This is a genomic window from Thermus caliditerrae (assembly GCF_021462525.1).
GTDB lineage: Bacteria > Deinococcota > Deinococci > Deinococcales > Thermaceae > Thermus > Thermus caliditerrae.
This window is the reverse complement of sequence record NZ_JAKEDT010000018.1, coordinates 1-51,152: the sequence shown is the minus strand read 5'-3', so window position 1 is coordinate 51,152 and position 51,152 is coordinate 1. Positions and strand designations below refer to the sequence as shown.

General features: G+C 67.7%; 43 protein-coding genes and 3 pseudogenes. 30 read left to right on the top strand and 16 right to left on the bottom strand.

The annotated features are described in order from the left end of the window. Positions 1–136 precede the first annotated feature (136 nt). From L1088_RS09720 to L1088_RS09705, 4 genes are read left to right on the top strand one after another with little or no spacing between them, the layout of a single operon-like run. Positions 137–1,606, top strand: coding sequence for an ABC transporter ATP-binding protein (locus L1088_RS09720; RefSeq protein ID WP_234554823.1), 1,470 nt, complete (start codon positions 137–139; stop codon positions 1,604–1,606). After that, positions 1,603–2,652, top strand: coding sequence for an ABC transporter permease (locus L1088_RS09715; protein WP_234554822.1), 1,050 nt, complete (start codon positions 1,603–1,605; stop codon positions 2,650–2,652). The genes L1088_RS09720 and L1088_RS09715 overlap by 4 nt, the downstream gene beginning before the upstream one ends. Beyond that, positions 2,652–3,485, top strand: coding sequence for an ABC transporter permease subunit (locus L1088_RS09710; RefSeq protein ID WP_234554821.1), 834 nt, complete (start codon positions 2,652–2,654; stop codon positions 3,483–3,485). The genes L1088_RS09715 and L1088_RS09710 overlap by 1 nt, the downstream gene beginning before the upstream one ends. 3 nt (positions 3,486–3,488) lie before the next feature. Then, a complete protein-coding gene (locus tag L1088_RS09705; RefSeq protein WP_234554820.1) occupies positions 3,489–4,628 on the top strand; it encodes a BMP family ABC transporter substrate-binding protein in 1,140 nt (379 codons plus the stop codon). Between the two features lie 61 nt (positions 4,629–4,689). Here L1088_RS09705 and L1088_RS09700 read toward each other — a convergent pair whose 3' ends face one another. The 3 genes from L1088_RS09700 to L1088_RS09690 all read right to left on the bottom strand — a co-directional run bounded on the left by L1088_RS09700 (position 4,690) and on the right by L1088_RS09690 (position 7,039). Next, on the bottom strand, positions 4,690–5,988 hold the full coding sequence (locus tag L1088_RS09700; protein ID WP_234554818.1) for an acetyl ornithine aminotransferase family protein: 1,299 nt from the start codon (positions 5,986–5,988) through the stop codon (positions 4,690–4,692). A 119-nt stretch (positions 5,989–6,107) separates the two neighbouring features. Beyond that, positions 6,108–6,656 (bottom strand): NUDIX domain-containing protein, encoded by a 549-nt coding sequence (locus tag L1088_RS09695; protein ID WP_234554817.1) that lies wholly within the window; start codon positions 6,654–6,656, stop codon positions 6,108–6,110. After that, positions 6,653–7,039 (bottom strand): GatB/YqeY domain-containing protein, encoded by a 387-nt coding sequence (locus tag L1088_RS09690; RefSeq protein WP_038046301.1) that lies wholly within the window; start codon positions 7,037–7,039, stop codon positions 6,653–6,655. The genes L1088_RS09695 and L1088_RS09690 overlap by 4 nt, the downstream gene beginning before the upstream one ends. 31 nt (positions 7,040–7,070) lie before the next feature. On the opposite strand from L1088_RS09690, the gene purH reads away from it, so the two are divergent. Then, positions 7,071–8,561 carry a bifunctional phosphoribosylaminoimidazolecarboxamide formyltransferase/IMP cyclohydrolase gene (gene purH, locus L1088_RS09685; protein ID WP_234554816.1) on the top strand — a complete coding sequence of 497 codons (1,491 nt, stop codon included), beginning with the start codon at positions 7,071–7,073 and terminating at the stop codon, positions 8,559–8,561. Positions 8,562–8,568: 7 nt separating this feature from the next. On the opposite strand, the gene L1088_RS09680 is transcribed toward purH, so the two are convergent. From L1088_RS09680 to L1088_RS09665, 4 genes are all read right to left on the bottom strand, one after another. Next, the gene (locus L1088_RS09680) at positions 8,569–9,618 is read right to left on the bottom strand and encodes a fatty acid desaturase (RefSeq protein WP_234554815.1); all 1,050 of its coding nucleotides are present in this window, start codon (positions 9,616–9,618) and stop codon (positions 8,569–8,571) included. Positions 9,619–9,746: 128 nt separating this feature from the next. Next, on the bottom strand, positions 9,747–10,205 hold the full coding sequence (dtd, locus tag L1088_RS09675; protein WP_234554814.1) for a D-aminoacyl-tRNA deacylase: 459 nt from the start codon (positions 10,203–10,205) through the stop codon (positions 9,747–9,749). 3 nt (positions 10,206–10,208) lie between these two features. Continuing rightward, the gene (locus L1088_RS09670) at positions 10,209–11,051 is read right to left on the bottom strand and encodes a DegV family protein (RefSeq protein WP_234554813.1); all 843 of its coding nucleotides are present in this window, start codon (positions 11,049–11,051) and stop codon (positions 10,209–10,211) included. Continuing rightward, a complete protein-coding gene (locus tag L1088_RS09665) occupies positions 11,035–11,877 on the bottom strand; it encodes a DegV family protein (protein WP_234554812.1) in 843 nt (280 codons plus the stop codon). The genes L1088_RS09670 and L1088_RS09665 overlap by 17 nt, the downstream gene beginning before the upstream one ends. A 99-nt stretch (positions 11,878–11,976) precedes the next feature. Here L1088_RS09665 and serA point away from each other — a divergent pair, with 99 nt between their 5' ends. The 7 genes from serA to L1088_RS09630 all read left to right on the top strand — a co-directional run bounded on the left by serA (position 11,977) and on the right by L1088_RS09630 (position 18,731). After that, on the top strand, positions 11,977–13,542 hold the full coding sequence (serA, locus tag L1088_RS09660) for a phosphoglycerate dehydrogenase (protein ID WP_234554811.1): 1,566 nt from the start codon (positions 11,977–11,979) through the stop codon (positions 13,540–13,542). A gap of 185 nt (positions 13,543–13,727) precedes the next feature. Further along, entirely contained in the window at positions 13,728–14,171 is a 444-nt protein-coding gene (locus L1088_RS09655; protein WP_234554809.1) for a GbsR/MarR family transcriptional regulator, read from the top strand. Continuing rightward, positions 14,168–15,358, top strand: coding sequence for an ABC transporter permease (locus L1088_RS09650; RefSeq protein WP_234554808.1), 1,191 nt, complete (start codon positions 14,168–14,170; stop codon positions 15,356–15,358). Before L1088_RS09655 ends, L1088_RS09650 begins: the two co-directional genes overlap by 4 nt. 1 nt (position 15,359) lies before the next feature. Next, positions 15,360–16,055, top strand: a complete 696-nt coding sequence (locus L1088_RS09645; RefSeq protein ID WP_234554807.1) for an outer membrane lipoprotein-sorting protein — start codon at positions 15,360–15,362, stop codon at positions 16,053–16,055. Further along, positions 16,056–17,252, top strand: a complete 1,197-nt coding sequence (locus tag L1088_RS09640) for an ABC transporter permease (protein WP_234554806.1) — start codon at positions 16,056–16,058, stop codon at positions 17,250–17,252. A gap of 9 nt (positions 17,253–17,261) precedes the next feature. Continuing rightward, the gene (locus L1088_RS09635; protein WP_234554805.1) at positions 17,262–17,945 is read left to right on the top strand and encodes an ABC transporter ATP-binding protein; all 684 of its coding nucleotides are present in this window, start codon (positions 17,262–17,264) and stop codon (positions 17,943–17,945) included. A 15-nt stretch (positions 17,946–17,960) separates the two neighbouring features. After that, the gene (locus L1088_RS09630) at positions 17,961–18,731 is read left to right on the top strand and encodes a hypothetical protein (protein ID WP_234554804.1); all 771 of its coding nucleotides are present in this window, start codon (positions 17,961–17,963) and stop codon (positions 18,729–18,731) included. 27 nt (positions 18,732–18,758) lie between these two features. Here L1088_RS09630 and L1088_RS09625 read toward each other — a convergent pair whose 3' ends face one another. Further along, on the bottom strand, positions 18,759–19,190 hold the full coding sequence (locus L1088_RS09625) for a hypothetical protein (RefSeq protein WP_234554803.1): 432 nt from the start codon (positions 19,188–19,190) through the stop codon (positions 18,759–18,761). A 10-nt stretch (positions 19,191–19,200) separates the two neighbouring features. Further along, complete coding sequence (locus L1088_RS09620; protein WP_234554802.1) at positions 19,201–20,577, bottom strand: PucR family transcriptional regulator; 1,377 nt, start codon at positions 20,575–20,577, stop codon at positions 19,201–19,203. A 144-nt stretch (positions 20,578–20,721) separates the two neighbouring features. On the opposite strand from L1088_RS09620, the gene hpaI reads away from it, so the two are divergent. From hpaI to L1088_RS09550, 14 genes are all read left to right on the top strand, one after another. Continuing rightward, positions 20,722–21,612, top strand: a complete 891-nt coding sequence (gene hpaI, locus L1088_RS09615) for a 2,4-dihydroxyhept-2-ene-1,7-dioic acid aldolase (RefSeq protein WP_234554799.1) — start codon at positions 20,722–20,724, stop codon at positions 21,610–21,612. Next, positions 21,609–22,349, top strand: coding sequence for a fumarylacetoacetate hydrolase family protein (locus tag L1088_RS09610; RefSeq protein WP_234554797.1), 741 nt, complete (start codon positions 21,609–21,611; stop codon positions 22,347–22,349). Before hpaI ends, L1088_RS09610 begins: the two co-directional genes overlap by 4 nt. Further along, on the top strand, positions 22,346–23,896 hold the full coding sequence (gene hpaE / locus L1088_RS09605) for a 5-carboxymethyl-2-hydroxymuconate semialdehyde dehydrogenase (protein ID WP_234554795.1): 1,551 nt from the start codon (positions 22,346–22,348) through the stop codon (positions 23,894–23,896). The genes L1088_RS09610 and hpaE overlap by 4 nt, the downstream gene beginning before the upstream one ends. Positions 23,897–23,900: 4 nt before the next feature. After that, a complete protein-coding gene (gene hpaB / locus L1088_RS09600) occupies positions 23,901–25,352 on the top strand; it encodes a 4-hydroxyphenylacetate 3-monooxygenase, oxygenase component (RefSeq protein WP_234554792.1) in 1,452 nt (483 codons plus the stop codon). Further along, on the top strand, positions 25,352–25,813 hold the full coding sequence (gene hpaC / locus L1088_RS09595) for a 4-hydroxyphenylacetate 3-monooxygenase reductase subunit (RefSeq protein ID WP_135260486.1): 462 nt from the start codon (positions 25,352–25,354) through the stop codon (positions 25,811–25,813). The genes hpaB and hpaC overlap by 1 nt, the downstream gene beginning before the upstream one ends. Beyond that, entirely contained in the window at positions 25,801–26,757 is a 957-nt protein-coding gene (hpaD, locus tag L1088_RS09590; RefSeq protein ID WP_234554790.1) for a 3,4-dihydroxyphenylacetate 2,3-dioxygenase, read from the top strand. Before hpaC ends, hpaD begins: the two co-directional genes overlap by 13 nt. Positions 26,758–26,859: 102 nt before the next feature. Beyond that, a complete protein-coding gene (locus L1088_RS09585) occupies positions 26,860–28,032 on the top strand; it encodes an ABC transporter substrate-binding protein (protein WP_234554788.1) in 1,173 nt (390 codons plus the stop codon). A gap of 3 nt (positions 28,033–28,035) precedes the next feature. After that, entirely contained in the window at positions 28,036–29,013 is a 978-nt protein-coding gene (locus tag L1088_RS09580; RefSeq protein WP_234554786.1) for a branched-chain amino acid ABC transporter permease, read from the top strand. After that, a complete protein-coding gene (locus L1088_RS09575) occupies positions 29,013–30,767 on the top strand; it encodes a branched-chain amino acid ABC transporter ATP-binding protein/permease (protein WP_234554784.1) in 1,755 nt (584 codons plus the stop codon). The genes L1088_RS09580 and L1088_RS09575 overlap by 1 nt, the downstream gene beginning before the upstream one ends. Then, positions 30,764–31,495 (top strand): ABC transporter ATP-binding protein, encoded by a 732-nt coding sequence (locus L1088_RS09570; protein WP_234554782.1) that lies wholly within the window; start codon positions 30,764–30,766, stop codon positions 31,493–31,495. Before L1088_RS09575 ends, L1088_RS09570 begins: the two co-directional genes overlap by 4 nt. Next, a complete protein-coding gene (paaI, locus tag L1088_RS09565; protein WP_267961191.1) occupies positions 31,492–31,920 on the top strand; it encodes a hydroxyphenylacetyl-CoA thioesterase PaaI in 429 nt (142 codons plus the stop codon). The genes L1088_RS09570 and paaI overlap by 4 nt, the downstream gene beginning before the upstream one ends. Next, a complete protein-coding gene (locus L1088_RS09560) occupies positions 31,920–33,254 on the top strand; it encodes a phenylacetate--CoA ligase family protein (RefSeq protein WP_234554780.1) in 1,335 nt (444 codons plus the stop codon). Before paaI ends, L1088_RS09560 begins: the two co-directional genes overlap by 1 nt. A 3-nt stretch (positions 33,255–33,257) precedes the next feature. Continuing rightward, positions 33,258–33,674 carry a thioesterase family protein gene (locus L1088_RS09555; protein WP_234554778.1) on the top strand — a complete coding sequence of 139 codons (417 nt, stop codon included), beginning with the start codon at positions 33,258–33,260 and terminating at the stop codon, positions 33,672–33,674. 73 nt (positions 33,675–33,747) lie between these two features. Continuing rightward, entirely contained in the window at positions 33,748–34,566 is an 819-nt protein-coding gene (locus L1088_RS09550) for an SDR family NAD(P)-dependent oxidoreductase (protein WP_234554776.1), read from the top strand. 28 nt (positions 34,567–34,594) lie between these two features. On the opposite strand, the gene L1088_RS09545 is transcribed toward L1088_RS09550, so the two are convergent. Next, the gene (locus L1088_RS09545; protein ID WP_234554773.1) at positions 34,595–35,785 is read right to left on the bottom strand and encodes an MFS transporter; all 1,191 of its coding nucleotides are present in this window, start codon (positions 35,783–35,785) and stop codon (positions 34,595–34,597) included. 100 nt (positions 35,786–35,885) lie between these two features. Here L1088_RS09545 and ppdK point away from each other — a divergent pair, with 100 nt between their 5' ends. Continuing rightward, positions 35,886–38,486: a pyruvate, phosphate dikinase gene (gene ppdK / locus L1088_RS09540; RefSeq protein WP_234554771.1), complete on the top strand. Its 2,601-nt coding sequence runs from the start codon at positions 35,886–35,888 to the stop codon at positions 38,484–38,486. Between the two features lie 76 nt (positions 38,487–38,562). Then, positions 38,563–38,874: pseudogene (locus L1088_RS09535) on the top strand (TAXI family TRAP transporter solute-binding subunit); the annotation flags it as partial. Between the two features lie 95 nt (positions 38,875–38,969). Here L1088_RS09535 and L1088_RS09530 read toward each other — a convergent pair. From L1088_RS09530 to L1088_RS12480, 4 genes and pseudogenes are all read right to left on the bottom strand, one after another. Continuing rightward, positions 38,970–39,722 carry a LamB/YcsF family protein gene (locus L1088_RS09530; protein ID WP_234554769.1) on the bottom strand — a complete coding sequence of 251 codons (753 nt, stop codon included), beginning with the start codon at positions 39,720–39,722 and terminating at the stop codon, positions 38,970–38,972. A 15-nt stretch (positions 39,723–39,737) separates the two neighbouring features. After that, positions 39,738–40,430: an MBL fold metallo-hydrolase gene (locus L1088_RS09525; protein ID WP_234554768.1), complete on the bottom strand. Its 693-nt coding sequence runs from the start codon at positions 40,428–40,430 to the stop codon at positions 39,738–39,740. Between the two features lies 1 nt (position 40,431). Further along, positions 40,432–41,577 (bottom strand): annotated as a pseudogene (locus L1088_RS09520) (TRAP transporter large permease); the annotation flags it as partial. A gap of 162 nt (positions 41,578–41,739) precedes the next feature. Next, a complete protein-coding gene (locus tag L1088_RS12480; protein WP_267961190.1) occupies positions 41,740–46,998 on the bottom strand; it encodes a DEAD/DEAH box helicase in 5,259 nt (1,752 codons plus the stop codon). An 80-nt stretch (positions 46,999–47,078) separates the two neighbouring features. On the opposite strand from L1088_RS12480, the gene L1088_RS09505 reads away from it, so the two are divergent. Together L1088_RS09505 and L1088_RS09500 are read left to right on the top strand one after the other, a co-directional pair. After that, on the top strand, positions 47,079–47,897 hold the full coding sequence (locus L1088_RS09505) for a ComF family protein (RefSeq protein ID WP_234554766.1): 819 nt from the start codon (positions 47,079–47,081) through the stop codon (positions 47,895–47,897). A 9-nt stretch (positions 47,898–47,906) separates the two neighbouring features. Next, positions 47,907–48,659, top strand: a complete 753-nt coding sequence (locus L1088_RS09500) for a DNA-processing protein DprA (protein WP_234554765.1) — start codon at positions 47,907–47,909, stop codon at positions 48,657–48,659. On the opposite strand, the gene L1088_RS09495 is transcribed toward L1088_RS09500, so the two are convergent. Next, positions 48,631–50,577 (bottom strand): hypothetical protein, encoded by a 1,947-nt coding sequence (locus L1088_RS09495; RefSeq protein ID WP_234554764.1) that lies wholly within the window; start codon positions 50,575–50,577, stop codon positions 48,631–48,633. The genes L1088_RS09500 and L1088_RS09495 overlap by 29 nt on opposite strands. Before the next feature lie 9 nt (positions 50,578–50,586). Next, positions 50,587–51,152 (bottom strand): annotated as a pseudogene (locus tag L1088_RS09490) (Eco57I restriction-modification methylase domain-containing protein); the annotation flags it as partial.

Genomic DNA, 51,152 nt, shown 5'->3' with positions numbered 1-51,152 from the left:
TCTCCTTCCATCCCCTCTCCGCCCTCAGGTTCCTGGGGCTCTATGCGGTATAACGGTCAAGTCTGGGCCTCAGGGTTCTTTGGGCCTTGGGCACGGAGGTCGTGGTATCCTCAGGGCCGGGCCCTGGGCCCGGCCGATGTTGCAACTGGAGAACATCACCAAGCGCTTTGGCCCCGTGGTGGCCAACCATCGGGTGACCCTCGAGGTGGGCCCAGGAGAGGTGCTCGCCCTTTTGGGGGAAAACGGGGCAGGGAAGACCACGCTGGTGAGCATCCTCTACGGCCTCTACGCCCCGGACGAGGGGCGGATTTTCCTGGAGGGTAGGGAGGTGCGCATCCCTTCTCCTAGGGCCGCCCAGCGCTTAGGCATCGCCCTGGTGCCCCAGCACCCGGAGCTCATCGAGGCCCATAGCGTGGCGGAGAACCTGGCCCTGGGGCTGGACCTGCCGGCCTTCTTCTCCCGGGGTGCCCTGGTGCGCCGGTTGAGGGACCTCCTCAGGGACCACCCCTTGGGCGTGGACCTCGAGGCCCCCGTGGGGCGGCTTTCCGCGGGGGAAAAGCAGAGGGTGGAGCTCCTGCGGGCCCTTCTCAACCGGCCCAAGGTCCTCATCCTGGACGAGCCCACCAGCGTCCTCGCCCCGCAGGAGGCCGAAGGCCTCTTCCAAGAGGTGCGCCGCCTCAAAGGGATGGGTATGGCGGTGATCTTCATCAGCCACAAGCTGGAGGAGGTCTTGGCCATCGCCGACCGCATCGCGGTCTTGCGGGGCGGGGAAAAGGTGGGGGAGGTGCGCCGGGGGGAGGCGGACAAAGACCTCCTGGTGCGGCTCATGGTGGGGCGGAGCGTGGCCCCACCGCCCAAGGCCCCGCCCCCAGGGGAGGAGGTGGTCTTGGAGGTGCAGGACCTTCTGGTGCCCCGGCACGGCTTTCCCCTGCAGGGGGTTTCCTTTACCCTGCGGGCCGGGGAGGTGCTGGGGGTGGCGGGGGTGGCGGGAAGCGGCCAGACGGAGCTCCTCGAGGCCCTGGCGGGCCTCAGGCCCTACCGCGGGGAAGTGCGCTTTTTGGGAAAACCCCTCCCCAAGGATCCTGCTCGCCTCTTCTCCTTGGGCATTGCTCACATCCCCGAGGAGCGCGCCATGGGTGTGGTGGGGGGGATGAGCGTGGCGGAAAACCTGGCCCTACGCACCTACCGGTCCTACGCCCGGGGCGGGTTCCTGGACTACCGGCGCCTGGAGCAGGACACCCAGGGGTTTATCGCCCAGTACGGCATAAAAACCCCTTCGCCCCGCACCCCGGTGCGCTTTTTGTCCGGCGGCAACGTCCAGAAGGTGATCCTGGCCCGGGAACTGCGGGGGGGGCCTAAACTCCTCCTGGCCATGCACCCCACCTACGGGGTGGACGTGGGAGCGGCGGAGGAGGTGCACGGGCGCATCCTGGACCTGGTGCGCCAGGGGGCGGCGGTTCTCCTGGTGAGCGAGGACCTAGATGAGATTTTGTCCCTCTCCCACCGGGTGGCCGCCCTGTACCACGGACGCCTGGTGGGGCCTCTGCCCCGGGAGGAGGCGGACCGGGAGCGGCTTGGGCGCATGATGACGGAGGGGCGAGCATGAGGTGGGAGCTGGACCCCAACCCGAGCCCGGGGAAGGTGGCCCTCACCTATGGGCTCTTCCTGGCCTTGACCCTCCTGGCCCTGGGCGTTCTCTTCTGGGCCTACGGGGTTTCCCCCTTGAAGGCCTATGGCCTCCTCCTTTCGCCCTTGGGAGACAGCCTGGGCCTGGCCGAGGTGGCCCGGCGTACCATCCCGCTCCTCCTCATCGGTTCGGGGCTGGCCCTGGCCTTTCGCGTGGGCTTTTTCAACATAGGGGCGGAAGGGCAGCTCCTCATGGGGGCGGTGGGAGCGGCCTATGTGGCCCTCTTTCTTCCCTCGGGCCCCTGGACCCTGGTCCTGATGTTCCTCGTGGGCGGGGGGTTGGGGGCCTTCTGGGTGGGGATGGCCGCCTGGCTCCGGGTGCGCTTTGGGGCCAGCGAAATCCTCACTACCCTCATGCAGAACTACCTGGCCTACTACCTGGTGGTCTACCTGGTGGCGGGTCCCTGGAAGGGGCAGTTCGTGTTTGGCTTCCTTTACACCGACCGGTTTCCCCAGGAAGCCCAGCTTCCCCGGCTGGGGGACACCCTGGTCCACGGGCCCACCTTGCTGCTGGGGGTCCTGGCGGCGGTGGCCTTGCACCTCCTCCTCTTCCGCACCCCCTTGGGCTTTGAGTGGCGGGTGCTGGGGGAGAACCCTCAGGTAGCCCGCTACTTGGGTTTGAAAGGGGGGCAGCTACTTCTTTTGGCAGGGGCCCTTTCCGGCCTTCTTTCCGGTTTCGCCGGGGTAGGGGAGGTGGCGGGGATCCACCTGAGGCTCTTGGAGCCCGCTCAGATTTCTCTGGGCTACGGCTTCACCGCCATCCTGGCGGCCTGGCTGGCCCGGGGCAGGCCCCTCTTGGTCCTCCTCACCGCTCCCCTACTGGGCCTGATTTTGGCTGGAGGGGATGCCCTGAAGCTTTCCCTGTCCATGCCCTTTCGCGTGGTGGATGTGGTGGCTGGGCTTCTGCTCCTCGCCCTCATCGGGGCGGAGGCCGCAAGCCGCCACCGCCTGGTCTGGAGGCGCTAATGGAAGAGGCGCTGTTGCGTGCGGTACTCTTTGGCACCCCTATCCTCCTGGCCTCCCTGGGGGCCCTTCTTTCCGAACGGGCTGGGGTCGTGAACCTGGGGGTGGAGGGGATGATGGCCCTTTCTGCCCTGGCGGCCTTTGCGGTGGCTCAGGAAGCCGGTCCCGCTTTGGGGGCCTTGGCCGGGGTAGGGGTGGGGATGTTCCTGGGGCTCTTCCTGGGAGTTTTCACGGTTTCCCTCCGGGCCAACCAGTTTGTGGCGGGGCTGGCGGTGGCCGCCTTGGGGCTTGGAGCCTCAGGGTTATTGGGGAAGCGGTACGAGGGGGTGCCCCTGGCGCACCCCCTGCCTGAGGAGGGCTTTGCCCTCTTGGCCTTGGGTCTGGCTTTAGCCCTGCATTACCTTTTGCTGGGTAGCCGCTTTGGCCTGTACCTGCGCAGCGTGGGGGAGAACCCGAGGGCGGCAGACCTCTTCGGGGTGAACGTGGATGGGGTGCGTTATGGGGCCCTGGGCTTAGGGGGAGGGCTCGTCGGGCTCGCTGGGGCCTACCTCTCCCTGGCTTACCGCCCCTCCTGGACGGACGGCATGACCTCAGGGCTCGGCTGGGTGGCCATCGCCTTGGTGATCCTGGCGGCCTGGCAGCCCCTTAGGGCGGTTTTCGGCGCGTACTTTTTCGGGCTACTTTTCTTCCTGCAGTTCCGCCTGCAGGGCAGTGTACCTATACCGTCCGAGGCCTTTGCCGCCATGCCCTATCTTCTGGTTATCCTGGTCCTGTCGCTCTCGGGCCGCACCCGGGCCCCTAAGGCCCTGGGCGTGCCCTTTGAGCGGGGGAGGTAGAGGATGCGAAAACTGCTGCCGCTTGTGCTGGTGCTTCTGGGTTTGGCCTTGGGGCAAGGGGATAAGCTCAAGGCCTGTTTCATCTACGTGGGGCCCATCGGGGATGCGGGCTGGACCTACGCCCATGACCTGGGGCGGAAGAAGGCCGAGGCTGCCTTGCCCTGGTTGGAGACCCGGTACGTGGAGAGCGTGCCCGAGGCCCAGGCCCTTCCGGTCATCGACCGCTTCGTGAAGGAAGGGTGCCAGGTGATCTTCGCCACCAGCTTCGGGTACATGGAGGCGGTCCTCGAGGGAGCGAAGAAGTACCCGAACGTCATCTTTGCCCACGCTACTGGGATCAAGCGGGCTCCCAACGTGGCCACCTACATGGCCGACTTTTACCAGGTCTACTACCTGAACGGCCTGGCGGCCGGGGCCCTTTCCAAGACGGGCAAGGTGGGCTACGTGGCCGCCTTCCCCATCCCCGAGGTGAAGCGCCACATCAACGCCTTCACCCTGGGGGTGCGGGCGGTGAACCCCAAGGCCCAGGTCCTGGTGCGCTGGATCAACGCCTGGTACGACCCGGCCAAGGCCCGGGAGGCCACGGAGGCCCTGCTGGCCCAGGGGGCGGACGTCTTCGCCTTCACCGAGGACACCCCCACGGTCATCCAGACCGCGGCTAAGAAGGGGGCCTACTCTTTCGGCCACTACACCCCCATGCTGAAGTTCGCCCCCAACCACGTGGTTTCCGGCCAGATCGTCCACTGGGATGTCATCTACATTGACTTCCTCAAGAGGGTAAAGGAGGGGGTCTACACCGCCAAGAACCTAGAGAACGTGGACTACTTCTGGCTCCTGCAGCACAAGGCGGTGGAGATGGGGGCGGACTACGGGGTGCCCATCAACCCCAAGCACGTGCCCCTGTTGCAGAAGGCCCAGATGACGGTTGGGGGCAAGAAGGTCAGCGTGTACGACCGCATCATGGCCCTTATGAAGGACATGCAGAGCCCCAAGCCCACCTTTGACCCCTTCACCGGGCCCATCCAGGACCGCAAGGGGATGGTGCGCATCCCGGCGGGGAAAAAGGCTACCTTGCAGGAGCTCCTCAGCATGGAATGGGCGGCCCCGGGCGTGGTGGGGGACTGGCCGGGTGAGCCGAAGTAAAAGGGAAGGCAGCGAGGGCCGGGGGTGGCCCGGCCCTCGCTTCTTTGGGCTACTTCCTTCCCTAGAGGCTACGGAACACGGCCTCGAGGATCTCCAGGCCCATGGCCGCCTCCTCCCGGGTGAGGACGAGGGGTGGGGCGATGCGGAGGGCGGAAGGCCCCGCGGGGAGGAGGAGGAGCCCCTTCTGGAAGGCCAGCTCCACCGCCTTATCCCTGAGGTCGGGCCGCTCCTCCTCGGGGGTGCCGAAGTCCAGGCCGATCATCAGGCCCCGGCCCCGCACGTCCCCCAGGAAGGGGTAGCGGGCCTGCATTCCCCGGAGCTCCTGAAGCAAAAAGGCCCCCACCTGGGTGGCGTTTTCCATCAAGCCCCCTTCCAGCAGGTCCAAGGTGGCGTGGGCTGCGGCCGCGGAGACCGCCTGGCCGCCGAAGGTGGTGCCATGGGCCCCGGGGCGCCAGCTTGCGAGCTCCTCCCGGAAGAGGAGGGCGCTCAAGGGGTAGCCGGAGGCCAGGCCCTTGGCCAGAACGTACACGTCCGCCTGCACCCCTTCGTGTTCCAAGGCGAAGAAAAGGCCCGTGCGCCCGGCCCCCGTCTGCACCTCGTCGGCCACCAGGAGGATGCCGTGCCGCTCCAGGAGGGCCTTGAGCTTGGGGATGAAGCCCGGGGGCGGCACCAGGTACCCGCCTTCACCCTGGATGGGCTCCAGGAAGAAGGCAGCCACCTCCTCCGGGGGCAAGACCGTGCGGAAGAGGTGCTCCAGGTGCGCCAGGACCGCCTCGCCCACCTCTTCCGGCCTAGCCCCCAAGGGGGGACGGAAGGGGTTGGGGAAGGGCACGTGGACCACCCCGGGAAGGAGGGGGGCGAAGCCCTTGCGGTAGGCGCTCTTGCTGGCGGTGAGGGACAGGGATCCCAGGCTCCTGCCGTGGAAGGCCCCGGTGAAAGCCAGGAGGTAGGGCCTGCCCGTGTGGTGGCGCACCAGCTTGATGGCCGCCTCGATGCCCTCGGTGCCGGAGTTGCCGAAGAAGACCCGGTAGCCGCCGCCCAGCTTCTCGGCCAGCCGCTCTGCCAAGGAGAGGGTGGGCTCATGGGTGAAGTCGGAGAAACAAACGTGAGCGAAGCGCTCCGCCTGGGCCTTTACCGCCTCCAACACCTTGGGGTGGGCATAGCCGGTGGTGTTCACGGCGATCCCCGCCATGAAGTCCAGGAAGACGTTGCCGTCCACGTCCTCCAGGAACACCCCTTGCCCCCGGGCGGGGACGAAGGGGTAAGGTCGCACGTAGGAAGGGGAGAGCACCGCTTGCCCCTTTTCCATCAGGGCTTTGGCTTTGGGCCCCGGGAGGGGCGTTTTCACTTCCGGTTTCATACGGGGCCAGTCTACCAGGGAGCCCGAACGATTCCCAGGCGCACTTTATGCGCGAGTGGCGCAGGCTTTTGCGTCCGCGCCATTTCTTCTGGAAAGGGGCTTAGGTCCCCGAAGGAGCCTCAGAGAAGGCCTCGAGCCCGGAGGTGGGGCCGGGCGTAAAAGAGGGTGAGGGCCGTGGAGGCGTCCTCCACCCCCCCCCGTTCCAGAAGGGCGTAGAGCTCTCCCAGGGGCAGTTCTAGGGGCTCCAGGAGTTCCCCGTCTTCCAGCCGGGGAGGGGCCACCACCTCCGCTCCCAGGGCCAGGAAGGGGTGGAAGACCACCGCGGTGAAGGAGGGTTGGGGGTGAAAGGGGGGCAGGGGGAGAACTTCCTGGGCCTGGGCACCCACTTCCTCCAAAAGCTCGCGCCGGGCGGCTTCCTCCGGGGTTTCCCCAGGATCCACCTTGCCCGCGGGGATCTCCAGGAGGAACTTGCCCGTGGGGTGGCGGTACTGGCGGATGAGGAGGGCGGTGGCCCTTGCGGTTACAGGTAGGACGAAGCTTGCCGCCACCGGCCCAGGGCGGTAGATGTAGGTGAGCTCCTTGCCGGTGTGGGTGCGCAACCTTTCCCGTACCAGCCTTACGGGCTCGGAGAGGATTTCTTCCAGCTCGAGGCGCTTCCAGGGGCTCATCGCGTTAAGCGCTCGATGACCCGGCGCACCTTCTCCCCGGGGGCCCTGGGGCCCAAGGCCTTGGTGACCGCGCCGATGGCCGCCAGGGGGGTCTTGAACTGGGAAAAGTCGATGTTTTCTCGGATCCAGGCTTCGATCTCCTCCTCGCTCATCTCCTTTGGCAGGAAGCGGTCTAAAAACGCCACCTCAAAGGCGTTGCCCTGCTCTAGGGCGATTTCCCTCAGCGCCTTCAGCACCTTCACCGCTTCGGCGTCGGGCAGGGGTTTGCCGTCCCCCTTCCGGTCCAGCTCCGCCTTCACCACCCGGGCGAAGTCCAGGGTCTTCTGGTCCCGGGCCTTCATGGCCTCCTTGATGGTCGCCTTGATGGCCTCGTAGATGCTCATCCTCCTTAGTGTAGCCGGTAGAATGCGCCTTATGTGGGCGCTTCTTTCCGTTTCCGATAAGCGGGGGCTGGTGCCCTTTGCCGAGGGGCTCTTAGGCCTTGGCTTCCGGCTTCTCGCCACCGGGGGGACCTATAAAGCCTTGGTGGAGACGGGGCTTCCCGTGACCTACATCTCGGATTTCACGGGGTTCCCTGAGGTCCTCGAGGGCCGGGTGAAGACCCTGCACCCCAAGGTGCATGCCGGGCTTCTGGCCCGCCCCGACCAGGAGGAGGAGCTTAGGGCCTTGGGCTTGGAGCGCATCGGGGTGCTGGCGGTGAACCTCTACCCCTTCCGGGAAACCGTGGCCCGCGGGGCCGCCTTCGCCGAGGCCCTGGAGCAGATCGATATCGGGGGGCCGGCCATGCTCCGGGCGGCGGCCAAGAACCACCTGGCGGTGCTTCCCGTCTGCGACCCCGAGGACTATCCGCGGGTCCTCGAGGCCCTGAAAGAGGGCCCGACGCCGGAGTTCCGCAAAGAGCTTGCCCGCAAGGCCTTCGCCCACACCGCGGCCTACGACGCCGCCATCGCCGAGTGGCTTGCCGGGGAGAAGTTCCCGCCCGAGAAGTTCTTGGTCCTCAGGCGGGAAAGCCCCTTGCGCTACGGGGAAAACCCCCACCAGGAGGCGGCGCTTTACCGGGTTTTAGGGGAGGAGGGGCCCCTTTTGCAGGCGGAGGTCCTCCAGGGCAAGGCCATGAGCTTCAACAACTATCTGGACGCCGAGGCCGCCTGGAACCTGGTCTCCGAGTTTGGCGAGCCCGCCTGCGTGGCCATCAAGCACCAAAACCCCTGCGGGGTGGCCCTGGGGCAGGACCCCTTGGAGGCCTACCGCAAGGCCTACGAGGCCGACCCGGTTTCCATCTTCGGCGGCATTGTGGCCTTCAACCGGGAGGTGGACGGAGCCACGGCGGAGGCCATGCGGGAGGTCTTCTTGGAGGTGGTCCTGGCCCCGGGGTATACGGAGGAGGCCCTGGAAGTCTTTTCTCGGAAGAAGAACCTGCGCCTCCTCAAGGTGCCCTTTCCTGCCCAAGGCCCCTACCTGGACCTCCGCCGCCTCCGGGGCGGGGTGCTCCTCCAAGACGCCGACACCGAAGACCCCATCGAGTCCAAGGTGGTCACCCGGAAGGCCCCCAGCGAGGAGGAGTGGGCCGACCTCCTCTTCGCCTGGAAGGTGGTGAAGCACGTGCGCTCCAATGCCATCGTGGTGGCCAAGGGGGGGCAGACCCTGGGCATCGGGGTGGGGCAGACTAACCGCTACGCCGCCGCCAAGCACGCCCTCAAGACCGCCAAGGAGAAGGCCCAGGGGGCAGTTCTGGCCTCAGACGCCTTCTTCCCCTTCGACGACGTGGTGCGCCTGGCGGGAGAGTTCGGGATCGCCGCCATCATCCAGCCCGGGGGAAGCGTGCGGGACGAGGACTCCATCCGGGCGGCGGACGAGCTGGGCCTGGCCATGGTCTTCACCGGGGTGCGGCACTTCCGGCACTAAGGGCTGCTTAGTAGGCTTTTCGGCCTTGGGTTTCCCTTAGGCGCCGGTGGGCCTCCCTAAAGCCCACCAGCTTGCGGCTTTCCTCGTCGTAGAGGTGCATGTCAGCGAAGGCGATCTTGAAGGCATCCTTCAGGGTGACGGTGGGGGCCACCTTCACCAGGTCCACCTCCTCCTGCACCTTGGGCAGCAGGTAGTTGGGGATCTTGGGGGCCAGGTGGTGGATGTGGTGGAAGCCGATGTTCCCCGTGAGCCACTGCAGGACCTTGGGAAGCTTCAGGTAGGTGCTTCCCTCCATGGCCGCTTTGAGGTACTCCCAGCGGGGGTCGTGCTCCCAGTAGACGTCCTCAAACTGGTGCTGCACGTAGAAGAGGAAGATCCCCATCATCCCCGCCAAGTACTGGATGGGGAGGTAGACGAAAAGGAGGGTCTTCACCCCGAAGGAAACCACGATCCCTGCCAGCAAAAGGGCCAGGAAGAGGTTGGTGAGGGCCACGGAGTTGCGCACCGAGGGCTTGTCCGACCCATAGCCCAAGGGCAGGCGGTAGGAGAGCATGAAGACGTAGATGGGCCCCAGGAGGAACATGACGAAGGGGTTGCGGTATAGGCGGTAGGCGAGCCGCTGCCAAGGGGTGGCCCGCAGGTACTCCTCGAGGGTCATGGTGTAGATGTCCCCCACCCCCCGCTTGTCCAGGTTGCCGCTGGTGGCGTGGTGGCGGGCGTGGGATAGTTGCCAGTGGTGGTAGGGAACCAGAGTCAAAACCCCAGTGAAGAAGCCCAGAAGGTCGTTGGCCCACTTCTTGGGGAAGAAGGAGCCGTGGCCGGCGTCGTGTTGCAGGATGAAAAGGCGGACCAAGAAAAGGGCGGCCACGAGGTCCAGAAGGAGGGTCAGGGCCAGGGAAACGGAAAGGGCCTTGTGGGCCAGGTAAAAGAGGAGGAGAAGGGGAAGAAGGGTGTCCGCCACCTGGCGTAGGCTTCTTAGGGTGTTGGGCTTGGCGTAGGGTTTGATGAGGGGGATCCAGTCTTTGGGTTCGACTCGCTGAGGTTTGGCGTTCGGCATAAGCACTCCTCTTCTGGGGAGTGGTTCATGCTAGCCCTTTGGACCATGAGGACCATGAGGGCCAGGGCCTACCTCCTGGGGCCCTCGTCCCCGGAGGACCTAGGCAAGGCCGCGTCCTTTCGGTTGCCTCAGCGGGGCTTAAGCCGCTCCTCGGAGTCCAGGAGGAGGGTCACGGGGCCATCGTTCACCAGGTGCACCCGCATGTGGGCCCCGTACACCCCGGTTTCCACGTGCACGCCCTGTTGCAAGAAGGCCTCTATGGCCGCTTCGTAGAGCCGCTTGCCCAGGTCGGGCGGGGCAGCCCGGACAAAGGAGGGTCGGTTTCCCTTGCGGGTCTCCGCGTAAAGGGTGAACTGACTCACGAGGAGCACCTCTCCACCCACCTCCTTGAGTGAGAGGTTCATCTTTCCAGCCTTGTCGGGGAAGATGCGTAGGGCCACGATCTTGCGCGCCAGGTAAAGGGCGTCCTCCACCGTGTCCCCATGCCCCACCCCCAGGAGGACGAGAAGCCCTAGGCCAATCCTTCCCACCTCCTCGCCATTCACCTCCACAAAGGCCTCGGAAACCCGTTGCACCACCGCCCGCATCCCTCACCTCCTGGGACCGGCGAAGAGGGCCACGGTGCCCGGGCCCGCGTGGACGCTTACCGCCGCTCCTGCCCGCAAGGTGCCCAAGACCTCCACGCCTTCCATCCTAAGGGCCTCGTCCAAGGTTCTGGCTCCCTCGGGGTTGCTCGCATGGGCCAGGTGAACGAGCCCCCCAGTCGGGAAGTCCCGGCGAAAGAGCTCCACCAGCCTGCGCAGACCCTCCTTGAAGCCCCGCACCCGGGAGCCAGCCAGGACCCGACCCCCCTTGACCTCCAGCACCGGAAGGATTCTGAGAAGCCCGCCCATGAATCTCTGCAGGCCGGAGATCCGCCCGGAGCGGTGCAGGTAGATAAGGGTTTCGGGGAGGACATAGCCCCGCACCCTCTCCCGGTAGGGGGCGAGGGCTTCCTCCAGGTGTTCCCAGGCCACCCCTTTTCTTAGAAGGCGGCGGGCTTCCTCCAGCACCAAGAGGAGGCCCCCGTTCAGGGACCAGGAATCCAGCACCTGGACCCTTTCCCCGAACTCCTGGGCTACCGCCATAGCGGTGGCCACGGTTCCCGAGAGGTGGCCGGACACGTGGACGGAAAGCACCCGCTCGTGGGCTTGCAGGAGGGTTTCGTAGGTGGAGCGCAGGTCCTCCGGGGCCACCTGGCTGGTGGAAAGGCGCTCCCCCTTCTCCAGGAGGGCCAAAACCTCTTCTGGGCTGATCTCTACCAGGTCGCGGTAGGCCTTGTCCTTCCAGACCACCTGCTGGGGCACCACGTGGATGCCATACCTCAGGCCCTCTTCCGGGGAGAGCCCCAGGGTGGAGTCGGCCACGAAGGCCACGCTAGAGGCTGTACGCATAAAAGCCGTAGGTTCCGGGTCCGGTGTGGCTGGCGATCACCGCCCCCAGCTCGCTCACCAAAGCTTCCTCCACCGGAAGCCCTGAGGAGAGGACCAGCTCCTTAAGCTCTTTGACCGCCTGCTCTTCTGCGCTGTACAAGAAGAAGGCCCGGATGCGCCCACGCCCCGCCGCCCAAGCCTTGAAGTCCTTTAGGATCTCCTCTTTGGCTTTCCTTTCCCCCCGGGCGCGGCCCGCAGCTTCCACGCGGCCGTCCTTGAGGGTGAGGATGGGTTTGATGCCCAGGAGGGTGCCCAAAAGAGCTTGGGCCCCGCCGATGCGCCCGCCACGCTTCAAAAATTCCAAGGTGGCCACGCTGAAGCGGACGAAGTGGTCCCGGCGGATGCGCTCAAGCTCCTGGAGCACCTCCTTTAGGGATTGCCCTTCGGCGAGGAGTTCATGGGCCCGGAGCACCATCATGCCGATGCCCAAGGAAGCCGCCTGGCTGTCCAACACGGTGATGCGGCCGGGGAAGCTCTGCGCCGCCAGCTCCGCCGACTGCACCGTGCCCGAGAGTTTGGCGGAGATGTGAAGGGAAAGGACGTGGTCCGCTTCCGCTAAAGCGTCCTGGTAGGCCTTGAGGAAGTCCTCGGGGGAGGGTTGGCTGGTGGTGGGGAAAGCCTCCCCCTGGCGCACCTTGCGGAAGATCTCCTCAGGAGTGATCTCCTCCCAGTCTCGGTACACCCTGCCCCCCAGGTTCACGTAAAGGGGCACTGCCCGGATCCCCAGGCGCTCTCGCAGGGGCTTCGGTAGGTCAGAGGTGGAGTCGGTTACCAAGGCTACCTTCATCAGGCCTCCTTGTGGTCCGGCCCAGGATACCATAGGGGCCCGGTGTAGTGTAGCGGCCCGGTTGCCCCGGGGGTCGGTTTTTGTTAGGGTCAAGGGTATATGTGGCGGGTCCTGGTGTCCGATGATATGCGGTTGGGGGACGTGAGGTACCCCGGGGTACTCTTGGACTACCGGCCGGGCATAGGGCGGGAGGAGCTTTTAGAGATCATCCCCGCCTACGATGCCCTCATCACCCGGAGCCGAACCCAGGTGGATGCGGAACTGCTCCAGCGGGGCAAGCGGCTCAAGGTGGTGGGCCGGGGTGGGGTGGGCGTGGACAATGTGGACCTCGAGGCGGCAAGCCGCCTGGGCATCCTGGTGGTGAACGTGCCCGAGGCCAACACCCGCTCCGCGGCGGAGCTGGCCTTTGGCCTCCTCCTGGCGGCGGCCCGGGGGATTGCCCTTTCCGACCGCAAGATCCGCGCCGGGGAGTGGGACCGGAAGTTCCTGGGCTTGGAGCTTAAGGGGAAAACCCTGGGCATTGTCGGTTTGGGGAGGATCGGAAGCCAGGTGGCCCGCTTCGCCAAGGGGTTTGAGATGCGGGTCTTGGCCTACGACCCCTACATCCCCCGCACCCGGGCGGAAAGCCTGGGGGTGGAGCTTTTGGAGGACCTTTCCGACATGCTCCGGCAGAGCCATTTCCTCACCGTCCACACCCCCCTCACCGAGGAAACGCGAGGGATGATCGGCAGGCGGGAACTCTACCTCCTGCCCCGGGGGGCGGTGGTGGTGAACGCCGCCAGGGGGGGGATTGTGGACGAAAAGGCCCTGTTGGAGGTTTTGGAGGAAGGCCACCTGTTCGCCGCTGGCCTGGACGTGTTTACCCAGGAGCCTCCCCCCAAGGACCACCCGCTTCTTAACCACCCGAAGGTGGTCCTCACCGCCCACCTGGGGGCCAACACGGTGGAGGCCCAGGAGCGGGTGGGGGAGGCCGTCCTCGAGCGGGTGGTGCGCACCTTGGAGGGGGACCTTTCCTACGCCCTCAACACCGGCTTTGACCCCGAGGCCCTCGAGGCCCTTAAGGGGTTTCTGCCCCTGGGGGAGGCTTTAGGCAAGCTCCTGGCCCAGATCACCCGCGGGCGGCCACAGGTCTTGGAGGTGAGCTTCCTGGGCCAGTTTGAAAAGGACCCCGAGCCCGCGGCCAGCGCCGTGGCCAAGGGATTTCTCTCCCGGGTGCTGGGGGGGGAGGCGGTGAACCTGGTGTCCGCCCGGCCCCTCCTGAAGGACCGGGGCATCCGCCTCGTCACCCGCAAGGAGGAGCAGGCGGGGGAGTACACCAGGCTTCTGGAGGTGCGCCTAGCCACCGACCAGGAGGAGCGCCGGGCCCGGGGGGTGGTGATGGGGGGTAAGCCCCGCCTGGTGGGCATCGACGACTACGCCCTCGAGGTGGTGCCCGAGGGGTACATGCTGGTCTGCGTGAACTACGACCGCCCCGGGGTGGTGGGCCAGGTGGGGACCCTTCTGGGGGAGGCGGGGGTGAACATCGCCGGGATGCAGCTGGGGCGGGACGTGCCTGGGGGCAGGGCGCTTTTCGTCCTGGGCGTGGACCAAAAGCCCGCCCCCGAGGTGCTGGAGGCCCTGAGGGCCCTGCCGGTCCTGGAGCGGGTGGACCTGGCGGAGCTCTAGGCGCGGGGCACGGGATCGGATTGGGAGCCAAAGGGCACAGAGCCGGTCGGTGAAGCACCCGGCCCCGGCTTGCCCCTCCCGGCGGGCCCAGGCGGCGCCCGCCCCGGGGGCCGCCCCCTTGCACCCGCTTTGGATTTCAAAAGTTCACTATTGACAAAACTTACTGATCTCTTTACGCTGGAGCCATGGACCCTGCCCTGAAGCGGTGGGTGGAGGAGACCGCCCTCCTCTTCGAGGCGGCGGGCCTTCCCCGGATGGCGGGCCGGGTTCTGGCCTTTCTCCTGGTGGCCGAGCCGGCGGAACAGAGCGCCAAGGAGATGGGGGAGGCCCTATCCGCCAGCAAGGGGGCCTTGAGCGGCGCCCTGAACCTCCTCACCCGGTTGCAGCTGGTGGAGCGCCTGCGCCGCCCGGGGGAGCGGGCGGACCGGTACGCCGTGCGCCCGGGGGCCTGGCGGCGGCTCCTTTTGGAGAAGGCCCGCACCCTTGCCCTATACCGGGAGCAGGCGGAGAAGGGGCTGGCCCTGGTGGGAGAGGCTCGGGGGGAAAGGCTCAGGGAGATGCGGGACCTCTACGCCTTCTTTGAGCGGGAGCTTCCTAAGCTCTTGGAGAGGTTTCCGGGGGAGGCATGAGCCTTCTTAGGTTGGCCTGGCGGAACGTGCTCCGGCAGAGGCGGCGTACGGCCCTGCTTTCCCTGGTGGTGGTCTACGTGACCGTGGCCGTGCTCTTCCTGTTCGGCTTCCTGGACGGCTACGGGGAGAGCCTGGTGGAAGCTTACGCCCAGTACGTGGAGGCCCCGGTGGTGGTGGCCCGGGAGGTTTGGTGGCAGGACCCAGACCCGGAAAACGGCTTCCGAGAGCTGCCAGCGGTGGCCCACCCCCTGGTGCAGGCGGCCACGCCCAGGCTTTCCCTCTACGCCCTCCTCCGCTCCCCCTACCGGGTGCAGGGAGGGGTGGTCCTGGGGGTGGACCCGGAGGGGGAAAAGACCCTCTCCCGCGTGCCCTTTAAGGTGAGCCAGGGCCGGTGGCTTTCCGCCCCCGGCGAGGCGGTCCTGGGCCAGCGCCTGGCGGAGCGGCTGGACGTGCGGGTGGGGGAGAGGCTGGTGGTGGAAACGGGGAAGGGGGCCTTGGGCCTTTTGGTGGTGGGCCTGGTGCGAGCCGGGGTGGGGAATGTGGACTTCGGCGGGGTTTACGTGCACCTGGAGGACGCCCGGAGGCTTTCCGGGGGAAGGGTGCTGGCCACCCACCTGGCCCTGAAGGTGCCCCGGGGGAAGGAGGAGGGGGTGGCCCAGGCCCTGAACCAGGCTTTGCCGGAGGGGCTTCGCGCCCAGGGAGTGTGGGAGCTCATGGGTCCCATCCGGGCGGACTACGAGGGTAGCCGCCTCTTCTACGTGCCCCTCCTGGGCCTTTTCATGCTTCTGGCGGCGGTGGCCGTGGTGAGCACCACCTACGTGAGCGTGCGGGAAAGGCTTAGGGAGTTCGCGGTGGCGGAGAGCCTGGGGCTCTCCCCCTTCCGCCTGGCGGCTCAGGTGGCCCTCGAGGCCGCCCTGGCCAGCGGCCTGGGCCTCCTCCTGGGCCTCCTCCTGGGCTACGCCCTCCTCTGGTACACCTCCACCCACGACGTCTTCGGTCCCCTCATGCGCCTTTCCGTGGAGCTTTTGCCGGAGTCGGGGCTTTCCGAGCACCTCTACACCGCTCTGCGCCCGGTCTACGCCCTCTACGCCGCCATGGTGGTGGGCCTTTCGGCCCTCCTGGCCCTTCTCTTCCCGGGCCGGCTGGTTCTTGCCCTGGAGCCCACCCGCTACCTGAAGGGGGAGTGAGATGAAGCGGTTTGGCATCCTTCTTTTGGCCCTTGCGGCCTTCGCCCTGGGGCAAAGCCCCCTGGAGAAGCTGAAGTCCGCTTTGGACCGCCTGCGGGGGCCTGCCCACCAGGCGGTCTACGCGCTCAAGGTGGAGCGGCCTGGGTCCAGCCGCACCTACCGCCTTAGGGTCTACACCGATGGCGAACGGGCCCACCTCCGGGTCCTGGAGCCCAAAGCGGAGGCGGGGATGGCCTTCCTCTCCCTGGGCCAGGACCTCTACCTCTATGACCCCCGCCTGGGCCGCACCTTGCGCCTGCCGCCTTCGGGCAGGAGCGAGCGGTTTTTGGGATCGGACCTCACCTACCAGGACCTCATGGGGCGGGACCTGGAGGAGCTTTTCCAGGTGACCGAGGAAGGAGGCACCCTGCGCCTTGTTCCCAAGCCTGGCGCGCCCACCCCGTACGGCCGGGTGGAGGTGTACCTCAGGGAGGGCTTCATCGAGCGCGTCCTCTACTACGACCAGCGGGGGCAGGCGGTGCGGGAGCTCCGAATGGGGAGCTACCAGCGCCTAGACGGGGCCTACTTGCCCAGGACCCTGGAGCTAAAGGACCTCACCCGGCAGGGCTACCGCACCCTGGTGGAGGTGACCGAGGTCCAGGTGGGCCCGGTGCCCGAGCGTTGCTTCAGCCCGCTGTACCTGGAAAGGGGGTGCTAGGTGCTCCGCCTGGCCTGGCGCAACCTGTGGCGCACCCCGGGCCGAAGCCTCACCACCGGGGGCGTGGTGGCCCTGGTGGTCTTCCTCTCCCTGGTCTTCCTCTCGGTGTACGCCGGAGCGTTTGACGCCTTCTTCCGGCTCCTTTTGGAGCGCACCGGGCACCTGGTGGTGCGGGTGGAGGGGTACGAGGAGAAGGAGGATTTGGAGAGCTTGGCCTTTGCCCCGCCCGCCCTGCCGCTCCCTTCCGGGGCGCGGGTGGAAGGGGTGGTGGAGGGGGGGTGCCTGGTCCTTGCCGGGGAGCGGAGCCGCTACGCGGTGGTCACGGGTCTGGAGCCCGCGGGCTTGGCCCGGCAGAAGAACCTCCTCAAGGCGGGCCGCCTGCCGGAGGCCCCGGGGGAGGCCCTCTTGGGCGAGGCCCTGGCCCAGGCCCTTAGGGTGGGCCTGGGGGACGAGGTGGTGGCCTACGCCCCCGGGGGCTTGGGCCTTGGGGTGTACGCCTTCCGGGTGGTGGGGCTTTTGGACCTGCCGGAGACCCACCTCGAGGCCCGCACCCTGGTAGTCCCTCTGGCCGACGCCCAGGCCCTCCTGGCCCCGGGCCGGGTGACCCGGCTGGAGGTGCGCCTGGAAGGCCTTGGGCTTTACGACCTCAAGCCCCTGGAGGAGCTCAAAGCTGCCCTGAAGCCCCACCTCCAGGGGTTGGTGGCTGAGACTTGGCTGGAGGCCAACCCCATTTACGCCGCCATCCTGCCCCTTTACGACACGGTGATGGCCCTTTATGTGGGCGTCTTCTTCCTCCTCGGGGGGCTCATCCTCTTGAACGCCCTCTACCTCTCCCTGGTGGAACGGGTGCGGGAGTTCGGGCTTTTGGCCGCCCTGGGCCTCACCGGGCGGCGGGTCATGGCCCTGGTCTTCTGGGAAAGCCTCCTCCTGGTGGGGGTCTTTGCCTTGGTGGGCTTGGGGGCCGGGCTTCTGGTGCACCTGGAGCTGGCGGACGGCTTCCGCTTGCCCCTGCCTCAGTGGATTTTGGAGCAGTACCGGGAGTTTGGCCTGCCGGAGGTGCTCTACGGGCGGCTTTCGCTGAAGGAGATCCTCCTTACCTTGGGGTATGCGGTGGGGACGGGGCTTTTGGCGGCCTTATGGCCGGGGTGGCTGGCCTCGAGGCTGGAGCCGGTGGAGGCCATGCGCTACGTGCCGTAGGAGGTGAGGATGCCCATCTTGGAAGCCAAAGGCGTGCGCAAGGTGTACCGGGGGGACGGGGTGGAGACGGAGGCCCTGAGGGGGGTGGACCTCGCCCTGGAGCCGGGGGAGTTCACCGCCCTGGTGGGGCCCTCGGGGAGCGGGAAGAGCACCCTCCTGCACCTTCTTTCGGGGTTGGACCTGCCCACGGAGGGAGAGGTGTGGGTGGGCGGGGTGGCCCTTTCCCGGCTTTCCCGCTCGGAGCGGGCCCGCTTCCGGCTGGAGAGGATTGGCCTGGTGTTTCAGGCCTACAACCTCCTGCCCGTTCTCACCGCCCTGGAGAACGCGGCCTTCGTCTTGGAACTGCGGGGCCTTCCCCGGCCCGAGCGGGAGCGGCGGGCCATGGAGGCCCTGGCGGCCCTGGGCCTAAGGGAGAAGGCGGGGCGGTTCCCCCGGCAGCTTTCCGGCGGGGAGCAACAGCGGGTGGCCGTGGCCCGGGCCCTGGCGGCGGAGCCCCTTTTGGTCCTGGCCGACGAGCCCACCGCCAACCTGGACTCCAAAACGGGCTTGGCCCTCATCGAGCGCATGAAGATCCTGAACGAGGAGAAGGGGGTGACCTTTCTCTTCTCCACCCATGACCCCAGGCTTCTGGAGCACGTGCGGCGCATCGTGCGCCTGGAGGACGGGCGCATTGTGGGGGAGGAGCGCCGCTAGGCGAGGGTTCAGAAGATGCGGCGGTTCGTGGGGTTCCTCGCCCTTGTCCTATCCCCAACCTTGGCCCAGGGGTACGAGGTGGGGGCCTTCGGCTTGGGGGGCCAGATTACCCTGTACCTCCGCCTTTTGGGGGAGGTGCCCGTGGAGGGGGGGCGGCTATTCTACGCCCTGGCCTCCTACCTCCAGCCGGGCCTGGGGGAGGGAGGGCTTGCCGTGGAGCGCCTTTACCTGGCGGCGGCGGGGGAGGCGAGCCTCACCCTGGGGCGCTTCCCCTATACCTTCGGCGAGGGGCGGCTTTTTCCCTACACCTGGAATGCCCCTAGCCCCGCGGCCGGGGTAGAAGGGGTGTGGGGTGGCTTCCTCACCCTCTACGGGGCGGCCCGCCTGCGTCTGGGGTACGCCTGGGGCCCGGGGGTGTTCGCCGAGGCCGCATGGGGGGACCTCAAGGCCCTGGCCTTCCCCGGAGGGGTGGGACTGGCGGGAAGCGCCCGCCTGGGAGAGGCGGTGGTTTACGGGGAGGCGATGGGGCTTGCTTCCGGGCCGAGGGCGCTTTTGGGGTGGAGCTGGGCCTGGGGCCCCGGGGAGATGGTGTTGGAGGCCGCCTACCCGTTGGGGGTGGGGCTGGCCTGGATGGGGCAGGTGGAGGGCCTGGGGGTTTCCCTAAGGGCCTCCTATGGGCAAGGCTGGTCCTGGGGCCTGGGGCTGGGGTGGGAGGGGTTCAGGGTGGAGCTGGGAGGAGTGGGGCCTTTATGGCGGTGGAGCGGAAGCTGGAGTGGGGAGTTTTAGCACAAGCAGAGATTATCGTGACATAAATCACTTACGTTTGCCAAACCCGTATACCAACTCCTCCCCCTTGCGTACCACCAAAAGGAGGGCTGGGCGGCCCAAGCTGTCCCTAAGCAGGTACTTGGTGCGCACCTCTCCGTCCACCACCTTTTCCTCCTGCCCCTCCACAAAGTACCCCACGGCGGCGAAGGCGGTGAGCACCTGCTGCACGAACGCGGCGTGCAGGCGGCTGGCGATCCCCCTGGCGACAAAGGCCTCGAGGGCGTACCCCTTGGCCTCGGGGAAGCGGAGAAGGAGGGGCTCGGGGCTCCTGGCCTTGTAGGTGCCCGAGGGCAGGCGCACCGCCGGGTCCAGGCCCGAGGCCAGGGCCGCCACCGCCGTTGCCTCCACCAAGGTTTGGGCGAACCCGCCGCCCAGGAAGAGGAGGAGAGCCAGGCCAAGCGCCCTTAGGTTTTCCATACCCGGTATCTTAGCCCATCAGGAGGTCCCGGGCGCGGAGGGCCAGGTGCACCCGGGCCAGGACCTCGGGCTGGGAAAGGGGACCCAAGGTGGCCTCAATGCGCCTCAGGCGGTAGCGCAGGGTGTTGGGGTGGACGTGGAGAGTGCCCGCGGCCTCCTCTACGCTGCCTGCGGCCATGTAGGCCTCGAGGGTCTTGAGGAGCTTGGGAGGCAGGGGTAGGTAGCGCTCCACCAGGGCCTTGAGGTCTTCGGGGGATTGTTGCAGGAGGACAAAGGCCACGGGGTCCAGGCCGCTGAAGGAGAGGGCCTCCCCAGGCCGGGCCGCCTTGAGGGCGATGAGGGCCTCGCGGTAGGCGTTTTGCACCTCCTCCCCGGCCGCGTGAACCGCGGAGTACCCAAGGCGGCTTCCCGGGGCGAGGGCCTGGAGGAGGCCCTCCGCCTCCTTGCGGGGGGTGTGCACCTGCCACATGGCCGCCACCCGGTTGCCCCGCACAGCAAGGAGGTAGGGCACCCCCAGGCGGTCCAGGTAGGTGCCCGCCCGACGCTGGATTTCCAAGGTGGCCTCCCGCCGCCTTTCCTCTGCCAAGCGGTGGCGGCCCAGCACCTCCGGTGGTTCCAAAAGGGCCAAGACCCACTCCACCCCTTCGGTGAAGCCAAAGGCGAAGAGGCGTTCGGGCTCGGCCTCACCCAGGATGAGGCCCTCTAGCAAAGCCCCACCCAGGGATTCCTCCCGCATCCTCTCCAAAGAGCGTTCCAGGGCCCTAACCCGCAGCAGCCTGGCCGCCACTTCCAAAAGCCCCCGGGCCTGGTGCAGGACTTCCTCGTCCCCAAAGGCCGCCAAAATCCCCTCCCCGGCCTCCAGGGCCACCCACCCTCGACCCTCTCCGGGCTCCTTGGGAGCTTTGGGGGGCACCGTGCCGGCGAAGCCCAGCACCTCCCCCCAGGGGGCCACCCGGGCCAGGGCCAGGCCGGTGGCCTGGTAGAGAACCTCCAAAAAGGGCCTTTCTGGGAGCTTGAGCAAGAGGTCCAAAAGACTGGCTAGACCGAGACCCGCCCCCAAATGGAAAAGGCGCAAGGCTAGGGCCCTGGCCAGCTCCTCCCGCTTTAGCCAGGGAGGGTAGAGGGCCACGCCTAAGCCCTCCTGCCTGGCGTAGGCTAAAAGCTCCGAGTCGGGAGCAGGAAGGAGGAAGCCGCTGGCAGTGCGGTAGCGCCAGAGGCTCCCCTCGGGGCGGAAAAGGAGGAGGGCCCCCTCCAAGGGGAGGAGGGGCCTGGCCTCCTCGAGGAGGTAGAGGACGGGGCGGTCCGAGGGGACCAGGACCTCGAGGCCCAGGGCTTGGACCAGGTCATGGAAGGCTATAGAGTTTTCGCCAAATAACCCGCTAGACATGGTTGGCTTTTACAATATTCTGCTCGGTCCTTACGCGCAAGGGGGGTATTTTGTTGAAGAGAACAAAGATATAGTGAAACCCTGGTCTGCACACAGTTGCCTCATGGGACGCTAGAGGGCAGGCTGGAAGGCGAAAGGAGCAACATGTTCCGCGGGTCCATCCCACCCTTGCCTACCCCTTTTCTCCAAGGGCGCGTCGACGAAGAGGCCTTAAGGAGGCTCGTGGAGCGGGCCATCCAGGGGGGCTCCCACGGGATCAGCGTGGGGGGCACCACCGGGGAGCCCGGCACCCAGACCCTGGAAGAAAGAAAGCGGGTCATAGAGGTGGCCCTGGAGCAGGCGGCGGGTCGGGTGCCGGTGATCCCCGGCACCGGCGCCCTGCGCCTGGAGGAGACCCTGGAGCTCACCCGCTTCGCCAAGGAGGCGAGGGCCCAAGGGGCTATGGTCATCGTGCCCTACTACGTCAAGCCCAACCAGGAGGGCCTCTACCGCTACTTCGCCGAGGTGGCCAAGGCGGTGTCCGACTTTCCCATCCTCCTCTACAACATCCCCGGCCGGGCGGGAGTGGAGATCGCCCCCAAGACCGTGGCCCGCTTACGGCGGGACTTTCCCCACATCGTGGGCCTCAAGCACTCTTCCAAGGACTTGGAGTACCTCTCCCACCTCTTCCATGAGGTGGGCCAGGACTTCCTGGTGTTCTGCGGCCTAGAGAGCCTCACCCTCCCCATGATGAGCCTGGGAGCGGTGGGCACCATCGCCGCCACCGCCAACTGGCTCCCCCAGGAGGTAGCGAAGCTCACCGAGCTCGCCCTGGCGGGGGACTACGCTGGGGCCAGGGAGCTTCACTACCACCTCCTCGAGGCCAACGAGGCCATCTTCTGGGACACCAACCCCATTCCCCTGAAGACGGTGCTTTCCTGGATGGGCCTTTTGGAGAAGGAGTGGCGTCTCCCCTTGGGCCCCACCACCCCCGAGGTGGAGGAGCGGCTAAGGGCCATGGCCCGGCGCTACCGCCTGATCGGGGAGGAGGCATGAAGCTCTGCCGCTTCCTGGCCAAGGGCAGGCTCCACCACGGGGTGTACCGGGACGGCCTCCTCCTGGACGAAGCCGGGGAGGCCCATGATCCCAAGGAGGTCACCTGGCTCCTCCCCTTTACCCCCGGCAAGGTGATGGGGGTGGCCCTGAACTACGCGGACCACGCGGAGGAGCTGGGCCTTTCCCGTCCCGAGGAACCCGCACTTTTTTGGAAGCCAAACAATAGCCTCCTTCCCCATAAGGGCGTGGTGCGTTACCCCAAGGGGGCGGAGTACATGCATTACGAGGTGGAGCTGGCGGTGGTGGTGGGCCGGCCCATGCGCCGGGTGAAGGCCAAGGACGCCCTGGACTATGTCCTGGGCTACACCATCGCCAACGACCTGGTGGTGCGGGACCACGTTTCCAACACCTTCCGCCCCCCCATCCGGGCCAAGGGGCGGGATACCTTCGGCCCCTTGGGGCCCTTCCTGGTGGTGGACGAGGTGGAAGACCCCCAGAACCTCTGGCTTCGCGCCTACGTGAACGGGGAGCTGAGGCAGGAGGGGCACACCTCGAGGATGCTCTACAGCGTGGCGGAGCTTTTGGAGTACATATCCGAGTTCATGACCCTGGAGCCCTACGACGTGCTCCTCACCGGGACGCCCAAGGGCATAAGCCGGGTGCTTCCCGGGGATGTCATGCGGCTGGAGATCCAAGGGCTTGGCGCTTTGGAAAACCCCATTGAGGAGGAGGCATGAGGTACCAGGACCAGGTGGCCGGGATTCCCCGGGAAAGGATCGAGGCCATTCGAAACGCCCTAAAGGGGTGGACGGCCCTTCACTTCATCGGCGGGGAGTTCCACCCCTCGGAAAGCGGGGAGGTCTTCCCCACCCTGGACCCTTCCACGGGCGAAGTGCTCTCCCACGCCGCCCGGGGCGGGGAAAAGGAGGTGGACCGGGCGGCCCGGGCAGCCCACGAGGCCTTCCAAAGGTGGAGCCGCACCCCAGCCCGGGAGCGGAAGCGCTACCTCCTCAGGATCGCCGAGCTTCTGGAGAAGAACGCGGACGAGCTCGCCGTGGTGGAGGCCCTGGACGCGGGGCAGGTGTTGCGCATCGTCAAGGCCCAGGTGGCCCGCACGGCGGAGAACTTCGCCTTCTATGCGGAGTACGCGGAGCACGCCATGGAGGACCGCACCTTCCCCGTGGACCGGGACTGGCTTTACTACAGCCTGAGGGTCCCGGCTGGGCCGGTGGGCATCATCACCCCCTGGAACGCCCCCCTGATGCTCTCCACCTGGCGCATCGCCCCCGCCCTGGCCTTCGGGGACACCGTGGTCTTGAAGCCCGCGGAGTGGAGCCCCTTAACCGCCAGCAAGCTGGCGGAGATCGTGCAGGAGGCGGACCTTCCCCCTGGGGTCTTCAACCTGGTCCAGGGCTTTGGGGAGGAGGCGGGGGCCGCCCTGGTGGCCCACCCCTTGGTGCCCCTCCTCACCCTCACCGGGGAGACGGAAACCGGGAAGATCGTCATGCAAAACGCCGCCCGCCACCTCAAGCGGCTTTCCCTGGAGCTTGGCGGGAAAAGCCCGGCCCTGGTCTTTGCCGACGCCGATTTGGAAAGAGCTTTGGATGCGGTGGTCTTCCAGATCTATTCCTTCAACGGGGAGAGGTGTACCGCCAGCTCCCGCCTCCTGGTGGAGGAGTCCATCTTTGAGACCTTTGTGGAGAGGGTAGCCGAAAGGGCCCGGGCCATCCGGGTGGGTCACCCCCTGGACCCCGAGACCGAGGTGGGCCCCCTCATCCACCCCGAGCACCTGGAGCGGGTTTTGGGGTATGTGGAGGCGGGCCTTAAGGAGGGGGCGAGGCTTCTCGTGGGCGGGAAGAGGGCCACCGCCTCCTTCCGCGGGGAGGACCTCTCCCGGGGGAACTACCTGGAGCCCACCCTCTTCGTGGGGGAAAACCGCATGCGCATCGCCCAGGAGGAGATCTTCGGGCCAGTGTTGGTGGCCATTTCCTTTAGGGATGAGGAGGAGGCCTTGAGGCTGGCCAACGACACCAAGTACGGCCTCGCCGCCTACGTGTTCACCCGGGACCTGGAAAGGGCCCACCGCCTGGCCTTGGAGCTGGAGGCGGGCCTGGTGTACCTCAACAGCCACAACGTGCGCCACCTGCCTACTCCCTTTGGCGGGGTGAAGGAAAGCGGCGATCGGCGGGAAGGCGGCCACTACGCCCTGGAGTTCTACACCGACCTCAAGGCCGTGGGGCTTCCCCTAAGGCCCCCCCACGTGCCCAGGTTCGGAAAGAGGTGAAAGGATGGCAAGGATGGGAGCGGAGTATCTGGAAGCCTTGAAGGAGCGGCCCCCCAATCTCTGGTACAAGGGGGAGAAGGTGGAGGACCCCACCAGCCACCCGGTCTTCCGGGGGATCGTGCGCACCATGGCGGCCCTTTACGACCTGCAGCACGACCCCCGGTACCGGGAGGCCCTCACCTATGAGGAGGAGGGGAAGCGGCACGGGATGAGCTTCCTCATCCCCAGGACCAAGGAGGACCTGCGGCGCCGGAGCCAGGCCTACAAGCTCTGGGCCGACCAGAACCTGGGGATGATGGGCCGTAGCCCCGACTACCTGAACGCCGTGGTCATGGCCTATGCCGCCAGCGCCGAGTACTTTGGGGAGTTTGCCGACAACGTGCGGGCCTACTACCGTTACCTCCGCGACCACGACCTGGCCACCACCCATGCCCTCACCAACCCCCAGGTGAACCGGGCCAAGCCCCCCTCGGCTCAGCCCGACCCCTACATCCCCGTGGGGGTGGTGCGGCAGACGGAAAAGGGCATCGTGGTGCGGGGGGCGCGCATGACCGCCACCTTTCCTCTGGCGGACGAGGTCCTCATCTTTCCCTCCACCCTCCTCAAGGAGGGCCCCGGGAGCGAGAAGTACGCCATCGCCTTTGCCCTCCCCACCTCCACCCCAGGACTCCACTTCGTCTGCCGGGAGGCCCTGGTGGGGGGGGACAGCCCCTTCGACTACCCCCTCTCGAGCCGCCTCGAGGAGATGGACTGCCTGGTGGTCTTTGACGACGTCCTGGTGCCCTGGGAGCGGGTCTTCATCCTGGGGAACGTGGAGCTCTGCAACAACGCCTACGCCGCCACCGGGGCCCTCCACCACATGGCCCACCAGGTGGTGGTCCTGAAGACCGCCAAGACCGAGGCCTTCTTGGGGGTGGCCTCCCTCATGGCCGAAGGGATTGGGGCCGACGCCTACGGGCACGTGCAGGAGAAGATCGCCGAGATCATCGTCTACCTGGAGGCCATGCGGGCCTTCTGGACCCGGGCGGAGGAGGAGGCCAAAGAGAACGCCTACGGCCTCCTGGTGCCCGACCGGGGCGCCTTGGACGGGGCCCGGAACCTCTACCCAAGGCTCTATCCCAGGATCCGGGAGATCGTGGAGCAGATCGGGGCCAGCGGCCTCATCACCTTGCCCTCGGAGCGGGACTTCCGGGGACCCTTGGCGCCCCTTTTGGAGAAGTACCTGCAGGGGGCCACCCTGGAGGCCAAGGAGCGGGTGGCCCTCTTCCGCCTGGCCTGGGACATGACCCTTTCGGGCTTCGGGGCCAGGCAGGAGCTCTACGAGCGCTTCTTCTTCGGGGATCCGGTGCGCATGCACCAGACGCTTTTCGGGGTCTACGACAAGGAACCCTACAAGGCCCGCATCCGCGAGTACCTGAAGGGGGTCCTCCAGGCCCTAGAGGAGGTGAAGGCCTGATGGCGGACGGGCTTCAGGAAGCCTTCCGGGAGGCCCTCGCCCGCTTCGCCGCCGGGGTGACGGTGGTCTCGGCCCAGCACGGGGGAGAGGAGCGGGGCATGACCGCCACCGCCTTCATGTCCTTGAGCCTGGAGCCTCCCCTGGTGGCCCTGGGCATCCACGAGAAGGCCAAGCTCTGGCCGGTCCTCGAGGCCGCCCGCGCCTTTAGCGTGAGTCTCCTCCGGGAGGGGCAGGAGGCGGTTTCCCAGCACTTCGCTGGCCGACCGCAGGAGGGGGTGGCCTTGGAGGAGGGGAGGGTGCCAGGGGCTTTGGCGGTGCTTCGCTGCCGCCTGGAGGCGGTCTACCCGGGGGGGGACCACCGCCTGGTGGTGGGCCGGGTGGAGAGGGTGGAGCTTGGGGAAATGGGGCCTCCCCTGGTGTACTTCGCCCGCGGCTACAGGAGGGTGGTATGGCCATCGTAAGGGTGGGGTTCATCGAGCTTTGGGTGCAGGACCTGGAAAGGAGCTTGGAGTTCTACGAGGGGCTTCTGGGCTTTCGCCTGGAACATAGGGAGGGAAAAAGCGCCTACCTCCGGGGCTACGAGGAGCTGGAGTGGAGCCTCAAGCTCACCCAGGCGGAGCGGCCCGCTGTGCGGAGCCTGGGCTTCAAGGTAGACGGGAACGGGATGGAACAGGCCCAAGCCTGGGCCCTTCAGGAGGGGCTTCCCCACCGGCTGGAGGCCGACTGGGGCAGGCCCAGGGTCCTTCGGGTGCAGGACCCCTTCGGCTACCCCTTGGCCTTCTACCACGAGGCGGAGAAGCTTCCCCGCATCCTGCAGGAGTACCACCTCTACCGGGGCCCTGGGGTGTTGCGCATCGACCACCTGAACCTCTTTTGCCCAGAGGTGGCCGAGGCCACCCGCTACTACCAGGAGCACTTGGGCTTTCGTCTCACCGAGTACACCGAGGACGAAGGGGGCAGGCTTTGGGCCAGCTGGCTCCACCGCAAGGGCAACGTCCACGATGTGGCCTTCACCAACGGGGAAGGCCCTAGGCTCCACCACTTCGCCTACTGGCTTCCCGAGCCCATGGCCATCCTCAAGGCGGCGGACATCCTGGCGGGGGCCAGGCGCACGGACCAGATCGAAAGGGGCCCGGGGCGGCACGGGATCTCCAACGCCATGTTCCTTTACCTCAAGGACCCGGACGGGCACCGCATCGAGCTTTACACCTCCGACTACCTCACCGTGGACCCCGACCTGTCCCCGGTGCGCTGGAGCCTGAACGACCCCCGCCGCCAGACCCTTTGGGGGCACCGTACCCCCAAGAGCTGGTTCCTGGAGGGGAGCGCCCTTTTGGACCTCGAGGACCAGCCGGAGCCCACCCGCCCCTCGCCGCTTTCCGGCATCCCCGAGCACGTCACCTAGCTTGACGGGACAAAAGTCCCTACGTAGACTGGGGGCAAAACCGAACGGTTGTTTGTTAGACCCAATCCGGGCAGACCCGGTGGGAAGGAAGGGAGGAAGAGCATGAAGCGTTGGCTGGCGATGGTACTGGTACTGGCCCTGGCGGCCTCAGCCCAAGAGGCCTTGAAGGTGGGCGTGGTGGTCTCGGCCACGGGGCCTGCAGCTTCCTTGGGCATCCCCGAGCGGAACACCTTCCTCATGCTCCAAGAAATCCTGGACCGCACGGGGGGCGTGGCCGGGCGCAAGGTGCAGTTCGTGATCCTAGACGATGCCTCCGACACCACCCAGGCGGTGCGCAACACCCGGCGCCTGGTGGAGGAGGGGGCGGTGGCCATCGTGGGCACCACCACCACCCCGGCCTCCTTGGGCATGATCCCCGTGGTGGCCGAGGCCAAGGTGCCCATGATTTCCCTGGCGGCCAGTAAGGACATCATCCATCCCGTGGACGCCCAGCGCTTCTGGGTCTTCAAAACCCCGCAGACGGAGGAGCTCATGGCCCGGGCCATCGTGGCGGACATGGTGGCCAGGGGCGTGAAGACGGTGGGCTACATCGGGTTCAACGACGCCTATGGGGAGGGCTGGGCCCGCTTCTTTGAGACGGAGGCCAAGGCCAAGGGTCTGCAGGTGGTGGTGAGCGAGCGCTATGCCCGCACCGATACTTCGGTGACGGGGCAGGCCCTGCGCATCATCGCCCGGAGGCCCGATGCGGTGCTGGTGGGGGCGAGCGGCACGCCCGCGGTTCTTCCCCAGCGCACCCTGAAGGAGCGGGGCTACGCGGGCCTCATCTACCAGACCCACGGGGTGGCCAACCCCGACTTCCTGCGGGTGGGGGGGAAGGACGTGGAGGGTACCCTCCTTCCCGCCGGGCCCATCCTGGTGGCGGAGCAGCTGCCCTCCGCCTACCCCACCAAGCGGGTAGCCCTGGACTACATCCAGCGCTACGAGGCCAAGTACGGCATCGGTAGCTACTCCACCTTCGGTGCCCACGCTTGGGACGCCTGGCTCATCCTCAAGCCCGCCCTGGAGAGGGCGTTGAAGCGGGCTGACCCGGCCAAGGACATGGCCGCCTTCCGTGCCGCTCTTCGGGACGAAATCGAGGCCACCCGCGGCCTGGTGGCCACCCACGGGGTGTTCACCTTTGGCAAGGACGAGCACCTGGGGCTGCGCTTTGAAGACGCGGCGGTGATGGTGCGGGTGGAGGGAGGCCGCTGGAAGTTGGAGCGGACCTTCCGCTAGACCATGGACGCCACCATCCTCGGCTTCCTCCTCCTGGACGGGTTGCAGAACGGGGTCGTGTACGGCCTCCTGGCCCTATCCCTGGTTCTGGTCTTCGCTGTAACCCGGGTGATCTTCGTGCCCATCGGGGAGCTTCTCATGTTTGCGCCCCTTTCCCTGGTCTGGCTCCTTTCGGGGAAGCTTCCCGGCACCCTCTGGCTGGCCCTGGTGCTGGGGGGAGCCTGGGCGCTTTTGGCCCGGGGGCGTGGGGCTGCCTTGCCCCTCTTGGGGGGAATGGGCCTTCTCCTGGTCTTTTTCCTCGCCCTGCGCTTCCCGCCCCTCGCCTACCCGGCGGTGGTCCTCCTGGTGGTCTACCTGGGGGTGGCCAGCTACCGGGTCTTCTTCCAGCCCATGCGGGAAGCCACGGTGCTGGCTTTCCTCATCATGGCCGTGGGGCTGCATGTGGCCTACCAGGGGTTGGGCCTCGTCTTCTTCGGTCCCGAGCAGTTCCGTCCCGAGCCCCTTCTTAGGGGTGACGCGGTGGTGGGGCTTTCCTGGCAAGGGGTCCTGGTCCTCCTCTTCGCTGTGGGCAGCGTGTTGGGGCTCTATCTGTTTTTCCGTCGGTCCCTTTTCGGCAAGGCCCTGCTGGCGGCGGCGGAAAACCGGCTTGGGGCCAGGCTCTCTGGCATCCCGCCCCAGGAAGCGGGGATGGTGGCTTTCGGCATCGCCAGCCTTCTGGCCGCCCTTTCCGGGCTCCTCCTGGCCCCCCTCATCAACGCCGCCTATTTCATGGGCTTCATGCTGGGCTTAAAGGGCTTCGTGGCGGCCATCCTGGGGGGGCTGGCCAGCTACCCGGTGGCCTTCTTGGGGGCGCTGGCAGTAGGCTTTTTTGAGAGTTTCACCAGCTTCTACGCCAGCGCCTATAAGGAGGCCTTGGTCTTTTTGCTCTTGGTGCCCGCGCTCTTCTACCAGAGCTTCAGGGTGCGCGCGGTGGAGGAGTGATGCGCTACCTGTGGTTTTTGCTCCTGCTCCTGCCCTTGGGGCTTGCGCCTTTCCCCTTCTACCTGACCCTCCTCAACTTCTTTGCTCTTTCCGCCATGGTGGCCCTTTCCCTCTACGTGCTCACCGGCCTGGCGGGCATGACCAGCTTCGCCCAGGCGGCTTTTATGGGGATGGGGGCTTATGCCACCGCCCTCCTTGCGGTCAAGGCCGGGCTTTCCCCCTGGGTGGGGCTTTTGGCGGGCCTAGCCCTCTCCCTCCTCCTGGCCTTGGTCCTGGGGGCTCTCACGGTGCGGCTCAAAGGGCACTTCCTGCCCCTTTCCACCATCGCGTGGCAGGTGGCCCTCTACATCCTGGCGGGGAACCTGGTGGGCCTCACCGGGGGGCACACCGGGCTCACCGACCTTCCCCCCTTGGTCCTCTTCGGCCTACCCGTGGACACGGGGTTCCGCTACGCCCTCTTCACCCTCTTCCTCCTGGTGCTTCTGGTCCTCGCCCTTTACAACCTGCGGGAAAGCCGTCTGGGAAGGGCGCTTTTGGCTATGCGGGGGGACGCCCTGGCCGCGGCCAGCTTTGGGGTGGACCCGGCGCGGTTGCGCCTCATGGCCTTCTTGCTCTCGGGGGCCATTGCGGGGCTTGCGGGGTTTTTGTACGCCCACTTCCTGCGCTTCGTGAACCCCACGCCCTTCAGCCTCGAGGCCTCCATCAAGTACCTGGTGATGGCCGTGGCCGGGGGGGTGGGGAGCATCCCCGGGGTGATGCTGGGGGCGGCCTTTTTCACCGGCCTCGAGGACTGGTTAAAGGACCTCCTGCCCCTCCTCTTGGGGCGGCAGGGCAACTACGAGACCATCGGCTATGGCCTTATTCTGGCCCTGATCCTCATCCTGGCCCCCAAGGGCCTCTGGCCCATGGTGGAGCGGTATCTGCCGAGCCGGGACCCAGGGCTACCCAAGGCGGAACCCCTTCCCCTCAAGAGCCCCAAAGGCCCCCGGGGTGAGGTGGTTCTGGGGGTCCAGGGCTTGCAGAAGTCCTTCGGGGGACTGATGGCGGTGGCAGGGGTTTCCTTCGACCTGAGGCGGGGGGAGATCCTGGCCTTGATCGGCCCCAACGGGGCGGGCAAGACCACCCTCTTCAACCTGATCACCGGCACCCTGGTGCCCGATGGAGGGAAGGTCTTCCTCTTCGGGCGGGAGGTCACCGGCCTCCCGCCTCACCGGGTGCACCTTCTGGGCCTGGGCCGCACCTTCCAGCACCCCCACCTCTTCCCGGAGCTCACCGTGCTGGAAAACGCTGCCTTGGGCACCTTCGCCCGGACCCGGGCGGGCTTCCCCCAGGTGCTTTTGGGCCTGCACCGCCGGGAGGAGGAGCGGGCCCTGGCCACCGCCTACGGGGCCCTCAGGCGGGTGGGCCTGGAGTCCTTGGCCCTGGAGCGGGCGGAGCGCCTGGCGGTGGGGCAGCAGCGCCTCCTGGAAATCGCCAGGTTGCTGGCCTCGGGCGCCGAGGTGCTCCTCCTGGACGAGCCGGCGGCGGGGCTTCGCGCCCGGGAGAAGCGGGAGCTTGCCCACCTCCTCCGCTCCCTCGCCCGGGAGGGGTACACCATCCTCATCGTGGACCACGACATGGACCTGATCATGGGCCTGGCGGACCGGGTGGTGGTCATGAACTACGGGCAGAAGATCGCCGAGGGCACGCCCCGGGAGGTGCAGCGGAACCCCTTGGTGCGGGCGGCTTACCTGGGGGAGGAGGAAGCGGCATGAGCCTACTCAGGGTGGAAGGGTTCACCGTGCGCTACGGGGCCCTCGAGGCGGTCCGCGAGGTGAGCTTCGCCCTGGAGGAGGGGGAAGCCCTCACCCTCATCGGCCCCAACGGGGCGGGGAAGACCTCGGTCTTGCGGGGGCTCCTGGGCCTGGCCCAGGCGGAGGGGCGGGTGTATCTGGGCGGGGAGGAGCTCAGGCCCAGGAGCCCCGAGGCCCTCTTGGAGCGGGGCCTGGTTCTGGTGCCCGAGGGCCGGGCCCTCTTCCCCGGGCTTTCCGTGGAGGACAACCTCCTCCTGGGGGGGTTCCACCGCTTCCGCAAGCGGCAACACCTCCGGCCCGACCTGGAGCGGGTCTATGCCCTTTTCCCCCGGCTTTTGGAGCGCAGGCGGCAGCCCGCGGGCACCCTTTCGGGGGGGGAGCAGCAGATGCTGGCCATCGGCCGGGCCCTCATGGCCAGGCCCCGGATCCTGCTTCTGGACGAGCCCTCCTTGGGCCTGGCCCCCCTGATGGTGCGGGAGATCTACCGCATCCTGGGGGAGCTGAAGCGGGAGGGCACCACCCTGCTCCTGGTGGAGCAAAACGCCAAGGTGGCCCTCTCCTTGGCCGACCGGGGGCTGGTCCTGGAGGCGGGGGAGGTGGCCTTGGAGGGCCCGGCGGAGGCCCTGCGCCAGGACCCCAAGGTGGTGGAGGCCTACCTGGGCCTCTCCCGGGAGGTGGAGGAGGGATGAGGCCCGATCCCTTCATGGCGGCTTTGGGCCTCGAGGTCCGGCACCTGGCCCCGGGGGAGGCGGTGGTGGCCGGGGTGGTGGGGGAGAGCCACCTGAACCTCCACGGCACCGCCCACGGGGGCTTCCTCTACGCCTTGGCGGACAGCGCCTTCGCCCTGGCCTCCAACGCCCGGGGCCCGGCGGTGGCCCTCTCCTGCCGCATGGACTACTTCCGTCCCGCGACCGCCGGGGCCTGGGTGGAGGCTAGGGCCAAGGAGGTGAACCTCTCCCGGCGCACCGCCACCTACCGGGTGGAGGTGGTGTCCGAGGGGAAACTGGTGGCCTTATTCACGGGAACGGTGTTTCGCCTGGGAGGGGATGCTTTTCCCGGTGCAGGGGAAGGGGTACCTTCCGGGCAGAACTCTGGATGGGAGGAGGAGGGATGATGTACCAACCGGAATTGGAAACCCTGTCCAGGGAAAGGCTTAGGGGTTTGCAGGAGGAAAGGCTTAGGGCCGTGGTGGCCTATGTGTACGAGAGGGTGCCCTTTTACCGAAGGCTTCTGGACGAAGCGGGGGTGGACCCCAAGGGGGTGCGGACCCTCGAGGACCTGCCCCGGCTCCCCTTCACCCGCAAGGACCACCTCCGGGAGAACTACCCCTTCGGCCTCTTCGCCGTGCCCCGGGAGGAGGTGGCCCGCATCCACGCCAGTAGCGGCACCACCGGCAAGCCCACGGTGGTGGGCTACACCAAGAAGGACCTGCAGGTTTTCGCCGAGGTGGTGGCCCGCTCCCTGGCGGCGGCGGGGGCTAAGCCAGGGATGATGCTCCACAACGCCTACGGCTACGGCCTCTTCACCGGGGGCTTGGGCCTGCACGCCGGGGCCGAGGCCCTGGGGATGACGGTGGTGCCGGTCTCCGGCGGCATGACCGAGCGCCAGCTCATGCTCATCCAGGACTTCCGCCCCGAGGTGATCTCCTGCACCCCTTCCTACGCCCAGACCCTGGCGGAGGAGTTCCGGAAGCGGGGGGTTTCCCCGGAGGAGCTATCCTTGGAATACGCCGTGCTGGGCGCTGAGCCCTGGACCGAGGCCATCCGGAAGCAGGTGGACGAGGGGCTTGGGGTGAGGAGCACCAACATCTACGGCCTCTCGGAGATCATCGGTCCTGGGGTGGCCAACGAGTGCGTGGAGGAGCGCCAGGGAAGCCACATCTGGGAGGACCACTTCCTCCCCGAGGTGGTGGACCCGGACACGGGGGAGCCTCTTCCCGAGGGCAAGGTGGGGGTCTTGGTCTTCACCACCCTCACCAAGGAGGCCATGCCCCTTTTGCGGTACTGGACCGGGGACCTCACCTTCCTCACCTACGAGGCCTGCTCCTGCGGCCGCACCCACGTGCGCATGGGCCCCATCCTGGGCCGCACCGACGACATGCTCATCATCCGCGGGGTGAACGTCTACCCCACGCAGGTGGAGGCGGTCCTCCTGGGCATTCCCGAGGTGGAGCCCTACTACCAGATCGTGGTGCGGCGGGAGGGCACCCTGGACGAGGCCGAGCTCAAGGTGGAGGTTTCCGAGGCCTTCTTCCAGGAGGTCGGCAAGAAGGCCCTTTCCGACGAGGTCATCGAGGCGGACCACCGCCTCCACGCCCTCCGGGAGAAGGTGGCCCACAAGATCAAGGACACCATCGGGGTGAGCATGCGGGTCACCCTCCTGGCCCCGGGGGAGGCCCCCAGGAGCGAGGGGGGCAAGCTCCGCCGGGTTTTGGACCTGAGGAAGTAGACCATGCGCCCTATCCCCATCGGGTTTGAGGCCACGTTCGAAACCGTGGTCACCGAGGCGATGACCGTGGACTTCGAGGAGCTTGGCCCCGTGCACCCGGTCTACGCCACCTACTGGATGGCCAAGCACATGGAGCTGGCCGGGCGCAAGATCATCCTTCCCTTTTTGGAGGAAGGGGAGGAGGGGATCGGGAGCTACGTGGAGGTGCGCCACCTGGCCTCGGCCCTGCCGGGGATGCGGGTGCGGATCGTGGCCCGGCACGAGGGCACAGAGGGAAACCGGGTGCACGCCAGCATGGTGGCCTACAACGAGCTGGGGGATCCGATCGGCCGGGGGCGCACGGAGCAGGTGATCCTGCCCAAGGCCAAGGTGGCGGAGATCTTCGCCCGGCTTAGGGAGCGCTGGAGGGCCGGGGAGTAGGGCCTGCGCGGCGCCACCCCTTGGTGGGGTCCGGGGATGGCGCTTTGGGTGTAGCCTCAAAGGGGAGGCGGCGATGAAGGTCAAGGGCAAGGTCGTGGTGGTTACGGGGGCGGGTAGCGGCCTGGGGCAGGCCTTGGTCTTGGAGCTTCTACGGCGTGGGGCCCGGGTAGCCGCGGTGGACCTCCGGCCTGAGGCCCTCGAGGCCACCCGCACCCAGGCGGGCACCATGGCCCAGGGGCTCAGCCTGCATCCCGTGGACGTGGCTGACCGGTTGCGGGTGGAGGCCCTTCCCGCAGAGGTGGAAGCCTTCCACGGCCAGGTGGATGGCCTCATCAACAACGCCGGCATCATCCAGCCCTTCAAGCGCCTTTGGGAGCTGGATCCGCCTGCCATTGAGCGGGTGATACGGGTCAACTTCTACGGAACCCTGCACATGACCCTGGCCTTTTTGCCTCGCCTCCTCGCCCGGCCCGAAGCCCACCTGGTGAACGTTTCCAGCATGGGAGGCTTTCTCCCGGTGCCCGGGCAGACGGCGTATGGGGCCTCCAAGGCCGCGGTGAAGCTCCTCACCGAGGGCCTTTGGGCGGAGCTTCAGAGTACCCCGGTGAGGGTGACCCTGGCGCTCCCTGGGGCCATGCGCACCGGCATTGCCCAGCACTCCGGGGTGGAGGCCCCCCAGGCTGGGGAAGGGGCTAAGATACCCCTTTTGGAGCCAGATCGTGCGGCCAAAATCCTCCTGGACGCGGTGGAGCGCGATGCCTTCCGCGTCCTCCTGGGCCAGGACGCAAGGACCATGGACCTCTTTTACCGCCTGAGCCCCCTCTGGGCTACNGGGGGGGGGGGCCCCAAAGAGGGCATGAGCACGCCACTTTGGCTTTGGCCGGTGGGGTAACCTTTGCGTGCGGGTACTTAGGAGGCCCTCACTTTTCCTCGGGAGAGGGACCATCCGTTCTGAAAGGAGCCGAAGGGCGCCGCCCTTGGGACCTCATCAGCCAGGCGGAGAGGCCCATGAAGAGGGTGAGGCCCAGGGTGGTGAGGGCGAAGGCCAGGTGGTGGTCGGCCAGCGTCCGGTAAGCGAGGGCCAAGGAGGTGCCCGCCAGGGTGCTCCCTACCGCCTGTCCTAAGGCGCGGGCCACGGAAAGGGCTCCTGAGGCCAGGCCCTCGAGGCCCCCCGGGGCCAGGGCGAGCACCTGGGCGTTGTTGGCCGCTTGGAAAAGGGCCCGCCCGACCCCGAGGAGGAGGAGCCCCAGGGCGGAGCCCCAAAGGGGATGCCAGAGGGGCAAAAGGGCGAAACCCACGCCAGCGGCTACCAAGAGGTAGGCCCCGAGAAGGGCCATGCGGTTGTACCCCAGGCGGTCCGCGGCGCGCCCTGCCCAGGCGCCCAGGAGGAGGAGCTGGACGGGACCGAGGAGGAGGAGCCCTCCAATGGCCCTGGGCGAGAGCCCCTCTGCTCCCAGGTGAAAGGCCAGGGCCACGGTGGTGCCCAGGGTGTGGAGGAAGTAGAGGGAGGTGGCCAACAGCGCCCGGGGAAAGCCGGGAGTTTGGAGAAGGTGGACCAGGGTACCCCTTTGGCGGGGTAGCGGGGGCAGGTTGCGGGAAAGGAGCAGGGCCAGAAGAGCGGCGGGCAAGGGGAGGAGGAAGACGTAGGGGAGGCCCCAGGTGGCGGCCATTCCTCCCAAAGCTGGTCCGAGAAGGGTGCCGGTGGCCACGGTGCTGGCCACCAGGCCCATGGCGTAGCCCCGGGCCTGGGGGAAGGCGCTGGTCGCCAGGCCCGGCACCAGCCCCACCACCATGGCCGTGGCCACCCCCTGAAGGAAGCGCAGGCCAAGGATGAGGTCCAGGCGGGGCGCCAGGGCGAGGGCAAAGGCCAAAGCCCCGTGCAGCACCAAACCCAGCCGGAACAGGCGCTGGGCTCCTATGCGGCTCGCCAACCCGGCCACGGGCAGGTACGCCAAGGCCGCGCCCAGAAGGCCCAGGGACACCGCTCCCTGGGCCGCTTCTGGCCCCACGTGGTGGACGCGGGCCAGGAGGGGGAGGGCAGGGGCCAGGCTGCTTTCGCTCACCGTGCCCAAAAGCACGCCGGAAAGGAGGGCCAGCAGGCGGGGGTCCACGGGGACAGCCTACCCCGCGGGCGGTGTAGGGAGAAAAGCGGTGTAGCCTTCGGAAGACTACACCTTTCCATGCTTCCATGCTCTGGGAAAAACTCAGAGGGTGAACACGCGTGTGTACCTTCTCTCGGAGGCCCGGGGGCTTTCCCGGGACCTTTTGGGCGGTAAAGGGTACGGGCTTGCGGAGATGGCCCAAGCCGGGCTCCCTGTTCCCCCGGCCCTCATCATCACCACGGAAGCCTGCCGCCGCTTCCTCAGGGAGGGGGCGGTGCCGGGGCTGTGGGAGGAGGTCAGGGCCAAGCTTTCGGCCCTCGAGGGCCTAACGGGCAAGCGCTTCGGCCACGGGGAGGGGGTTACCCCTCCCCTGCTCGTTTCCGTGCGCAGCGGGGCCCCGGTGTCCATGCCCGGCATGATGGACACCATCTTGAACTTGGGCCTGAACCTCGAGGGGGTCCAGGTCCTCGCCCGGGCCACGGGCAACCCCCGCTTTGCCTGGGACGCCTTCCGCCGCCTCCTCGCCATGTACGGGGAGGTGGTCTTGGGGGAGAAGGCGGAGGTCTTTGAGGCGAAGCTTTCCGCCCTTAAGGAGCGCCGGGGCGTGGCCTCCGATGCCGAGCTTTCCCCCGAGGACTTGGAAGAACTCAGCTTCCAGTACCTGCGCCACCTCGAGGCCCGGGACACCCCCTTTCCCATGGATCCCTGGGACCAGCTCCAAGGGGCCATCCTGGCGGTGTTCCGCAGCTGGCAAAACCCCAGGGCCAGGACCTACCGCCGCATTTACGGCATCCCCGAGGACCTGGGGACGGCGGTGGTGGTCCAGGCCATGGTCTTCGGCAACCTGGGGGAGGACTCCGGCACCGGGGTGGGCTTTACCCGCAACCCGGCCATGGGGGAAAAGGGGCTTTACGGGGAGTACCTGAGGAACGCCCAAGGGGAGGACGTGGTGGCGGGTATCCGCACCCCGGAACCCCTGGAGCGCCTCAAGGAGTATGCTCCAGAGCTTTACCGCGAGCTCGAGGGGGTGGCCCTCCTCCTGGAGCGCCACTTCCGGGACATGCAGGACTTTGAGTTCACCGTGGAGCGGGGGAAGCTTTACCTTCTGCAAACCCGCGCGGGGAAGCGCACCGCGCAGGCGGCGGTGAAAATCGCGGTGGAGATGGCCAAGGAGGGTGTCATCACCAAGGAGGAGGCCGTGGCCCGGGTGGAGGCCAACGCCCTTCCCGGCCTCCTCCGGCCCGCGGTGGACCGGGACCGGGCCCCTGAGCCCATCCTTAAGGGGCTTCCCGCCAGCCCGGGGGCCGCCGTGGGCCATGCGGTCTTCAGCAACGAGGCCGCGGAGCGCTTCCATGCCCAAGGCTTGCCCACCATCCTGGTGCGCCCCGAGACCACCCCCGAGGACATCACCGGCATGTACCTCTCCCGGGGCATTCTCACCGCCCGAGGGGGCCTGACCTCCCACGCGGCCGTGGTGGCCCGGGGCCTGGGGGTGCCCGCGGTGGTGGGGGCCGAGGCCCTTAGGGTGTACCCCGAGGAGGGGAGGGCCCAGGTGGGGGGCTTGGAGTTCAAGGAGGGGGAGGTCCTCACCATCGACGGCAGCACCGGGGAGGTGTACCTGGGGGCGGTGGCCTTGGTGGAGTCCGCAGGCGAGGCCCTTTTGCAGGAGCTCCTGGCTTGGGCCGAGCCGCACCGACACCTTGGGGTCAGGGCCAACGCCGACACCCCCGAGGACGCCCAGAGGGCCCGGGCCTTCGGCGCGGAGGGCATCGGGCTTTGCCGCACCGAGCACATGTTCTTCCACGAGGAGCGCATCCCCTGGGTGCGCCGCCTGATCCTGGCCCGCACGCCCGAGGAGGAGGCGGAGGCCTTGGAGAGGCTCTTCGCCTTCCAGAAGACGGACTTCAAAGAGATCCTCAAGGCCATGGACGGCCTGCCCGTCACCGTGCGCCTTTTGGACCCGCCCCTGCACGAGTTCCTGCCCCCCTTGCCGGACCTCGAGGGGAAGGCCCGCGCCGGGGACGAGGAGGCCCAAGCCCTTTTGGGAAGGGCCAAAGCCCTCCACGAGCAGAACCCCATGCTGGGCTTCCGCGGCGTGCGGCTCCTCCTCCTGCGCCCGGCCATTTTCCGCATGCAGCTAAGGGCGCTTCTGGAGGCGGCCAAGGAGCTTAAGGAGGAGGGTTTTGACCCCCGCCCCGAGGTGATGGTGCCCCTGGTGGCCGACCCCAAGGAGGTGGAACGGGCCAAGGCCCTGGCCGAGGAACTCTTCCAGGAGTACGGCCCCATCCCCTTCGGCACCATGATCGAAACCCCGCGGGCAGCGCTTCTGGCCACGGAGATCGCCCCCCTGGTGGACTTCTTCAGCTTCGGCACCAACGACCTCACCCAGATGGCCTTTGGCCTGTCCCGGGACGACGCCGGGAAGTTCCTCCCCCGCTACGTGGAGGAGGGTCTTTTCCCCTTTGACCCCACGGAGCGTCTGGACGAAAAGGGGGTGGGGAGGCTGCTTCGGCTGGCGGTGGAGGAGGGCAGGCGGGCCAACCCCAGGCTGAAGCTTGGCCTTTGCGGGGAGCACGGAGGGGAGGCCAGGAGCGTGCAGTTCGTGGCCGACCTCCTGGACTACACCTCGGCAAGCCCCTTCCGGGTGCTTACCGCCCGCTTGGCTGCGGCCCAGGCGGGGATGCGGGCCTCGAGGACGGTTCCGGGCTAGGGCCCAGAGCTCCAGGGAAAGGGTTGCGCCGCGACCTGCCAGCGTGTAGCCTCTAGGCGTACTCCGGAGGTGAACCATGCGTTGGCTGGTCGTGGTCGTTGGACTGGGGATGGCCCTGGCGCAAAAGCACCAGGTGCTCATCGGTACCGGCGGCGTAGGCGGCGTCTACTTCTATTACGGCACCGCGGTGGCGGAGATCCTCAACAAAGCGGGGGTAGTCCAGGCCCAGGCCATGCAGTCCGGGGGCTCCATCGAGAACCTCATGCTCCTGCGGGACCGCACGGACCCGGCAAGGGGGGTGTACTACTGCGGCACCGTGCTTCCGGACGCGGCCCTCATGGCCTACCAGGGGGAACCGAGCTTGTATGCCGCCGTGGCCCCGGCCCGGGACACCACCTTGGAAAATGCGGTGCGCTCCCGCGGGGGCAAGGTGCCCTACCACGAGGGGGCGGTCCGTTACTTCCGGGAGCGGGGGGTGTGGCGCTAAAAGGCCCGGATCTCCACCCCGGCTTCCTCCAGGGCCTTCCTTACCGCCTGGGCCACCTCGGGCCCCCGGGGGTTGTCCCCGTGGATGCAAAGCGTCTCTGCCCGGACCTCCACTTCCCCTCCGTCCAGGGCCTCCACCCGGCCTTCCAGGACCATCCTCAGGGCCCTGCGGGCGGCCTCTTGGGGATCGGTGATCCAGCTTCCTGGCAGGGAGCGGGGGGCGAGCTGGCCGCTTCGCAGGTAGGCCCTTTCGGGGAAGGCCTCGAGGACCACCCTCAGGCCCGCCCGTTTGGCCTCCTCCTCGTACACCGTGCCGGGGAGGACCACCAGGGGCACCTCGGGGTCAAAGGCCTTCACCGCCTCGGCGATGGCCCGCGCCGTTTCCCGGTCGCGGCAGGCCTTGAGGTAAAGGGCCCCGTGGGGCTTCACGTGGTGGAGCCTTAGGCCCTCCGCCTTGAGGAAGGCGTGAAGGGCTCCGATCTGGTAAAGCACGTCCGCGTACATCTCGTCAGGGGCAAGGGCCATCTCCCGGCGGCCAAAGCCCACCAGGTCGGGAAAGCCCGGGTGGGCCCCCACCGCCACCCCGTGGGCCTTGGCCAGGGCCACCGCCTCCCGCATCCGGCTTGGGCTTCCCCCGTGGAAGCCAGAGGCCAGGTTCACCGAGGTCACCAGAGGGAAGATCTCCCCATCATGGCCGTAGGTAAAGACCCCATAGGACTCCCCGGCATCGGCGTTGAGGTCTATTCGCATGGAGCACCTCCTGGTTCACAGGATAAACCTTGCCTCCTGCTCCCCGTAGAACAGGCGGAGTTCGGCCATGCCCTCGGGAACAAAGCGGTTTCCGATGCGCACCAGGGGCACGTCGTGGCCCGGGAAGATGCGGGGATGCTTTAGGACCCGCAGGCGGCTCCTCAGGGCTTCCTCGGGGTCCACGCAAGGGAGGGCTGGTGGCCCCTCGAGGTCGAAGCGGCTTTTGACCGCATCGCTTACCAGGGCACCGGCACCCTGGACCTCGAGGCCCAAAAGCCCTGGCGTGTGCCCTGGAAGGTGGAGGAGCCGTAGGCCCGGGAGAAGCTCCCCCTCCTCCCGCACCGCCCTGAGCCGCAGGCGTTCCAGAAGGGGTAGGAGGACGTAGAGGCAAGCGGGGTCACGGCGGGGGTTTTGCGCCACTCTTTCCGCGTGGTCCAACTCCCGTTCATGGACCACCACCTCCGCCTGGGGGAAAAGGTCCACGTTGGCCGCGTGGTCGAAGTGCAGGTGGCTCAAGACCACCACCTCCACGGCCTCGAGGGGGACGCCCAAGGCGGAAAGGCGTTGCCCTAGCCCCTCCCGTTCGCCAAAGCCCAGCGTGTCGTAGAGGATCGTTTTGGAAGCCAGGACGAGGTAGGCACTGGAAAGCCCCAGGTAGCCCCGGTGGCTTTGCCCGGGGAACCCGCTCCAGACGGGAAGGATGCGCACCTTATCCCCCCGTCATGGTCCGGGGAAGCCAGGTGGCCAGCTCCGGGAAGGCCAGGAGGAGGACCACCATAAAGAGGAGCACCCCCATGAAGGGCAGGGCGTAGCGGGCGATCTGGAAGAGGTCCTCCCCGGTGAGGGACTGGATGACGAAGAGGTTGAAGCCCACGGGCGGCGTGATCTGGGCCAGCTCCACCATGATCACCAGGTAGACCCCGAACCACAAGGGGTCCACCCCGATGGCCTTCACCACCGGCAGGATGACGCTGATGGTGAGGACCACGATGGAGATGCCATCCAAAAACCAGCCCAGCACGATGTAGACCAGGCTCAAGAAGACGATGAGGAGCACCGGGGTGATCCCCGCCTCCACGGCCCAAGCGGCCAGGGACCGGGGGATGCCGGTGAAGCCCATGGCCAGGGTGAGCACCCCCGCCCCCGCCAGGATGAGGCCGATCATGCTGGTGGCGCGCACCGCCCCTAGAAGGCTTTCCTGGAACATGGGGAAGGAAAGCTCCCGGTTCAAAGCGGCGAGGAGCAAAGCCCCTGCCACCCCGATGGCCGCGGCCTCCGTGGGGGTGGCCACCCCCAGGTAGATGGAGCCCAGGACCAAAAGGATGAGAAAGAGGACGGGGAGGACGCCGAAAAGCCCCTTCAGGATTTCCCCCAAGGGCCGCTTGGGTTCCTGGGGGAGTTCCCTTCGCCGCGCCAGGGCCAGAAGGCCCAGGAGGAGCATGAACAGGAGGGTGAGGACCACTCCCGGCACCACGCCCGCCATGAAGAGCCGGGCCACCGAAACCTCGGCCATGACCCCGTAGACGATCATGACCACGCTGGGGGGGATGAGGAAGCCCAGGGTACCCGCCCCCGCCAAGGAGCCCAGGGCCAGGGGCTTGGGGTAGCCCCGCCTTAGGAGCTCGGGCAGGGTGAAGCGGCCCACGGTGGCGGTGGTGGCGGCGGAGGAGCCGATGACCGCGGCGAAGAGGGCGCTGGCCACCACGTTCACGTGGAGAAGCCCCCCGGGAAGCCGGGCGAGGAGGGGGCTAAGCCCCTGGAAAAGCCCCTGGGCGAGCCGGGAGCGGTAGAGGACCTCCCCCATCCATATGAAGAGGGGCAAGGCCGCCAGGCTCCAGCCCGAGGTGCTGGTCCAACAGACTTGACCGCTGTACCGCCTAGAGCCCTAGGAACCGCGGGGCAGCCATGGGCTTGAAGGAGAAAGCCCCCAAGGCTGTCTTCTTTCGTCTTTAACCCCGGAACCGCCCTCGTTCGTGGGCGCTTGGCGGGCGCTCCAGGTCTTCCGACCGCCTGGAGCTTATCCCCGGGCGCGCTCCAGGAGGGCGGCCAGCTCGGCAAAGCCCCGCCCCCAGTCCTCTCCCTCCCGGAAGACCACGAAGGGCACCCCCTGGAGGGCCAAGGCCTCCCGCAGGCGCCGGTCCAGCTGGGCCCGCTCTGGATCCTGGTGGCTGGGCCCGTCCACGTACACCCCCACCCCCACCCGATAGAAGAAGTCAAAGCGGGTGAAGGTGTCGCCTGCGGGGAAGGGGTGCTGGGCCTCCTCGGGCAAGGGAAAGCCCCGCCTCTTGGCCTCCCGAAGCCAGCGGCGCTCCAGCTCGCTCTCGCAGGCCTTTAGGAGCCGCTCCAGGTGCTCCCCGTCTTCCTCCGGGATGAACTGGGCCTCCTGGAGCGAGCGGAAAAAGGGTAGGACCAGGTTCCGGTCCAGAAGCGCGTGGTCGGGCTGGTTGGCGTAGTCCATGAGGCATTCGTAGCAGGCCCGTTCGCACCCTTCTTCCCCCTCGTGCATGAGGCGCAGGGCGGTTTGGGCCAGGCGGTGGAGGGGGTGGGGCACCTCCTGCCCGGGCCACGCCGCCAGCGCCGCCAGGGCCCCTAGGCCCCCCTCTTGCCCCTCCACCAGGACCACCCGGAAGGGAGCCTCGGGCCGGGGCAGAGGCTGGAGGAAGCCAAAAAGCTCGTCGTCTGCCAGCTCTAAGGTCACGAGGGCCGCTTTGCGGAAGGCGGCCAGAAGGCTTTTGTAAAAGGGCACGGTGTGGCTGCGGTCCATCCCGGGGGGCAAGGGCACCTCCAGGGCCAAGGTGTCGGCCTCAGCCTCCGCCTGGAAGACCAGGTTGCCCATCAGGTCCTCCGGGGTGGCGCCTGCGGGGCAGCGGCCTCGCTTTCCCTCCCGGCTGGGGTGTTCCTCCAGCTCCTTCTCGCTGAGGAGGAAGCGGCGGCACCGCTCGCAGACCACAAAGCCCCCGCTCAGGGGCTTGTCGCCTTCCTCGCCCATCCAGGCCCTGAGCCCCTTGTTCAGAGCCACCACCTGGGCGTTGTGCTCGTAAAGGAGGACCACCTCCCCAGAACGGAAGCGCCGGGGGGAGGCCTTGCGGTAGTCCCAGGCCACCTCGTAGCCCAGGCGGGCCCGTTCTTCCTCGTCGCTGGCGATGCGCCGCCGGGGCACTCCCAGGGTCACGGGAAGGGGGGAGAGGAGGACGGCGGGGGGGATGGAGGAGAGGTCCTTGCCGCAGGCCCGGCAGGTGTTCCCCAGGGTTTCCACGTGGCCGCAGGTGCACCGCTTGCCCCGCTCCAAGGAGGCCCGCTTGGGCAGGAAGGCGGCCCGTTCCAGGGTGTAGCGTCGGCCCCGGTAGTAGACGGCGTTGCCCGGGGCCAGCTCCGTGAGGGCGATGAAGGGAGGGCGCTCCAGGCGGCGCACCTCCCGACCCGGCTCCAAAAGCTCGGCCCAGGAGAGGGCCCGGGCGAAGGCGTAGTTGGGCAGAAAGCCTCGTCCCGCCAGGTAGTCCCGCAGGTCCAGGTCCACCAGGTGAGCCCGCTGGGTCTCAGCCCGGCTTACTTCCTCCTGCATCTCCTTCAGTAGGGGGTGTTTGGGCCCCATGCCCCGCAGGCGGGCGGTGTACTCCGCATAGCGCCCTTGGGCGTCCTGAAACTCCTGGCGCCAGGGGCCAAGTTCCTGGTCCAGGTCTCCCACGAAGCCGTCCACCACCTGGGCCACCAGTTCCCCGGTGAACCAGGGAAAGCGGCCCATCTCCTCGGCGAAGGCTTGGCGCACCGCCTCGAGGATCCCCTCCCGGGTCCCGTGCAGGCGCTCCGCCAGGTCCTGGCGGAAGGCGGCTTTGAGGGGCAGTCCCCCGGCCAGGTCCTCCACGTCCACCGCATCCTTTAGGGTGCGGGGCAGGGAAAAGCCGCCTTGGGCCAGCACCTCCAGCACCAGGGCCCGCACGTGGGCTTTGAGGAGGCGGGGGTTGTCCAGGAGGAAGCGGGGGGCCTCGATGGTGCCCCGGACCATCTTCTCCGGGTAGCGGTAGAAGTAGGCGTCGTGCCCCGAGGCCCCGGCGAAGGCCTGCACCAGGGCAGGCTGGCCTTTCCGCCCCGCCCGCCCGGAGCGCTGGGCGTAGCTGGCGGGGGAGGGGGGGATGTTGCGCAGGAAGACGCTGGACAGCGCTCCGATGTCAATGCCCATCTCCAGGGTGGGGGTGGCCACCAGGACGACCAGGGGATCCTGGGGATCGCGGAAGCGCTCCTCCAGCCTGCGCCGTTCCTCCCCCGCCACCTGGCCGGAGTGGGCCCGGGCCTCCAGGGGCGTAGAGAAGCTCCGCCGCCCGTAGAGCTCCTGGTAGAAGAGGTGGACTTCCCGCTCCTCCAGGGACTGCGCCGGGTACTCGGGGGAGAGGCGCAGGGCCTCGAGGTCCCCGGTGTAGGTGCTGCGGGGGCAGTAGAGGAAGCGGCCTCCCGTGGCTTCCACCTGGACGGCGTTCGGGCTGAGCACCAGCCCGTGCACCTGGCCCCGGCCCCAGGCGGGCAGGCTGTGGGCCTTGAGGAGGCCCAGCTCTGGCTCCTTTAGGGCGCTCACCAGGCGCTTCAAGAGGGCCCGGGCCTCCTCCCAGGAAAGGCACAGGGCGGCCATGGCCCAAGCCTCAAAAAGGCTGGGGCGCCGCTCGCCGTAGAGGCGGAAGGTGTGCCCGTAGCGGGGCGCTGACCCCTGGGGGTACTCCAGAACCAGGGCCGCCCCCACGGGCTCCACGAAGACCTCCTGCGGGTACAAGAAGAGCTTTTCCTCCACCTCCAGGCGGAACCGCCAGGGGTCCAGCAAGGGGTGGTAGAAGGCCCCCCGGCGGCGCATGAGGTCCAGGAAGCCCACCAGAAAGTCCCGCCGCACCTCCTGGGGAAGCTTCCCTGCCTTACCCCAGACCTCCTCCCTTTCCAGCAGGTGGTCCAGGTGGCGGTAGCGGTAGCGCACCAGCCCGGCGGCCTCCAGGTTCTTCAGGTTGGGCTGGGTGTTGCGGGTGGCCTCGAGGACCGCCGCCAGGGAAAGGAGCTGGCGGAAGGCCTGGCCCTCGGGGGCGTAGAGGTCAAAGAGGGGGGTCGTCTCGGGGCGGGGGTCGCTTTGCCGCCACACCTCGTAGACCCGATCTCCCAGCACCCCCAGGTACACGGGCCCCCCTTGGAGCACTTCCAAGACCGTCTGCCGGAAGAGCACCTTGCGGAAGAGGTCTTGAAAGTGGGCCGCCTGGAACTCGGCATCCTGGCGGTTGTCGGTGAAGACGATGACCTTGCGCTCCTCAGGCGGCAGGCTGGACAGGGTGGCCAGGAGGAGCACGTCTGTGGCGGTGGAGCGTCCCACCAGGCCGAAGGCGGAAAGCTTGCGGATCTCGCTGCCCCGCCGGGAGTGGGCCACCTGGCAGGTGGGGCAGAACTGGAAGGGGTAGGGGAGAACGGCCACCGCTACCCCTTCGGGGCTCTCCTGGCCGGTGTAGGGGTCCAGGGAGAGGTTCACCGGGAGAAGGGGTTCCTTGTCGCGCCGGACCCGCCCCTCCCCGTCCAGCCAGTCCTCGGGGGGCGGCTCCTCTTTGGGGTTCCAAGGGGCGGGGCGCAGGTAGCGCACCCCCTCGGAAAAGGGCTGGAGGAGGGAGGGCCCAGGGAGGTAGCGCCCCCCCTCGAGGCGGGCCACCAGGTACTCCTGCCCGCAGTTGCGGCAGAGGACCACGGGGTAGGCGGGCTTGTCGTTGAGGAAGCGCTCTCCCCGCAGGGAAAGGGCGGAGAGGTCTAGGGTGGCGGTGAGCTCCGGGGCCTGGGCGTAGAAGGCGTGGATGCGGGGCACGAGCCGCCCCGTGGCCGCCCCCACCCGCAGGGCCAGCTCCAGGTGGCTGCGGGCCAGCTCTTGGCTCAGGCCCGCCTGTTGGGCCAGCCCCTGGGCCAGCTCCGAGAGGGTCCGGGGATCGGCCAAGGCCTCCTCCAGGAAGGCTAGGGCCCGGACCACCGCCTCCTCCTGCCCCTCCACCTGCTCCCGCAAAGGGGCGGGCAGAAGCCCCCAGTCCAGGGGGGGTGGGGCCTCGTGCCTCTCCCCGATGACCCGCTCCACAGGCACCCCGAAGAGCTGGGAGGCAAAGCGCCGGATGGCTTCTTCCCCCCGGTCCACGGTGGCGGAGGTGCCGATGACCTGGAGGGTCTGGGTGGTGCCCGTGTGCTGCTTGAGCCGCCGGATGAGGAGGGCCACGTCGGCCCCCCGCAGGCCCGCGTAGGTGTGTACCTCGTCCAGGACCAGGTAGCGCAGGACGCCCCGGTGCTCCGGGGGGAAGAGGAGGCGGTCCTCCCCCCGGGTGAGGAGGAGCTCCAGCTGGACGTAGTTGGTCATGAGGATGTCCGGGGGGTTCTGGCGGATCTCTTCGCGGCTCAGGACCTCGGCGTCGCTCACGGGGCGCTCCTGGGCCAGGCGCTCCCGGAGGGCCTGGCCCTCCTTGCGGCTCACAGGGGTGTCCCCGTTGTAGAGGGCGATGCGCAACCCCGAGCCGTGGAGGCGGAGGGCGAAGTCCCGGTACTGGGAGTTGGCCAGGGCGTTCATGGGGTAGACGATGAGGGCCTTGATCCCGGGGCGGCGCTCCCGCAGGGCGTAGGCCAGGATGGGCAGGCCAAAGGCCAGGCTCTTGCCCGAGCCGGTGCCCGTGGCCACCACGAAGCTCTCTCCCCTCGAGGCCGCCTCCAGGGCCTCGTACTGGTGCCAGTAGGGGCGGATGGGCTCTGGGTCTTGGAGGTCCTCGGGGTTTTTCCGCAGGAGGGGGCGGGCTTCTGGGGGAAGCAGGCCCTGCTGGATCAGCTGGTCCACGCTGGGGCCCAGGAGGTAGCGCCGTTGGCGGGCCAGGAAGGGCTCGCGCCAGAGAAGGCTTTCCTCCTCCACTCCCCGGCGGATGGCCTCGTAGACCCTGGGGTTTCGGGGAAGCACGAAGCTCTCGGCGTAGCCGCGGAAGGCGCTTTGCACCTGCTCCAGCTGGCGGAAGGGGTCCCGCGGGGGAGGATGGGCTGCCTCCTGCACCCCCGGCAAGCCCAGCCAGCCCAGGGCCAGGCCCTTCAGGCCTGGGGGCATGGTGGCCAACCCCAGGCGCTGGGCCAGCGCTTCGGGCGAAAGGCCCAAGGCGGTAAGCGGGGCCAGGAGGGGCTGCACCCGGCCCCACTCGGGCTCCGGCACCTCGGACCAGTCCAGGTCTTCCCCCGAGATCACCTGGGGAAGCACCTGGCCGAACCAGCGCTGGGGCTCGAGGTCCTCCGGAGAAAGCTTCCAGGGCATGAACCCAGTCTACCGCCGAGGCCCTGTGGCGGTGTGCAAAGCGCACGCGAATGGGAAAAGGCCCTACCTAGACTGTAGGCATGAGCGTTAGCTGGCCGATAGGCACCGTTTTTCTTACCCCCACCGAGGACCATGTGCGGGTGCTCATGCCGGAGGACCTGGCTACCGCCGATGGCCGGGCCTTGAGCCGCTGGCCCTTGGTCCCCATCCGCGCCAACCTTGACGTGAAGGGGGTGTACGTCCGGGGGCTTACCCCAGAGCCCTTAGGACCTAACGGGGCGAGGAGCTTGTTGCGGTTAGGCAGTTCCCTGCCCCCAGTGGCCTGCAATCCGGACAAGGTACCGCGCGGGGGGCTTGAGGTGCGGGTACTGGACCTGCACACCTTGCCCAACCGCGACTTGCCGGAAAGGTACGTGCGCACCCCCGTGGGGGAACTTCTGTACCGGCTGAAGTACGGTCTGAAAGACCTGCCCGAGGCCCAGGCGCGGTGGCAAGCAGCTTTCCTGGCTGACCGTTTGGCGGCTACCCTGGCTCATGTCCTTCGGGAAGAACCCCTCCCTGTCCAGGCCGTGGTGCCTGCTCCTTACAGCCTGGAGCGCCCATGGCAACCCCTGCTCTTGGTGGCCGAGGCCCTGGGGCGGCTCCTTCGGGTGCCCGTGGTGCCGGCTTTGCATAAAGCGGATGGGGTTTCGGTGAAGAACTTGCCCTATGAGGAAAGGCATCGGGTTCTGGCCCGTGCCGTGCGAGGGGAGAGTCGAGGGGTGCCCGAAAAGGTGTTGCTTCTGGACGATCTTCTGGAAAGTGGGGCTACCCTCGAGGTGTCCGCTGAGGTTCTACGACAGCTTGGGGCACGGGAGGTGTGGCCCTTCGCCCTCACCGTGGACCGTCGGGCCTTGTAGCATGGAGGCATGGAGCTACGCCTGCAGCGGGTGAATCCAGAGGAAGAAGCCTACCCGCGCCGCCTGCGGGAGCTGGGGTCGAAGGGAAGGCCGCCGCCCCTTTATATCCTGGGGCAGGAAAGCCTCCTCAACCCAAAGCAGGCCCTGGCGGTCATAGGCTCCCGCAACGCTGACCCCCAAGCTCTTCAGTTAGCCTGGGAGGCAGGCTACTACTTCGCTGATAACGGCTACGCGGTGGTTTCCGGGTTGGCCCGGGGCGTGGACCTCGAAGCCACCCTGGGCGCTTTGGAAGTGGGCCAGGCGGTGGCTGTGGTGCCTTACGGCCTAGAGAGCCTCGAGGCCCGCCGCGCTCTAAAGCGCTTCGGCCCCTACCTGGAAGGCAAACTCGTCTTGGTTAGCGAGTTGGAGCCCCAAGTCCCTTGGCAGGCTCGCTTTGCCATGATGCGCAACCGTTTGGTGGTGAGCCTAGCCGATGCCGTCTTGGTGGCGCAAACGGGCTTGAAGGAAACGGAGCGGGACGGTCGCAAGGTAAAAAGCGGCACTTGGGATGCGGTGGAAAAGGCCCGGCAGCTGGGTCGCCCCGTGTTTGTCCTGGATCTTCCCTTAGAGGGCAACCAGGCCCTCATCCAGGCGGGGCTGGCCGAGCCCCTTCCCCCAGGGCGCGAAGGCTTTTACCGCTTGGAGGATAGGCTCTTTTCAGGGAAAGAAAGGGAGAAAAAGCCGCAGGCGGAGGTCATTCAGCCCCCTCTTTTTCTGGATTGAGAGCAATCCCATCCTTCCGCAGGCCCCAGGACCAAGGGGTCTTCTCCACCACGCTCAAGGGGAGCTTACCGGGGCGGTACAGCCCCCCGGCGGGCTTGGTGAGCCAGTAGACCTGGGCCAGGGCCTCCTCCAAGGAGAGGTCTCCTTGCACCACCTCCACCCGCAGGGCTCGAGGCCACCCGGGGTTGCCCGGATGGGTGTGCAGGTAAGCCGCCTCGGGCAGGAAGGGGAAGTAACTTCCCAAGGGAAGCGCCTTTTGGGAGAAGCGCAGGCGGCTTTCCTGAAGCCACACCACCGGCTTCCCCGTCCAGCCCAGGACCTCCTCCAAGCCTTTCTCTCCCCCGAGGTAGTGGACCAGGGTGTCCGGAGGCAGGTGCTCCTCCTCCGGCAGGCCCTGGCCCTGCCCCAGGGTCTGCCCGCCAGGGTCCACAAGCCGCCAGGCAAAGCCTTCCCGTCCCTGGTGCAGGCCCAGGACGTGCCGGGTGAACCCCTCCAGCCGGAAGGGCAGAGCCCCCGCCCGGACTGCCAGGTCGTAGGCGAAGCTCTTGGCTTTGGGCTTTTCGGTGAGGGTGCTGGGGTTCACCACCTGCGTCCAGGCCCAGGGCTTCAGGAGCCCTCTGATCCACTTCACCTCGGCTTCCCCTAGGTCCTCTGGGGCAAGGATCACCGCCAGGTCCGCCTTCTTGGGCTCCCCTTCCCCCACCTTCCCGCTTCGGGTGTAGCGCACAGGGGGCAGGACCAGCTCCAGGTCCAGGCCCCAGCGGGCCCAGGTTTCCCGAAGGCTCGGAACGCCCGCCAGCGCCTCCACCACATGGGGGGCCTTGGAGCGGAGCCTTTCCTGCTCCACAAAGTGGTAGAGGAGGAGTTCCCGTGCGGAAAGCCTCCGGGTTTCTCGGGTGAAGGTGGACCCGCCTTGGCGGCGTTCCTCGCGGCCCCGCTCCCTGACCCGCAGGTGCTCGGAGGTCTGGCCCGAGGGGCGTTGGCGGACTTCCAGCGTCTCCCCATCGGGGAAGGCCAGGAGGACCTGTACCCGCTTGGGCTCCAGGAACCCCAGGGCTTCCACCTCCTTGGCCTCGGTGGCGGTGCCCCGGGCCATGCGGAGGCCGCCTTGGGCCACCACCGGAAGAGGGGAGGGCAGGGCCAGGGGGGTGGGGTCCAGGAAGTCGGCGAAGGCCGCTACCGCCTCCAGCAGGCGATCAAAGCGGAACTGGTTGGCGGCAAAGGCATCCAGGGAGAGGCGCCGGGTGCCCGTGCCCTGGGCGGCCTGGGCCTCGAGGGCCGCCTGAACCGAGGGGGGAAGGAGGAGCCAAGCGGTGGCAGGGGCGTGGTCCAGGGGGAAGGTCCTGCGGGCCTTGGGGTCCAGGGCCCGCAGGTTGTGCGGGGAGGCAAGGGCTTGGAAATAGGCCACCAAACCCTCGGGCAAGGCGCCCCAGCCCTCTTGGCTGCGCACCCTGTGCTCCAGGTCCACCAGGGCAAAAAAGCCCCCTTCTAAGCGCACGACTTCCAGGCGGTAGGCCGGGTGGGTTACCAGGGCGAAGGAACGGCCCGCCCAAGGGCCCTGGGCCACCTGGCCCTCCGCCACGCGGTAGGCCTCGAGGTCCAGCCAACCGCTTTCCACCCGTACAAACCCCTTGGTCCTGAGCTTCTGGCTCAGGTGGCTGTTCAGGGCCAAGACGCGTTCCCGCAAATCCTTCACCGGCTCCTCGGCCACGAAGGGGGCATGCACCTCGGGCGCTTCTAGCCCGTACACCCAAACCTCGGTGTCCTTTTGGAGGGCGTACCATCCGGTGGCGCGCAAAAAGGCGAGGGCCTTTTCAGGATTGCTGGGGCGGAAGCGGAAAACCCTGGCCGCTTCCGGGTTCACCTTGAGGGGAAAAAGGTTGACCTGCAGGGGCTCTTCTTGGAACGGTGTGCTCACGGCCTTATGTTAAGCCTTGCTCCCAAAAAGCCTGGCCCACGCCTCGAGGACCAACCTCCTGGTGCGGTACTCCCCAAAGCGCTTCTCCTCCTTCTCCCTCAGCACCCGGAAGGTTTCGCCGGGGAAGGTGCTGACCTCCCTGCGGCGGCGGTAGGCCTGGGGGTCCAGGGGGTCTTCCACCTCTTCCCAGTCCGAGAGGATGTCGGCAAGCTCCTTGGGGGTTAGGTCTTCGGGGTCCAGGATGTAGCGGAGTTGCTTGCGGTTCAGGCCGTAGAGGCGGGCGTAGTAGGCGTCCAGCTCCGCCCGCAAGAGGGCCCGGCGCTCCTCGTCCCAGCGGAAGGGGGGGAAGGGGTAGGGGCCTTCCGCCCAGGGGGGAGGCGCATCGGGATGGCCCCCGTTGTCCCGGTGCTGGGCCAGGAGGGCCCCCCGCAGGGCCTCGTCCGCCTCCTGCCACACGTCCTGGGCCAGGGGGGCCAGATCCCAGGCGGTGTAGGTGAGCTCCAGGATGCCAGACTTGACCGCTATACTGCATAGAGCCCCAGGAACCGCAGGGCGGCCATGGGGTTGAAGGAGAA

Coding starts and splice junctions, on each gene's coding strand:
- hpaE (WP_234554795.1), top strand. CDS start 22,346: ATGAGGTACCAGGACCAGGTGGCCGGGATTCCCCGGGAAAGGATCGAG.
- L1088_RS09530 (WP_234554769.1), bottom strand. CDS start 39,722: ATGCGAATAGACCTCAACGCCGATGCCGGGGAGTCCTATGGGGTCTTT.
- L1088_RS09695 (WP_234554817.1), bottom strand. CDS start 6,656: ATGAGCCCCTGGAAGCGCCTCGAGCTGGAAGAAATCCTCTCCGAGCCC.
- L1088_RS09620 (WP_234554802.1), bottom strand. CDS start 20,577: ATGTCTAGCGGGTTATTTGGCGAAAACTCTATAGCCTTCCATGACCTG.
- L1088_RS09655 (WP_234554809.1), top strand. CDS start 13,728: ATGGACCCTGCCCTGAAGCGGTGGGTGGAGGAGACCGCCCTCCTCTTC.
- L1088_RS09610 (WP_234554797.1), top strand. CDS start 21,609: ATGAAGCTCTGCCGCTTCCTGGCCAAGGGCAGGCTCCACCACGGGGTG.
- L1088_RS09670 (WP_234554813.1), bottom strand. CDS start 11,051: ATGCGTACAGCCTCTAGCGTGGCCTTCGTGGCCGACTCCACCCTGGGG.
- L1088_RS09555 (WP_234554778.1), top strand. CDS start 33,258: ATGCGCCCTATCCCCATCGGGTTTGAGGCCACGTTCGAAACCGTGGTC.
- L1088_RS09505 (WP_234554766.1), top strand. CDS start 47,079: ATGAGCGTTAGCTGGCCGATAGGCACCGTTTTTCTTACCCCCACCGAG.
- paaI (WP_267961191.1), top strand. CDS start 31,492: ATGAGGCCCGATCCCTTCATGGCGGCTTTGGGCCTCGAGGTCCGGCAC.
- L1088_RS09570 (WP_234554782.1), top strand. CDS start 30,764: ATGAGCCTACTCAGGGTGGAAGGGTTCACCGTGCGCTACGGGGCCCTC.
- L1088_RS09500 (WP_234554765.1), top strand. CDS start 47,907: ATGGAGCTACGCCTGCAGCGGGTGAATCCAGAGGAAGAAGCCTACCCG.
- L1088_RS09705 (WP_234554820.1), top strand. CDS start 3,489: ATGCGAAAACTGCTGCCGCTTGTGCTGGTGCTTCTGGGTTTGGCCTTG.
- L1088_RS09580 (WP_234554786.1), top strand. CDS start 28,036: ATGGACGCCACCATCCTCGGCTTCCTCCTCCTGGACGGGTTGCAGAAC.
- L1088_RS09710 (WP_234554821.1), top strand. CDS start 2,652: ATGGAAGAGGCGCTGTTGCGTGCGGTACTCTTTGGCACCCCTATCCTC.
- L1088_RS09575 (WP_234554784.1), top strand. CDS start 29,013: ATGCGCTACCTGTGGTTTTTGCTCCTGCTCCTGCCCTTGGGGCTTGCG.
- L1088_RS09715 (WP_234554822.1), top strand. CDS start 1,603: ATGAGGTGGGAGCTGGACCCCAACCCGAGCCCGGGGAAGGTGGCCCTC.
- L1088_RS09560 (WP_234554780.1), top strand. CDS start 31,920: ATGTACCAACCGGAATTGGAAACCCTGTCCAGGGAAAGGCTTAGGGGT.
- L1088_RS09630 (WP_234554804.1), top strand. CDS start 17,961: ATGCGGCGGTTCGTGGGGTTCCTCGCCCTTGTCCTATCCCCAACCTTG.
- L1088_RS09720 (WP_234554823.1), top strand. CDS start 137: ATGTTGCAACTGGAGAACATCACCAAGCGCTTTGGCCCCGTGGTGGCC.
- L1088_RS09680 (WP_234554815.1), bottom strand. CDS start 9,618: ATGCCGAACGCCAAACCTCAGCGAGTCGAACCCAAAGACTGGATCCCC.
- L1088_RS09625 (WP_234554803.1), bottom strand. CDS start 19,190: ATGGAAAACCTAAGGGCGCTTGGCCTGGCTCTCCTCCTCTTCCTGGGC.
- hpaD (WP_234554790.1), top strand. CDS start 25,801: ATGGCCATCGTAAGGGTGGGGTTCATCGAGCTTTGGGTGCAGGACCTG.
- L1088_RS09650 (WP_234554808.1), top strand. CDS start 14,168: ATGAGCCTTCTTAGGTTGGCCTGGCGGAACGTGCTCCGGCAGAGGCGG.
- L1088_RS09585 (WP_234554788.1), top strand. CDS start 26,860: ATGAAGCGTTGGCTGGCGATGGTACTGGTACTGGCCCTGGCGGCCTCA.
- L1088_RS09690 (WP_038046301.1), bottom strand. CDS start 7,039: ATGAGCATCTACGAGGCCATCAAGGCGACCATCAAGGAGGCCATGAAG.
- dtd (WP_234554814.1), bottom strand. CDS start 10,205: ATGCGGGCGGTGGTGCAACGGGTTTCCGAGGCCTTTGTGGAGGTGAAT.
- hpaI (WP_234554799.1), top strand. CDS start 20,722: ATGTTCCGCGGGTCCATCCCACCCTTGCCTACCCCTTTTCTCCAAGGG.
- hpaB (WP_234554792.1), top strand. CDS start 23,901: ATGGCAAGGATGGGAGCGGAGTATCTGGAAGCCTTGAAGGAGCGGCCC.
- L1088_RS09635 (WP_234554805.1), top strand. CDS start 17,262: ATGCCCATCTTGGAAGCCAAAGGCGTGCGCAAGGTGTACCGGGGGGAC.
- serA (WP_234554811.1), top strand. CDS start 11,977: ATGTGGCGGGTCCTGGTGTCCGATGATATGCGGTTGGGGGACGTGAGG.
- hpaC (WP_135260486.1), top strand. CDS start 25,352: ATGGCGGACGGGCTTCAGGAAGCCTTCCGGGAGGCCCTCGCCCGCTTC.
- L1088_RS09700 (WP_234554818.1), bottom strand. CDS start 5,988: ATGAAACCGGAAGTGAAAACGCCCCTCCCGGGGCCCAAAGCCAAAGCC.
- purH (WP_234554816.1), top strand. CDS start 7,071: ATGTGGGCGCTTCTTTCCGTTTCCGATAAGCGGGGGCTGGTGCCCTTT.
- L1088_RS12480 (WP_267961190.1), bottom strand. CDS start 46,998: ATGCCCTGGAAGCTTTCTCCGGAGGACCTCGAGCCCCAGCGCTGGTTC.
- L1088_RS09645 (WP_234554807.1), top strand. CDS start 15,360: ATGAAGCGGTTTGGCATCCTTCTTTTGGCCCTTGCGGCCTTCGCCCTG.
- L1088_RS09665 (WP_234554812.1), bottom strand. CDS start 11,877: ATGAAGGTAGCCTTGGTAACCGACTCCACCTCTGACCTACCGAAGCCC.